This is a genomic window from Mycobacterium sp. 1081908.1 (assembly GCF_001673535.1).
Taxonomy (GTDB): Bacteria; Actinomycetota; Actinomycetes; order Mycobacteriales; family Mycobacteriaceae; genus Mycobacterium.
The window spans coordinates 1-57371 of record NZ_LZLY01000133.1; the positions used below are offsets into that span (position 1 = coordinate 1).

The following is a 57371-nucleotide window of genomic DNA, read 5'->3' on the forward strand; positions in this document are numbered from 1 at the left end:
GCCAGCTCTGTGGGCGCCCGAAACCCGTGCCGGATGCCTTGCGCCAGCAGCGGTTCCACGTCCCGGCGCGGCCGGCTCGGACGTCGCTCTGGCGTCGGCGTTCAGCGGTGGCCAGGGCGGCGGTGGGGGCAGCTCCATCCTGGTCGGCGTCGGCGGCAACGGCGGCAACGGCGGCAACGCCGGCGCCGGGCTCTTAGGCGGCCCCGGCACCGTCGGGGCCGGCGGGCTCCTGCTCGGCCGAAACGGGATCCCCGGGTTACCGATGAGCCCGAACCTGTTGGTGAACCCCAGCTTCGAGACGGCCGACCCGTCCGGGTCGGGCTACAGCGGCGTGACCATTCCGGGCTGGACGGTGAGCGGCACCCCGACGATCATCGCCTACGGCACCCCGCGCGGTTACCCGGGACCCTTCTCCATCCCCGACCTGCCGGGCTTCCTCGGCTTCCCCGGCGCCGCGCCCCCGGGCGGCGGCAGCAATTTCGCCGGCGGCGGGCCCGTGGCCACATCGACCATCAGCCAAATCGTCGACCTGAGCGCCGCGGCCGGCAAGATCAACACCGGCACAACGCCATACACGCTAAGCGGAATGCTCGGCGGCTACCTGGGGGACCCGTCCTCGGCGTCGCTGAAGGTCACCTTCCTCAACAACAGCGGGGCCGTTCTGGGCACCGGCACAACCACGTCGGTCACGTCGCTGGATCGCTTGGGAATCACCGGGTTCCAGGGACGGGACGTCTCCGGGACGATCCCGGTGGGCACCACCAAAGCCGTGGTGACCGCGACCTTCGCCGACCACAACCCGGTCCTCGGCAACTACAACAACGCCTTCGCCGACAACCTGTCGTTCACCGTCGGCGATCCGAACCTCACCCAGCCGACGCTCACCGTCCCGACGTCCAACGTCGGCCACCTGGATCACGTGTTCCTGATCTACATGGAGAACCACGGCGTCGGCGACATCCTCGGCAGCCCCAACGCGCCGTACATCAACGCGCTGATCAACAGCTACGGATACGCGAACAACTATTACGCGCTGGGCCACCCAAGCGACCCCAACTACTTCCGGGTCCTCGGCGGAACGGACTACGGGATCGACGTCAACCCGCCGCCGAACGTCATCTACGGAAACAACAACCTGATGGCGAAGATGGATGCTTCGGGCGTCAGCTGGGCCGGTTACGCGCAGAGCATGCCCGCCCCCGGCACCATCGTCGACTCGGGCGACTACGCCGTCGACCAATTACCCTTTGCGATGTTCAACTACGTGTATGCCAACCCCAACCCCGGCTACCTGCAGACGCACCTGCTGCCGCTGACGAATTTGGGCACCGATCTGCAAAACCCAAGCACCGCGCCGAAATTCACGTGGATAGCCGCCAACGAGTCGAACAACATGGAAGGCCCCGTCAGCACTCCGACCGGCGCGCTGAACTTCCTGGGCAGCCAGCTCACGACCCACCAGTACAACATCGCGGCCGGCGACCAGTTCGTCCAGCAACAGGTGTCCACTATCCAAAGCTCGAACACGTGGACCGACCCGACGCAGCACGACGCGATCATCATCACGTTCGACGAGGACTACAACAATCTGTCGCTGGGCATCGGCAACCAGGGCAACAACGTTCCGATGATCATCATCCCGAACGCGGGCGCGGTGAACGCCGCGACTGGAGCGATGCAATCCGGTCACTTCATCGCCACCACCCACTACGACCAGTACAGCCTTATGGCCACCATCGAAGACGCCTTGAGTCCTTCGCCGGGAGCGCTGGGACCGCTCACCGCGAACGACATGTACGCCCAGCCCATGAACGAATTCTGGAAGTAAAGACCGCCGGCAGGCGCGGCCGGCCGCGGAACTTCTGAACTCCTGCGGGAGTGTCGGATCGCCCAGGACGGGGCACTCCACCTTTGAATGCTGTTCGCGTCTCAGAACAGGCGAAAGGTGTCGTGATGCCGCACATAGTGATGACCGTGTCGGGAACCGGGGTCGACATGTGGAACACCGCGCCACCGCAACCCGCCGGCGTGGGTGCCGCGCTGGCGGCCGCGTTTCCCGACCTGTTCTACTGGCAGCCGGTCGGTAACTACCCGGCCAGCGTCTTCCCCATGGGGCCCAGCGTGGACGCCGGCGTCGCCGAGCTGAATAGGCTTTGCACACAAATCAATCCGCCAGCCGGTGTGCCGTCCTATCCGGAAAGCTCCATTATCCTGCTCGGGTACTCGCAGGGCGCTATCGTCGTGTGCCAATTCCTGCACACGATAGCGTGGCTGAATCCGCAGATCGCGAATCGAATTGTCGCGGTGGGTGTTTGGGGCAATCCTCTCAGGCTGCCGGGATTCGCTTCAGGCAACCAGTTCGCCGGGTGGCCGATGCCGGCCGACGTAGACGGTGTTGTCACCGGCGGCGTTTCGGGTCCGGCCTGCATGATGCCCGCAGACGTTGCGCCACACCTGCTCACACCGGTCAGGCATTTCTGGGGAGATTTCGTCAACACAATAGGAGTCGGCAACGATATCTACGCGGACGCACCCGTCGGTCCCGACCCGTGGACGGCCGAGGCGGGCCCGGGCGTGATCGAGACGCAGATCTACAACATCGTCCAAAATGCGAACAGCCCCAACATTTTCGCGATCCTCCGCGACGCGTTAAAGCTGGTGAACCCGACTACATCGGTCGAGGAGATCATCTCCATCACCGAGGCGATCTACAACGGCGGCATGTTCTGGGCGGCCGGCCCCAACGCATCCCACTACACCTACGACACGACACCGATCTATAACTTCATTGCCTTGGCGGGCCAAGAGACACAACCGTTTTCCACCAGCCAGGTTTGACGGTGCTAGGCGAAAGCATGCGGCGTCACAAGGAACTTCTCTCCGGTCGCTCGCTTGACGTATTCGGTGAACGCGCCGGGATTGAGCATGCCGGCGAGTGACACTTCCCGGGTGTAGCGACTCGCGAACGTCGTGGTGAGCTCCGCGGCCACCCGGGCGCGCAGCCGACCGAAGGTCGCCGCGTCAATGCTCTGAAGAAATGGGGTCAGCAGCCATCCTCCGACGCCCCAAGCCATCCCGAAATTCCTCGTGAGCACGGTGGGACTGGTGTCGAGCGCGCCGTAGATGTACACCTGCTTGTGCACGGCCGAACCGTAGCGCGAGTATTCCGCCGCGGTCGCGTTGGCCGCCTGCTCCATGGCGTTGAGGATCTGGCTTGCCAGCGTTCCCCCGCCCGTGGCGTCGAACGCAAGGGTCGCGGAGGTCGCCGTGAGTGCCTCGACGAGATCCGTCGGGAACGACGGCGATGCCGAGTTGAGGACATAGGTTGCGCCGAGCGACCGCAGCAGCTTTTCTTGCTCCGGCTTTCGGACGATGTTGACCAGGGGTATCCCGTCTTTCTGGCAGAGCTTGACCAGCATTTGGCCGAGGTTCGACGCCGCGGCGGTGTGCACGAGGGCGGAATGTCCTTCGCGGCGCATGGTTTCGGTCATTCCGAGGGCCGTTAGCGGATTGACAAAGGACGACGCCCCATCGCGGGCCGTGGCACCCTCGGGCAGGACCAAGCATGCGGACGCGTCGATCGCACGGTATTGCGAGTACATGGCGCCGCCCGCAATCGCGACGGTTTTTCCGACGAGGGCCTGGGCCGCCGGCGACTCCCCCGCCGCCACCACGGTGCCGGCACCCTCGTTACCGACCGGGAGCGACTTGTCGAGTCGCGCCGACAGCCCCTTCAGCGCGGCCTCTCCGACGGACGCGGTGACGACGGGACGCTCGGGTGTGCCCGCGACCGTCGCAGTCGTCATGTCCGCGCTCGCAATGAGCAGTCCCAAATCGGACGGGTTGATCGGCGAGGCCTCCACACGTACCAACACCTCGTTGTCGCCGGGCGCTGGAACTGGAACCTCGTGCAGCGAGAGTTCGAGCGCGCCACCGGACGTCACCAGTGAACGCAGCTCCAGGGCGGTGTCAGGCAAATCTGCGGCCATGGTGGGTGCCTCGTTCCTGTTTGGGGGGTGCCTTCAAGCGTCTGAACGCCAAATGCGACTACGAATCTTCCCCGACGGCGTCTAGGTAGAACCATCGGCCGGCTCGGCGTTCGAAGCGGCTGCGCTCATGCAAGCTGCCGGTGCGAGCCCCAGACTCGAACCGGGCCGTGAATTCCACTTCGCCGGAATCGTCGTCCGGGCCGCCCGCGACGGTATCGACCACCTCCAGACCGGTCCAGGTGATGGTCGGGTCAACGATCACCTCGGCCGGCCGCGTCCGCGGGTGCCACGTACGGAACAGATAGTCGGCGTCACCGTAGGCGAACGCCGAATACCGCGACCTCATCAGTTCCTCGGCCGATCGGGCCTGCAACTCGCCGCAGTGAAATCGTCCGCAACAAGCGCGATAACCAGCGTCACTGCCGCAGGGGCACGGCGGTCCGAGAAACTCGTCCATGTCACCAGTCTGCGGGACGTCGCGTCGTGCCGACAGATTGCTCCGGCCATACAGGCGGGTTGTGGGGCGCGCGGGGCTCGAACCCGCATCCGCCGGTGTTCAGATCGCACCCGACGACCGAAGGCGCTCCATTCCGGCCGCGTCGTAGCCCGCCAGGGCGCCGAGTAACTCTTCCGTATGCTGCCCAACGTGCGGCGCCGCTGGCGGTGCAAATCGTTCGTCGGGTTTTGTCTTGATGCACGTCCCAATCAATCGCTGCGACGTGCCGTCGGGCTGAGCCTGCTCGTAGACGAGTCGGCGAGCCTTTGCGTGGTCGTCATCGAACAGGTCTGCTCCCAAAAACGCTGGGGCTCCTGCGATATCGGCCGCGATGAAGAAGTCGCTCCATTCCTTGCGCGTGCGTTCTTTGAATATTGCCGTCAACTCGTCGCGCAGCCGGGCCTCTTCCCCTACATCCTCTCCCGGTTTCCTGCGCCCTGGTTCGTAGAGATCCATCCGGTCGAGTGACTCGCAGAATCTGAGCCAGAACTTGTCCTCCAGGGCGTTGAACACCACGTAGTTACCGTCGCCTGTTTCGTAGTACTGGTAGCGAAGCGAAGCGCGGATTCCCTCGCCGTAGGCCGGTTGACCGTTCGCCAGCGCCGTGAGGTGTTGAAAGTTCCAATTGATCGCCGCATCGACCTGCGCTACTTCGACGTACTGCGGCTTGCCGTCGCGCCCGGCGGCATGCAACGCGGCGAGTACGCCCATCGCCGCGTACAGCGGACCCGCCAGAACACCCGTCGTCCCTGTGGCCGCCCCCGAAAGACGGGGCGTCCCATCCGCGTCGATTATCGGCGGACTCAAGCCGGCGAAACAGTCGAAGGACAGCCCGTGCGTGGGTAATCGGGTGTAGGGCCCATAGCTGCCCATGCCATTGAGCACGCAATAGACAACCGTCGGGTTGACGGCGACGATGTCGTCGTAGCTGAAGCCCAGCCGGTGCGCGGTTCCATGACGTAATCCGTCGATCACTACCGCCGATGTCGCGGCCAGGCGGCGAAACGCGTCTTGACCGTCCGACGTTTTCAGGTTTATCGCCACGCTCTTCTTGCCCCGGTTCCAGTGAGAGTCCTGCAACTCGCCACCGGAAACCGCCGAACCGCGGAAACCACCGCCGCCAGGCGGCTCCACCTTGATCACCTCTGCGCCGAGGTCAGCCAGATGCCCGCCCAGCGCATCCGCGGAGAAGAGGGACACCTCGAGGACTCGTACATCCTTGAGAAGTTCCATCACGCGACCTTTCCCCGCTACATCATGGTGATCGATTTAAGCTCGGTGTATTCCTCGAAGCCCCAGCGACCCTGCTCTCGGCCAAGACCACTTTGCTTGAAGCCGCCAAAAGGCCCCCCGCCGTTGAACATGCCGCGCGCCGGCAGAGACCAGCCGGGGCCCTGCCCTCCCCCCGGATCGGCTCCTAGATCGACACCGGGTGCGACGGTTTGCACCATGACGGTGCCGGTTCTGACCTGCCTCGCTACGTTGAATCCCTTTGCAGCGTTGCGAGTCACGACCAGACCCGCCAAACCGTAGATGGAGTCGTTCGCGATGCGGATGGCTTCGTCTTCGGAGCGATAGGTCATCACCGCCAGCACAGGCCCGAACACCTCCTCCTGACATAAGCGCATGTCGTTGCGGCAGTCGACAAATGCCGTCGGTTCGTAGTAGAAGCCGCGTTCGAGATGTTCGGGACGTTTGCCGCCGACCACCAGCCGCGCGCCTTCTTGCAGGCCGGCCTGGACGAAGGATTCAACTCGCTGACGCTGCTGATCCCTGATTAGCGGACCGACGACGGTGGCGGGATCACGTGGGTCCCCGACCGTGATCATTGGGGCCATGGCTTTGAGGCCCTCGACATACGCGTCGAGCAGGCGCTCGGGCAACAGAAGTCGCGACGTGACGGTGCATGCCTGTCCGGCATGCATCAGCACCTGCCCGAATCCTATTCCCGCAACGTCACTTTCGGTGACATCGTCAAGAACGATGTGCGCACTCTTGCCGCCTAGCTCCAGCTGTGCGCGTTTCATCGTTGCCGCCGATAGTTCACGAATGCGCCGACCGGTCGCGGTCGAACCGGTGAACCCAATCATGTCGACGCCTTTGTGGGTACACAGCTCCTCCCCCACGTCGGCACCGCCCACAATCACATTGAACACACCGGGCGGAAGGCCCGCTTCCTCGCCAACCTTGGCCAGCTCCAGCGCGTTCATCGGTGTCCACGGGTGCGGCTTGAGTACCACAGTGCAGCCGACGGCCAAGGCGGCCAGGCACTTCTGAATGTTGATCGAGAAAGGAAAGTTGAACGGCGTGATGACTCCGACCACCCCAACCGGTTCGCGAACCACTGTCACGCCGCCCAGGCCGGTCGGCGACACCACGGGGCCGCCCGGTGTCTCCACCCACGTCACATCGTGTTCGACGAATTCGCCGTAGTAGTGGGCCGCCTCGATCGCACCGCCAACCTGAATCAGGTCGGTGATGAAGCCGGTCGAGCCGATCTCGGCGACGACCAGCTCACGAAGCTCGGCTTTGCGCTCGTCGAGGATCTCAGCGAATCGCTTGATGATCTTGGCCCGTTCCCGGACGGCCATCCATGGCCACGGCCCTTCGTCGAAAGCCCGCCTGGCGGCCTCGATCGCCATGGCCGCCTGCTTTTGTCCCCCGTCGACGACTCGTCCGATCAATTCCTCGGTGGCCGGATCGATGACGTCGATGGTGCCGACGGCGTTGTCGCTCAACCACTTACCGTCGATGAAGCTCTGATACTCCCGCATCAAACGAATCCGTCGCCGTTGACTACGTCAGCGTCGGATACGGGGCGGGCTCGAAGTCGAAGACCCGGCGGGCATTGCCCTGCAGCACTTTGTACTTGTCGAGGTCAGACCGACCGTCCAGTGCCTTGTGAGCGGCCTGAAGGGAGTTGGGCCAAAGGCTGTCGGTGTGTGGATAATCCGTTTCGATCATCACGTTGTCGACGCCGATGGAGTCGAGGTTAGCCGCCCCGAAGTCATCCTCGATGAAGCAGCCGTACATGTGGTCGCGGAAGAGCTGGCGAGGTGACTCCGGAAAGATCTCGGGGTCGGTGGGCACCGCGGCCAGGCGCATCGTGGCCGGATCAACCGACCAGTTGTTGGCGCGCAGGTACTGGTAGTCGGTGGCGACGTGTTCGGCGCGCTCGATGAGGTAGGGGATCCAGCCGATGCCGCCTTCGGCCAGCACGATCTTCAGATCGGGGTACTTCTGCAGCTTGCCCGAGAACAACCAGTCGGTGGTCGAGTTCGCCAGATTGAGGTTGATGTTGACCGCCTGAACCCCGAACGGGGCGTCGGGGGATGTGGTCGGGCTGACCGAGGACGATCCGATGTGGGTGCACAGCGGCATCTTCGTCTCGTTCACCGCCGCGAAGAAATCATCCCATGCCCCCGAGTGGATGGACGGAAATCCGAGCGGGTGCATGTTCTCCGAGAAGGCAATGGCTTTGGCGCCCTTGCCGGCGCAGCGTAACGTCTCCTCGACGGCCAAACGGGTATCCCACAACGGAATGATGACCATGGGGATGTAGCGACCGGGCGCCGCCGCGCACCACTCGTCGATGACGAAGTCGTTGTACGCCCGCACGCACTTGAGACCCAGATCGCGGTCACCGAGGTGGGCGAACATCTGACCACAGAACCGGGGGAAGAACGGAAAGTTCAATCCCGCGATCACATGATCCTCGTCCATGTCAGGGATGCGGGCCACCGGGTCGAAGTAGGCGCGGGGCATATCGTCGTAATTCACTGGCAGCGGGGAATACTCGGCCGGCCTTTGGTGAGCCGCGACCAAGATGCCTAGCACCGACGCGCGCGCTTGGTCGTAGACCCACGTATCGACGCCGTCGATGCGCTCGACGTGTGGCACCCGATCGCGGTCGGCGGCCGATGCGCGATCGACCCATAGGTTCGGGGGCTCGATGATGTGGTCATCGACGGAGATCATCCATTGCAGATCTTGCTTGTCCACGGGTTCCTCCCTGATTTCGCTATTACGCTGTCTACGAGCCGATGTGGGCTGCGCCGCACCCCTCACTGGGCGACGCGGACGCCCGGCGTGAAGACGACGGGCAGGGCACGATAGCCGCGGGTGACCGAGTTCCCGTGGAAATCGACCTTTGCCCCCGGCGGGATGGCGTAGTCGGGTATCCGATTCAGGGTCTGTTCGACGCCCGCCCGAAACTCGAGTCGGGCGAGGTTGGAGCCTAGACAGCGATGGACGCCGGCTCCGAATCCGAGGTGGCGATTTGTCTGGCGATCGAGAATGCACTTGTTCGGCTCGTCGAACTCGCGGCCGTCGCGGTTGGCGGCCGCATAGTTCACGACGACCGTCTCACCCGGACAGAACTTGTGGCCGCTTAGTTCGGCCTCTTCGGCGACGGAACGGTGAAGTCCGTGAACCGAACCCGCGAACCGGATGAATTCCTCTATTGCCGTGGGCATCAACCCGGCGTCGCGTACGAGTCGGTCGCGCTCTGCGGCATGGGTGCCTAGGTAGAAGAAGGCGAACGACATTGCACTAGAGGTTGTTTCGAGCCCCGCTTGCACCAGCAGCATGACATTCGCGACCACGTCGTCGAAGCTCAATTTCTCGCCGTCGATCTCGGCGGCGAGCAAGACATCGATGAGGTCGTCACGCGGCGGTTCGCCACGACGTTTGTCGATCTCCTCGCGTACGCGGAGGTAGAGGTTCGTCATCGATCCGTTTCGGATCTCTTCGCTCTCGCCATTGATCGCGAGGTCGGCCGTCTCGATGTAGAGCGGCACGTCCTCAACGGGCATACCGAGCAGATACCGGAAGAATACGATCCCCGGTTGCTGCCAGGCGACGTCGGCGAGATCGCCGCGGCCCAATTCGATGAAGTTGTCGATCAGCCCGTCAGTGACCGCGCGCACCTGGGGCTCCAAATCCTTCATCCGGCCAGGAGAGAAATACGGGTTGAGGACTTTGCGGAGCTGCTGCTGCCGTGGCGGGTCCAAGGTGATCACGATGTCGCCGAACGACATCGGGTTGCCTTCCAGACCAAGGGGCTTGCTGGAGAAGCTGCGCCAATCCCGCAAAATCTCGTAGCACTCGTCGTAGCGGGTGGCGACCCACGCACCCCCCGGCGTCGGGCCCAGGAATGGGACATCCTGGTGACTGAACGGTCCCGTCTCCCGCATCACCCCGTAAACCTCGTAGAGGAATTCTTGGTCGTTGAAATCCTCATGACGAAGATCGAGGTTCCGAGCGTGTTCCTCCGCCGATTTGCTCACCATGTGCAGTCCTTTTCGACGCCGGAACGAGGCGTGCGGGGGGCCAACATGCTGGCGACACCGTGGTCGCGCCACCGTCGATGTGCCATCTGCACCGGCCCTCGGGTTTCTCGCACATGCCGAAACTTGCTTTCGCAGCACAGTAAGTCGTCGATTACGCGGAGTCAAGTCGCACTCGATAACAGCCCGAGCCGGAAGGGTGGACCCCCGGAAACGGGCGATACGGCGGGCGACGCGTGAGCGAGCTTCTTCCCAGTTGAGGGCTGCTCGCTAAGGTATGTGTGATGACTGCAGGCGCGCGGCGGCGAGTTCGCGACAAGGATGGCAAACAACGAGCCCTCCTTGAAGCGGCTGCCGAGGTCTTCGCCGAAGCGGGATACGCGGCCGCGGCGACAAAGGAGATCGCGCGGCGCGCCGACTGCTCGGAGGCGATGCTCTTCCACTACTTCGGGGACAAACGAGGCATCTTCGAGCAAGTAGTTTCTCGACAGATCGCCGAGCTCGTCAGTGAGGCAGAAGAGCAAGTCGTGGCGAATCTGCCTGCGCGCTTCGAGGACTATATCGAGCAGCTTTTCTTCGCCAGACTACGAATCGATGACCGGGACAGCGGTGTTCCCGGCTGGGACATTTCCGGTCGGGCGTTGTCGGACCCGGACTTCTCGCTGCGTGTGCTGCAACCCAACCACGCACGTCGTACAGCCGTTATTGCCGAAGGCGTTCGCCACTATCAAGCTGCGGGGCAGATCGGGGCCGACGTCGACGCCGACCTGTTCGCCGAGCTGCTGGCTAACTTCATTATCTTCACGACGAGCCTCGGACCACGCTGGTTCGGGACCGGCGAGCCAGACATTCGCGCACAGATCGAATTGGGTTCACGCATTCTCGCCAAGGGCGTAAGCACATCGGACGGCAAGGCACCCACCAAGCGAGGCGGGCGGGCCCGACGGCCTGCGAAGGTGCGCGGCGCCGACTAAAAGCTCCGGCGAACCAACCCGACCGTGTTATCGAGTCACACTTGACAGCCTAGCTTTCCCGTCGCTAGCGTCGTTGCCAGCCAGGCCGCAGCCAAGCCGATTCCTGCTCGATCGGCATAAGCGTGAGGACAGAGGGTGGCGTGTGCACTCATCGGTGCGAGTAACTCGCTTCCGAAAACATTGACGCGGAAAGCTGCCCGGCGATGAACGCTCTGCGTGGAGTTCGTGTAGTGGAGTGGGCGACGGAAATCACCGGCCCGTACTGCACCAAGTTGTTCGCCGACCTCGGAGCGGAGGTCATAAAGATAGAGGCCCCGGACGGGGATCCGTTCCGCCGCAGAATCTTTGGTGATCGAGGCGACACCGGCGCGCTGTTCAAATTCTTGAACGCCGGCAAGGGTTCAGTCGTTGGCGCTTCACTGCCCGACGTGGAGGCCCTGATCGTTTCCGCCGATGTGTTCGTCGATTCTCTGGGCGCGGGCGCTCTCGACCGCGAAGCGCTTTCACGGCGTGCGCCACACCTGGTGATCGTGGCGTTGTCTGCGTACGGGTTGACCGGACCGTATCGGGACCGGCCCTCGACGGAATTCACGATCCAGGCCGAGAGCGGAACCCTGGCGTTGCGAGGCCGTCCGGACCAGCCGCCCATTCAAGCCGGTGGTCGAGTGTTCGAATGGGTGATGGCCAGTTATGCCGCCGTCGGGGCGCTGGGCGCATTGCGGCGGGTTCAACTCGGCGGAATCGGTGAAATCGTTGACTGCTCGTTGTTGGAGGCTTGCCACCTCAGCGCCAGCGGATTCGCTGACATCTACCACGAGCTGGCCGGTCGTCCCCCTTTGACCGTTCCCGCCCGACAGGTTGAGATCCCTTCCATCGAACCGACCGCGGACGGATGGGTGGGCTTCAACACCAACACCCGTCAGCAATTCGAGTCGTTCCTCGCGATGATCGGCCGATTGGACCTGCTCGACGACGACCCGGCGTGGGCACTCGCAACGACCCGCTGGGAACGCCGGGAGGAGTGGAATCGGATTGTGCGGGAATGGACGACGCAACGTTCCACGGACGAAATCGTCGCGTTGGCCTCCGATCTGCGGATCCCCGTCTCGCCAGTCAACAATGGTGAGACCGTGTTGGACCACAGGCAGTTCGCGGCGCGCGGCGTGTGGGGCACGTATGCCGACGGCAGCTTCACCCACCCGTTGGCGCCCTACCGGATAAATGGTCACCGACCCGTCCCTACCTGCGGCGCTCCTGCGCTCGGCGAAATGGCAAGCGTGTCCTCCCACAACAGGATTGCGGCCACCGCCGGCCGTGCACCGGGACTTCCGCTTGACGGCGTGCGGATTCTCGACGCGACCGCGTGGTGGGCCGGCCCCTCCTCCACCCACATGCTCGCCGCACTGGGCGCCGAGGTCATTCACCTGGAGTCGACGCGGCACCCTGACGGCGCACGGATGGCCGCCGCGGCGTTCGCCGATCAGGCCCAGTGGTGGGAGCGGTCGGGGATGTACCTGGCGACCAACGCCAACAAGCGCGGACTCACCCTTGACCTTGCCTCAGAGAAAGGTCGGGATGTCTTCTTCCGACTCGTCGAGTGCTCCGACATCCTGGTCGAAAACTTCTCGCCACGCGTCTTCGACAATTTCGGCATCACGTGGGAGACCATCAGCGAGCTCAACCCTCGAATACTTATGGTTCGCATGCCCGCATTCGGTCTCGACGGGCCATGGCGCAACAACGTCGGCTTCGCGCAGACGATGGAACAGATGACGGGGATGGCATGGGTGACCGGCCATGAGTACGACCAGCCGCGAATCCCCCGCGGCCCATGCGACCCCCTGGCGGGAATGCACTCAGCATTCGCGATGCTCGCCGGCCTCCGGCAACGGGACCAAACCGACCGCGGGTCATTCATCGAGGTCTCGATGGTTGAGGCCGCGCTCAACGCAGCCGCTGAGCAGGTCGTCGAATTCACCGCATACGGCAACCTGATATCGCGTCAAGGAAATCGCAGCCCTGACGCCGCCCCACAAGGGCTTTACGAGTGCGCGGGAACGGAACGATGGCTGGCCATTTCGGTCGCGTCCGACGAGCAGTGGCGCCTACTGAAGTCGGCGCTGGGTAATCCGGACTGGGCAGACGACCCCGCGCTGGACACCCACCAGGGGCGTGCAGAGGCACACGATGTGATCGACAAACACCTCGAGCAATGGGCTGGCCGGCAAGAATCCTCGGCCGCCGCCGAGTTGCTTATCGAATACGGCGTCCCCGCCGCGGATTTGGCAGACGCCAGAGTCGCTTCGATGCACCCACAACTTGCTGCCCGCGGCTTCTTCGAAAGTCTCGACCACCCCGTCGTGGGACGGCATCATGTGCCGGCACTTCCCTTCAAGTACCGCAGCGTCCAAAAGTGGTATCGCTCGCCAGCACCTACCTTGGGGCAGCACAACGCGAGCATCCTCAGTGAGCTTCTCGGTCTCGACGCCGCTTCGATGACGACGCTGACGGAACAGGACGTCATCGGGACCCGACCGGGCGGATTGGACTGAACGGTGAAGCTTCGTGTCGACGCGGAAATGTGCCAGGGCCACAGCCGTTGTTACGCAACATATCCGGAGATGTTCGATATCGACGACGACGGGATCGCCCTCGTCACCGTCACGGACATACCGCCGGAGTGGGAAGACCGGGCGCACCATGCGATCGCGAATTGTCCGGAGCGTGCCATACATATCGTCAAGGAGTCACCATGAAGACCAACGGAGCAGTTCTGTGGGGGCTGAACGAGAAGTGGTCGGTGGAAGAGATCGAACTCGATCCTCCCCAATCCGGCGAACTACTGGTCGAATTCGAAGCCACCGGATTGTGCCACTCCGATCACCACATCCGCACCGGTGACATGTTCGGGGTGAGCTTTCCGTTGATCGGTGGGCACGAAGGGGCCGGCATCGTTCGAGAGGTCGGTCCGGAAGTGCGCGATGTGGCGGTGGGAGACCACGTCGTGACGTCGTTTCTACCGGCCTGCGGTCGCTGCCGCTGGTGCGCTACGGGGCGTCAAAACCTTTGTGACTTCGGGGCAACCATCCTCGCGGGAGTTCAAGCCGACGGCACCTTCCGGCGGCGAGCCCGCGGCCAGGGCATCGGAGCACTTTCCGGCGTCGGCAGTTTCGCGCAGTGGGGCGTGTTATCGGAGGCCTCCGTGGTCAAGATCGACAACGATGTGCCGTTGTCACGCGTGTGTCTGCTCGGCTGCGGCGTCACCACCGGTTGGGGCTCGGCCGTCAATACCGCGAACGTCAGTCCCGGCGACGTGGTCGTTGTTGTCGCCTGCGGCGGGATCGGCAGCGGCGCCATTCAGGGCGCGCGCCTGGCAGGGGCGGAGCAAATCGTGGTGGTCGATATCGAGCCGAGCAAGCGCGACAAAGCGTTTCAGTTCGGGGCCACTCACTTCGTCACCTCGATGGAGGAGGCAACCCAGTTAGTTGGCGAGATTACGCGTGGAGTCATGGCCGACTCGGCCATCCTCACGCCAGGCGTGCTCGAGGGCGCGATGATCAACGACGCGCTCAATGCGGTACGGAAGGGCGGTGCCGTGGTAGCCACCGCCCTGGCATCGATGTCCGACGTGACGCCGACGCTGCCGCTGACGTTGTTCACGCTGTTCCAAAAGCGGCTCCTGGGCAGCCTGTACGGCGAAGCCAACCCGCGGGCCGACATCCCTCGACTTATCAGCCTCTATCGAAGCGGCAAGCTGTTGCTCGACGAAACCGTCACCACCGAGTACAAGCTCAACGACATCAATGAGGCCTACGACGACATGCTCGCCGGCCGCAACATTCGCGGGGTGATAATCCACGAGCACTGACTCGAAGAAAGCGAGCCAGGTTCGTCCTTCAGCCTGCGCGGCCGAGAGTCCGTCGCCGGTTGCCCCGGCCCGATGCCTCGGTTGCGCCATGGCCAACTCGCTCATCGGGGGCGTAACGATATTTCCGCGGCCGCCACTGTCGGCCCCGACCCATGGACGGCCGAGGCTGGCCCGGGCGTGATCGAGACGCAGATCTCCAACATCATCCAAAATGCAAACATCCCAGACATTTTCGCGATCTTCCGTGACGCACAGACGCAACCGTTGTCCAACAGGCCGGTTTGACGAGGCGCTCCCGCGGATACCCCATCGGTAGAGTGTCAGCAAACAGCCGGGAGATGAGGATGCGATCAGTTGCGTTGGCCGCCGCCTTTGCCGTGGTCTTCGGCTTCCTCGCGCCGTCGGCTCCACCAGGTCCGCCCACCACGCTTGCCGACCACGCCGTCCCGTTGGCTCCTCCCGCCGACCCCGGCGACGGTTCCCTGCCGAACGGGGGCCAACTGACGCCGTTCGACGTCCAATACTCGGCCATCGCGCGCCTCGACCCAGCCTTGTTGAAAGCGATTCAGGGTGCCGCCACCGCGGCCACCGCGGACGGCGTAACCATGACCATCACCTCGGGCTGGCGGTCGCCGGAGTTTCAGCAGCGGCTGCTGGACAACGCCGTGCGGACCTATGGCAGCCTCGCCGCGGCGCGGCAATACGTGCAGACCCCGGAGATGTCCAAGCACGTGACGGGCGAGGCGGTCGACGTCGGGGGCGCCGGCGCCGACCAATGGCTCATCGCCAACGGGTCGCGCTTCGGGCTGTGCCGGATTTACGCCAACGAGCTGTGGCACTTCGAACTGGCGGCGGACGCAGCCGGGAACTGCCCGCCGCTGCTTCCCAACGCGGCGGGGTGACTTTGATTTCCCGCCTCACCGGCGGTGCTGCGGGTGGCGGTTTTGACGAGCTTGTCGTCGATCCAGAACCGCAGCAACCCGCTGTCGACTTGGACATCGGAGCGTTGGCCGGCGTGGTAGCGGACGGAGTGTCAAGGATCAACCGAAACCGCTGTCACGCATCAGCCGAAATACTGTCACCCGTCATCAGAACGCGAATGTCACGCATTAGCCGAGGTCATCAACCTTGGAGTGGGGCGGGCGGGGCTCGAACCCGCGACCAACGGATTCTCGAACGGCCGATCCGGACGATTCCCGTTACACCCGGTTATACGTTGCGCGGCAATAATGTTCGCGCTGCAGGCAACCTAGCGGATCCGGACGTTTCCCAGTGTTTCGCGGTCATTATCGGTGAATAAACGATGGGCACTGGGCTGACAGGATTTTAACTGGCGACCACTTGACCCCCCAGTCACAGGCGCTGCGTGTTTGGATACCCGCTGGCACCCGTTGAGCTGCAGGTTTATCGTTGGCGCTGATGGTAGCGGCGAGCTGAGTAAGAATTGGGGTAAGGCCGCGCCGTCGGGAGCCGTGGGCGTTTCCCGTGTCAGCGCACAATCAGCGACGTTATAGCGCCTCCGAATGCTCCGAAGATGGTCGCCGATGCTGCCACAAAGACTTGATACTGGAGCACCCTGCCGCCCTCGAGCGTGCGAGCTACGTTCTCAGAGGTCGTGAGCGAGTCCTCAAAATCCTCATCGATTTCCTGCTGGCAGATCCGCGAAAGGTCCGGCAGTGCGATACCTCGGTCGCGTCTAGTTAGCTGCGACCTCAGCCTTGCACGACGTTCCATGTCGGATTGCTTCGCTGTTATCGCATCTAAAAGCAGTTCGCGAGCCTGCGATCCGGATCGCATCGTTTTGAAGAACCAGCCACGAATACCCTTGCGCCTATGGACCGCAATGAGGTTGTTTGCCATATTGGCGACGGTCATAGCCTTGGCCATACGCTGGTCATGGTCGCGCACAATTTCGTAGTACATCGAGAACGGATCCAGGAGCGACCGCGTAATCGCCTCGTAGGCCGCTTCTGAATGTGTTACGTCGGGATCGTAATAGAAAGTTACTCTGTCATACCCCGCTCCGGGATCGTGCCAGGAGTGCTCAAGGTCGCTGCTCAACCCTGACTTCGGGCGAATGTCAAAATCCGCATGGAAGGGACTGGGTCCTGTCGTCACAATGCGTATGGGTGTGTTCAGACGCCGCAGTTCCCGGCTCAAAAATTCGCGAACGAGGACGACCATTGCTGAAGGATCCTCCTCCGTCGCGTTGCCGTCCAATGGTCGAATGAACGTGACGGGCCCGTTAAGTCCGTCAGCTATTTTGACGTCGAATCGTTCCGCCCCTGATGTGGGGGAACCAAGCGTCGAGAGCCCAGCGTGCATCCTTCGCGGGATAATTAGGGTGAACCTGATCCAGGTAGCCGGCGCTATAGTGGGCACGAGTTCTTTTTCATCGTGGTCGGCAGATGTGCCCTCAGACCATCGTCTAAAGAGCGGTCTCACAGTGACTCGAAGATCTGAAATGGAGGCCAGTGCACCTAGCCCAGTTTCAAGTGCCTGCTCCCACTGAGTGGCATCTGGTTTGTTCGCGGCCTCTTCCGTGCTGAACTTTGGGACCAGCGATAAACATCCGATTCCCAGAGGTATAACGGTGGGAGAGTCTGAGTTAGCGGGCGCATTGCTTGATTCAGCCGACATAGCGCGAAGTCTAGGTGTCGGCTGCGCGAGCTCCTACTTCACTTGGCGGTGTCGGTCACCATTGAAGACTGCCCTCAACATCATTGCGGATTAGTCTCAGAACTTTAGATATGAGTTAGACCAGCAGATCCTATTGGTGCAGAGGAAAGCCCACGTCGTGTTGTCGCAAAACTCGCCTCAGAACTGTCGTCGCAATACTTGTGCTTCTGAGACTTTTGCGACAAACTCAAGCCATGCACTCCGCTACCGCTCCCCCGGGTGTTCAAATCGGATATGCCCGCGTCTCCACCGGTCACCAGTCCCTCGACCAACAACTGGACGCCCTCAGTGCGGCAGGGGTCGACCCTGACCGGATCTATCGCGACAAGTTGTCCGGCACGTCGACACGCGAGCAGCGGCCCGGCCTAGCGGCATTGCTTGACTACGCACGAGCCGGTGACGCAATCGTCGTCGTCGGGATAGATCGATTGGGCCGCAACGCCGCCGAAGTAATGACAACGATTCGCGAGCTGCGCGACCGGGAAATCGTGTTGCGGTCGCTGCGCGAAGGAATCGACACATCGAACGCCACGGGGCGCATGGTGGCCGGAGTACTGGCCAGCCTTGCCGAGCTTGAGCTTGACCTAGGCCGTGAGCGCCGAGCAGCGGCGCGTGAGGCACGTCGGATACGCGGCCAGCACATCGGGCGTCCCAAGGCGCTCGATGCGAAGAAAGCCGGCCTGGCGCAGCGGATGCACGCCAATGGTGAGTCGGCGAGCACGATTGCCAACGCCCTCGGCGTGAGCCGGGCGACGGTGTACCGAGTCCTGGCCGAACAGACCGAGTAGCCCGTTCACCTGCGATCTACAGGCAAAGGTAGTCGGCTTGCTAACCTTTCGCGCTCGGCGAAGAGACGCATCCGATGAAGCGAGCGTCGAATATCAGGTGCTATTTCGCGTCGACAGCCCTAGTCCGGGCGCGACTTGTGGCCTGCAACCAACGTTATGGCGTGCACCGGGCGGCCGTCCCCGTGTCCCCCACAGATGACGCCGGACCGCGAGCGACAAAAATGAACGTCCCACCGGTCGGTGTGTTCCAGACGCCGGATTTTAGCCGTATGTCTGACTTTTCGACGGAGACACGAACCATGTCGGCGGCGGTTCCCCACGCCCAGTTCGTGTTCGCGTGATGCTGCCCGTATTCGATGGTGTCGGGCTGTGACCGCCCACACCATGGCATACCGTCTAGCGGGTGGTCGATCGGCAGCCTAGCGTCCATGTCTGCAACGACTTCTTCATACGATGGTGTATGACCCGCCAAGCAGTCGAAGAATCCACCATTCGGATCGGTACATGCACTAGCGGAGATTTCCCATATCTCTTGGTTTCTGGATGGCGGAGGATCGGTTTGTAGCGATGCCTCGGGCGGCAACGCTATGTCGGCAATTTGCGAATGCTTGTCGGGCGGCGGCGGGCGTGTCGCTGAAGATCTGCCGCTATTAGTGCTTTGGTTTGACCCAGAGCCGACTATTCCGGCGAGCACGACAAGGCCGAACACAGTTGCCACTGAAGCACCGACCAGCAATATTTTCGACCGTGACGACATCGGCGGTCGATTATTGGTTTTTCGGCCCCAGGAATGATTCGTCCATTTAATGCCGTCCCAGTAGCGGTGACTGCCGCTTCCGCTCGGTTCTGGGTCTGGGTACCAGCCGGGTGGGGGCGGTGGTGCCGGTGTGGTCATGTTTTCCTCCTCTTCACCCGGTAAGGCGCGGTGCGTCGGGGGGCGACCTAGGCCAAAACGTCGGCGTGGGCGTAGAGGACCCGGTGGTCGCTCAACCCGAATGATAGTGACCGGGGGTAGTAGCCGAAGCGATACGCGTATCGCTCGCCGCGCCAGTTGTGCTACACGTCCGAAGTGCACACCGGGCACGGCTGGGGCCGGCGGCGCAGTCCCAACTCAGGCAGGAGCCGGTACTCGGCTTCGAAAGGTCTCTTCCGCTTCCGCCTGTAGCGCCGGATCGGCGCGTCCATCGGCTGCCCGCTATGCGAGCGGCGATAGTGGGTCGTGCAGTACCCGCGTGAGTGAGCGCGCCTGGGACAGCGGATCTCCTTGCACCTCACGGTTTCTGCCTCTCTTGGCTTCGCCTGGGGGGGACCCCGACCGCCACCGGGCCCGGACACTCCCTGCAAATCACCGTCTCTCTCCCCGGCCTCAAACCAGTCGAGCCATGCAAATGCAATTCGCTGATATACTTAAAGCAGCAGTTCAGAGCCCTATTTAGTCGGGCGCGGCGTCGTAATAGTCTGGCAATGGGACGAGGCCGGTGATGGCCGTGATGCGGTTAAGCTGCCTCTTCGTCAATGGCGGGGATTCACCCACGATCCGCTCGATGATCGCCCACTCTTCGTCTGTCCAGTCTCGTGATGCCCAATCTGGTTTGCCCATGGCGCCAAGTAAAGGAGGCCCCAATGCCCGAATGCAACGAAGGCTGCGGCCGTGTCGCACGCTCACACGGCTGGTGCAGCTCGCATTACCGCCTCTGGCGGGTCGGGAAGCCGCTCGATACCCCGATTCGTGGCTATCAGCGATACGAAGAAGACCCGGACGGGAAAGTTGTCCCCGTCCAGGCCCCTGCGCCGTCTCCCAAGCGCAAGCGCAAGAAGCCGTTTGAGGCGGAACTCGCTCTACTGCGCGAGCTGGGTCTCCGTTAGACCGCCCGTTGTGCCAGCTATGCCAAGCAGTTGGATGGCACCACTGGCACAGCGCGGCTCAAAGAGTGTTGGGGACCTTGCCCAACTTCGCCTCAATGACAGCTAGGCGGTGATGGAACGGCCTAGTGGCGTTCATATACCCCTGGGTCATCCTGAGGAGCTGCGCCGTCAGCTCGCGTCGCTCATCGAGCAGATCACCGATTTCGACCTCGGTTTGTCTGGCCTTCTGACTCATGCCTCCTCCCTGGTCTCGCGCAGGATCTGCTCCATGCGCTCGTACAGCTCGACAATCTCGTCGGGCACCGACAGTGAGTCGAAGCAGTCGTCGGCGGGACCGGTAACGAACACGGTCCCGCCAAGTGCGCCCCGGCCTTCCATCTCGGGGCAGACCGTCCACCAGAGGTAGGTAGCCATGGAGTTGAGAGGCATTCGAGCACATTGGACCGTGTTGAACCAGAGGGTGCAGTGCTCAGTCGAGAAGAGTTCTGGCTTGCCGCCGACGAGCCCGTGGAACGTGCGAATATCTTGCTCTATCTCTCGCACTTCATGGGTTGTGTCTGGCTGGATGATGAGCGCCCGTATGGGCGGCGCTGCCATTATTTGAGGGGAAACTGTATGGCTCACGCTTAGTCCCTAACGTTGCTCCGGTCGGCAACCGGCGTGTGCTACCGGTCCAGTAAGTTTTGCACACCCGAATCACGTTGTATAGCAGCATTTTTCGCTGATCTTACTAGTTTGGGTAAGATATTCGCAACGTCTCGTGGAATACACCCGCTCTTACCGAGCTTGCCAAAACCTACTGTCCGTTTGTCCGTTTCGGCGGTCCTTGCAGGTCACCCCAGTGTTCCATTGGCCGACTGAAAGTGTGCGGTCCTTGTCCGTGTCCGTAGATGTTGCGAACCGGACAACCGGACAGGATTGCGCTCTGCCACTGTCCGTTTCTTTCTAGTCCTTGACCTGCGCTGATTCTGGAAACAAACAGTCGGACAGCGAGTTTGGTGAGTAGCGTCCTCGTCCAGATCGCTCGATCAGTCCGTAGTTAGCCAGGCGGCGAAGATACGTGCCAGCGGTATCGGCATCGATGTCGAGTAGCTGGGAAACGTCGGCCGGGGAAGTGATGTCTCGCGAATTAACCAGCGCAAGAATGCTTTCCATCTTCTGCCCCAGCCGTGGACCCTGCACGTGCGCCGCAGCCTCGCTGAGGGCTGTTCCGTTTGGAGTCCAGATTCCATCAGCAAAAAGGAGGTTGTAGCCGGCTTCAACCACATCACGACCTGTAATCCTCAACAATGCATTGCTCTCGGTGCGTTCACGCGTGAGGACCATCACGAAATCAGCAGCACCCATCAGCCCGTTGGTGCCCGACGCCAACTCCAGGAAGTCTTCGCTTTCGCCCTTACGGGTGTGGTGGACGCCAAGGACTGTAGCGCCGAGATCGGCAATCGCCTTGAGGGAGCTGCCGAACTGGTAGTCCTCGCGGTAGATGTCGGCGCGCGGTCCACGCGTCGGCCGGATACGGGCGAGGGTGTCGATGACGATCACCGGGTTCTTGCCCGCATGGTCCGTGGCGAACTGCTTCGCCGCCCCTGACGCATCCAGCGCGTCGGTCCGCAGGAGCAGGGCCTCGGGCGCGGGCTGGCCGTCGAGGATACGGCGCTGACGCTCCTGTAGACGTCGCTGACCGTCTTCCAGCGCCAGGTACAGGACAGGCCGCTGCTCCACCGGTACGTCCAGGAACGACGTACCCGAAGCGACTGCCAGGCCGAGATTCAGCACCAGCCACGATTTGCCGATCTTCGGTGCCGCCGCCAGGATGCCAAACCCTTCCGGCAACACCCCCGGCACCGCCCACGACAACGGCGGAATGTCGGTGTCGTCCAACTGCGCGGCTGTGATCCCGCCAACCATCACGCTCATGCCAGCCCTACATATTGCCCGGTCTCCGACCAACGGCAGCCGAGGTCGTGGCGTCCCTCAAGGGTCCAGACACCATGGTCTCGGCAACAAAATCGGTAGGACGCGTTGCAATCTGGGCAAGACCGAGTATCCCCGCACTGTGCCGCTGTTATGACTGCACAGCGGCCCTGGCTGGCTTGGATGTCCAAATCCCCAATCCCCGGATCGTCTAGCGGTCTGGTGGGATCTCGCCGTTCAACTCGATCGTGGGTGCTCGTAAACTGCCGCCTTCGATGCTTCCCAGTTCGCACGCTGCCCGCGATCGCGTCGCCGCCAGCATTTGGCGCCTCGTCTGCCTCCAGGTCGTTGGCACCTTCAAGGCAGACCCACATTTCGATGGATCCGTCCGAGAACTGGCAACCGACAAGCTCGACTTCTACCGGGTCAATCGAGGTTGTTTCAACCGTCCACCTTGGACCTCCGAAATGCCGGATCCAGTATTTCCGGCCGCACGTTCCTTCGTGGAGGTCCCACTCACCGACCCATTTCGCGTCGGATGGTGCCGGAACGTCTGGGAAGTCACTGGCTACGCCCAAACCCTCGCCGTCTTCGCCTGGGGTGTCTCGAACAAAATGGATCATCGATCCGCTCCTATCTTGTCGTCGCGGTCAAGCCCAGATGGTCGTTGATATGTGAGAACCGTTCTCGCACAGATGGTTAACGGATATCACGCTCAATCGGACCCATCGCGGCAGCCGCTGCCTTTGCCAACACCGCTACCGTAGATCGACCCGTTTGACGAAAAGACATCCATTCCCGTTTCACCTCAAACTGCTTGGGATTCAATAGGACGCATGACAAACACATCAGAAGTGGTATGGCTCAGCCGGAAAGAACTTGCTGAGCGTCTCGGCGTGCCGCCTAAGACGCCGGCCGAGTGGGCTACCAGGGGCACCGGACCGAAGTATGCGCGGTTCGGACGCCATGTCCGCTACCGGCTCAGTGATGTCATCGCTTGGGAGGACGAGCGGCTGGCCGAGGTAGCGAGCTAGACACGATGGCAGGCAGACCTCCGTTGCGGATCGGGCAGCACGGCAAGATCAACCGCACGAAACTCAGCAACGGCGCGTGGCTGGCACGATGCCGATATCGCAGCACAGACGGCGTCACTCGGATCGTTGAGAGGCGCGGTCCTGCCGACGAGTTCGACCAGTACGGCAAGTTGGCCGAGGATGCACTCATTCAGGCTCTGAAGGATTTCAGACCGCCATCAGTGGCCGACGAGATCACTCTTGATACGCCGCTCAGTGCGCTGATCGAGCACCACCTGGAACGGTTGGCGGAAGACGGCCGCTCCCCCGCAACCATCTCGACCTATAAGTTCGCCGCAAGGAAGCTCAACAAGTTCGTCGGGGCCGTTCGAGTACACGAGGCCACACCGGCCCGAATCGACGCCGCCATTCGGTCGATGCGCACTGCGCATGGGGCGACGATGGCACGCCAAGCCAAGACCATACTTCGCGGTGCACTGCAGCTTGCCGTGATGGCGAGCGTCCTGAGCGCAAACCCGACGCGCGATGTTCAGCCAATTAAGTGCAAGGCACCCCCAAAGGGGGCGACCGCCCTGACGGGAGAGCAGTTGCGTGAGCTGCTGGCGAATTTGAGCGCATCGGCCTACTGCGAGGATCACGACCTGGCCGACCCGATCACATTGTTGATCGCGACAGGGCTACGCCGGTCAGAGCTCTTGGCGCTGCGATGGGTCGACTTCGACGCCGAGGCTCGCAGGCTGGCGGTCACCGGAAAGCTCGTCCGAGCGACGGGCCACGGATTGAGCCGCATCGAAGACACCAAGAGTGCAGCCGGTAAGCGGACACTTCCGCTGCCCCAGTTCGCGGTGGACGCGCTAAAGCTGCGCCATGGGCGGCCGTTCATCGGCGAACTGCCCATGATTTTCCCGTCAACCGCAGGCACCTGGCGTGACCCCAACAACTTCGGCAAGCAATGGCGCACGGTACGTGAGGATTTAGGCGTAGCCGAGATAACCACCCACAGCTTCCGGAAGACCGTTGCCACGCTGATAGACGACGCCGGCTTGTCTCCACGCGTGGGAGCCGACCAACTAGGCCATAGCAAGGTGTCGATGACGCAGGACACGTATATGGCGAGGGGCCGTGTCCACACCGAGGTTGCCGAGCTGTTGGACTGGGCTATTAGCGATGAATAAACGATGGATCACACCCACTTGGAACCCAAAATGGCCTCTGAAGTGGGGCGGGCGGGGCTCGAACCCGCGACCAACGGATTATGAGTCCGCGGCTCTAACCAACTGAGCTACCGCCCCCGGTCTGGTTAAGGTGCGAACATCACCCTAGCGCTCACCGTCGATGCCCAGCGGTGGTGTGGGGCGTCAAGCGCCCGCGAGCAATGACGGCGTCGATGGCGAGCCGCCATTACGGCTCGCTAAATTGTTGCGCATTGTTTCGGCGCCCTCACACCATTGCCATTACCGAAGTGAGCCGCGATCGGTTTCCCAACGAAGACTGTGCGCGCGAGCCAGCCGGTTCGCAGCAAAAAAGACGTTGAGCGCGACTGCGAAATCGGGGCTATGGGCGCCGCCCCGCCGTCGATGCCGATCATGTCTCGATCGCGGGTCGCCGTTCGCTCGTGCACGAGCCCGTAAACGACTTGTGGTGCAGCGGCTCTGGCCGTGGAATTCCAGACTTGACGGACCCCATCGTGCCGATAACCGCGGACCCGTTGACTTGTGAAAAAGCCCCCGCTAACGCGAACTTAACGCGGTGCGGCAATCGTAGAGTTCTTTGCCCGCAACGGTGGCGCTGCCTTGCCTTCACGCAGGTCAGAAGCAGGAGTACTTCGTGACGACTTCCGGCGGGCGGCGGCGATCTGCGGCTTTGCCTCGACGGGGCGGGACTTGCGGCTTCGATTGCGGCCCAACGACTTACGTCCGACTGTCACTTCCGAACGCACCGTCCGGCTAAACGAAAAACAATTCAATCGCCAGCTAACGGCTGAAACAAAAGAGTTTTTTTGCTTTACTTTCCCGTTACCCTCTTCGGCGCTCGGTGGCGATTCCCGGGCGCACACTCCCACTAATGCGCGCATTACCAACAGTCAATGAAGCCTGAGAGGAAATAGCGAATGAGCAGAACAACGGCCGACTGTCCCCGACGCCTTGGTGCGCGAACCGCTTTTGCCGCGCTCGCCATCGCCGCCATGGCCGCGGCACCGGTGGTGGCTATCGCCGAGGCAACGCACCCGGCCAAGGCCACGGTGAGCGCCGACCCCAGCGACGTCGATTACAACTTCGTTGGTGACCCAGGCGCCGGTGGTGGTGGCGGCGGCTAATCCGTGACTCGGACCGACAATGGTGCCGCGCCCGGCGCGGCGCCATTGTCGTGCGTCAGCTGAACACCGTCTGTCCGTCAACGTCGAGCAGGTACCGCTCGGTGCCCTCCTCGACCCGCGGGGCGTCGGCGCCCAGCGACACGGCGACCTTGTTGCTGGCGTTGCGCATGACGTCGAAGGTGAGCTCGACGGCCTCTGCCTCGGAAAACCCTGAGCGCACCTCGGCGGCAACGTCGGCGACGAGGTGCGCAGGGGTCCAAACTAACCCATCGGTGTAGCGCAGCGCTGCTTTAGCGCGGCGGGTTAACCGACTTGAGTCCTCGTAGCGCTCGATGTCGCCGTACAGCGACTCCGATCCCCCGGCGTCCAGCGCGGTGGCCTCGCGCAGCGATTTGCACAGCCGGCAGTTGTGCTGCGCGGCGCCGCGCAGCCGGACCAGCTCGGCGGTCACGGGGTCCACGGCGCGCATCCGGGCCACCGCGGGAAGGAACTCGTTGAACACGAGGTCCGAGGGCTCGGTGGTGTGGTCCCAGTCGACCGGCCCGCTCACCCAGCCGAGGTGCTCGGAGCCGACGCCCAGCGCCTCCAGGCCGGCGCGCACCCGCGGCACGAAATCGGCGATGTACATCTGCGTGACCACGCTGAAGGTGCTGTCCCCCAGCTGTTTCCACAATCGGGACCGCTGATCCCCGGTGATCGCCGAGACGTCGGCGCTGAACTGCTCGGCGAACTCCGCGACGACGGCCTCGGCCTCCGACGCCGGCTCAAAAACCTCGACCGCGGAGGGCAACGGCGGCAGCGACAACGTCTGCGCGCACACCCGCCGGACCAAACCCGCAAGACGCCCGTCGCCCGGGGACAAAGCCACCAACTGGGTCAGCATTTGTCACACGCTACTGCGCTTGGCTCACCGACGACATGTAGAAGTCGGGGATCCGCAGCGACGGCATCGCCGCCCGGGTGGCCCAGTCGCCCCACTCCCGCGGCAGCGTCTTTTCGCTCATACCCGCCTCGGTGGCCCGTCGCAGCAGGTCCAGCGGGCTCTCGTTGAACCGGAAGTTGTTGACCGCGGCGGTCACCTCGCCGTCCTCGATGAGGTAGACGCCGTCGCGGGTCAGCCCGGTGAGCAGCAGCGTGGTGGGGTCGACCTCGCGGATGTACCAGAGGGTGGTCAACAGCAGGCCGCGCTCGGTGGCCGCGATCATGTCGGCGGGCTCGGCCGACCCGCCGGTCATCACCAGGTTGTCGGCGGCGACCGCCACCTTGGCGTCGAATTTCTCGGCCGTGGCCCGCGGGTAGGCCAGCGCGTTGATGACGCCGTTGCGGACCCAGTCCACCTGGCCCAGTTCCATGCCGTTGTCGAACACCGACACCGTCTCCGAGGAGGCGCTGACCGCGACGAACGGCGTGCACGCCAGCCCCGGCGCCATCGGGTCGGAGAACATCGTCAGCGGCAGATCGGTCAGCCGCTCCCCCACCCGCGTCCCGCCGCCGGGCGCCGACAGCGCGGTGCGGCCCTCCTCGGCGCCGCGGCCCGCCATCGACCACGCCAGATAGATCATCATGTCGGCCACCGTCGACGGCGGCATGATCGTCTCGTAGCGCCCGGCGGGCAGCGCGACGTTGCGCTTGGCCCAGCCCAGCCTCGTCGACAACTGCTCGAGCAGCGAATCGGTGGGCACGTCAACGAAATCCGCGGTGCCGATGCCCGCCCAGGCGCTGGCGTCGCCGCGTTTGGCGTTGATCTCCACCGCGCCGGTCGGCTGGCTGAAGCGTCGGCGCAGGCCGGTCGACGACGCGAGGAATGTCGTCGAAACGCTGTGGTGCGCAAAGCCGTACAGCCGATCGGCGCCGCGGAAGCCCCGGCTCAGCGAGTCGGCGACGTCGGCGAAAACCAGCGGCCCGGTGCCGGGTACGGGTGCGTCCCAGTCGGCGGGGACCCCGGTGTCGGTCAGTAGCGGCGCGGCATCGCCGGCCTCCGGCGCCGAGCGGGCCGCCTCCTGGGACGCCGCCACCAGCCCCGGAATCACCCGCGGATCGACCTCGGCGGAGACCACCGTGCCGATGTGCGCGCTGTCGCCCTGCCGCACGACGGAAATCACGGTGATGCTGCGGTTGACCGAAACCCCGTTGGTGGTCATGGAATTGCCCGCCCAACGCAGCGTCGCCTCGACCTTGTCGGTGACCAGCACCATGGTCTCGCTGGCGCCGCCGAGCTTGGCCGCCTCTTCCAGGACGAGGTTGACGACATGCTGCGGGGTGATCATCGGCGGCCCTCGCTGACCGTGTTGAGCACGTTCACGCCCCGGAACAACGCCGACGGGCACCCGTGACTCACCGGGGCGACCTGCCCGGGCTGCGCCTTGCCGCAGTTGAACGCGCCGCCCAGCCGCCAGGTCGATGCACCGCCCACGGCCTCCATGGAATTCCAGAAGTCGGTGGTGGTGGCCTGGTAGGCGACGTCACGCAGCTGGCCGTCCAGGCGGCCGTCGCGGATCCGGAAGAACCGCTGGCCGGTGAACTGAAAGTTGTAGCGCTGCATGTCGATCGACCACGACTTGTCGCCCATGATGTAGATGCCGTCGTCGACGCGGCCGATCAGATCGGCGGTGCTGACGTCCTCGGGCCCTGGCTGCAGCGACACGTTGGCCATCCGCTGGATCGGCACGTGATGCGGCGAGTCGGCATACGAGCACCCGTTGGAGCGCGCCTGCCCGAGCCGCGGCGCGAACACCCGGTCGAGCTGGTAGCCGACGAAGATGCCGTCGCGCACCAGATCCCAGCTCTGCGCGGCCACGCCCTCGTCGTCGTAACCGACGCTGGCCAGGCCGTGTTCGACGGTGCGGTCGGCGGTCACGTTCATCACCGGCGAGCCGTAGCGCATGGTGCCGAGCTTGTCGGGCGTCGCGAACGACGTTCCGGCGTAGGCGGCCTCGTAGCCGATCGCACGGTCGTATTCGGTTGCATGGCCGATGGATTCGTGGATGGTCAGCCACAGGTTGGTCGGGTCGATCACCAGATCCGTCGGCCCGGCCACCACGCTGGGCGACTTGACCTTCTCGGCCAACAGCGACGGCAGCTGGGCGAGCTCGTCGGTCCAGTTCCAGATCTCGTCGTCGGCCAGCGCCTCCCAGCCGCGCCCCATCGGCGGGGCCAGCGTGCGCATCGAGTCGAAGCTGCCCGCCGCGGCGTCGACGGTCACCGCCTCCAGCGACGGCAGCACCCGCACCCGCTGCTGGCTGATCGACGATCCGAAGGTGTCGGCGTAGAACGTCTGCTCCTTGACGGCGGTCAGACCCGCCGAGACGTGGTCGACGCCGTCGGCGCCCAGCAGGCGCCCGGAGTATTCCTCCAGCACGGCGATCTTGTCGGGGCCGGGCACCTCGAACGGGTCGATCCGGTAGCTCGACACCCAGGTGGCGTCGGCGTACACGGGCTCCTCGGCGAGCTCGACGCGCTCGCTGTTCAGCATCGCCAGCGTGGTGGCCACGTGCACGGCGCGGCGCGCGGTCTCGGCCGCGACAGCGGGCGCCAACTCCGCGTGCGAGGCGAATCCCCAGGTGCCGTCGACGATCACCCGCACCGCCAGGCCCACCTCGCGGCTGACCACGGCGGTCTCCAGCTCGCCGTCGCGCAGCGCGATGATCTCGCTGCTGAGGCGGTGAAGCCGCAGGTCGGCATAGCTGGCCCCGGCCGCTTTGGCCGCCGACAACGCGGCGTCGGCGAGCTCGTGGCGCGGCAGGTCCAGGAAGTCGGGATCGATCCCCCGGTTCGGTGTCACCGCACCACCGTAACGACCGCTCGCCACAAACGACGGCAACGCCCGCTTTAATTACCTGCATGGCCAGCGCCGCACTGAGGAAACAGCCTCGATCCACCGCGCTGGGCTACGCCCTGCTGGCCCCCAGCCTGTTCGGTGTGCTGGCCTTTCTGCTGCTGCCCATCCTCGTGGTGATCTGGCTCAGCCTGTACCGGTGGGACCTGCTGGGCCCGCTGCGCTATGTGGGCCTGGCCAACTGGCGCTCGGTGCTGACCGACTCGGGCTTCGCCAACTCACTGATCGTCACCGCCGTCTTCGTAGCGATCGTGGTCCCCGCGCAGACGATCCTCGGGCTGCTGGCCGCGTCCATGCTGGCCCGCCGGCTCCCCGGGACCGGGCTGTTTCGCACGGTTTACGTGCTGCCGTGGATCTGCGCGCCGCTGGCGATCGCGGTGCTGTGGCGCTGGATCCTGGCCCCCACCGACGGCGCCGTCAGCGCCGTGCTCGGGCACAGCATCGGGTGGCTCTCCGATCCCAGCTTCGCGCTGCCGTTGGTGTCCGCCGTCGTGGTGTGGACCAACGTCGGCTACGTCTCGCTGTCGTTCCTGGCGGGCCTGTTGGCCATTCCCGACGACATACACGCCGCCGCGCGCACCGACGGCGCTAACGCGTGGCAACGGTTCTGGCGTATCACGCTGCCCATGCTGCGCCCGACGACGTTCTTCGTCCTGGTGACCGGGATCGTCAGCACCGCACAGGTTTTCGACATGGTGTACGCCCTGACCGGCGGGGGGCCGGCCGGCAGCACCGATCTGGTGGCCCACCGCATCTACGCCGAGGCGTTCGGGGCGGCGGCGATCGGACGGGCGTCGGTGATGGCGGTGGTGCTGTTCGTCATCCTGATCGGGGTCACCGTCGTCCAGCACCTCTACTTCCGGCGACGGATCAGCTATGACCTCGTCTAGCCGCCTCTTCAACACGGTCGTCTACGCCGGGTTGACGCTGGGCGCGCTGATCACGTTGGCGCCGTTCGCACTTGGATTGCTGACCTCCTTCACCTCGGCGCACCAGTTCGCCACGGGCACGCCCCTGCAGCTGCCGCGCCCGCCCACCCTGGCCAACTACTCCGATCTGGGCGGGGCCGGGTTCGGTCGCGCGGCGGCGGTGACCGCGCTGATGACCGCGGTGATCCTGGTGGGCCAGCTGACGTTTTCGGTGCTGGCCGGATACGCGTTCGCGCGCTTGCATTTTCCCGGGCGCGACGCGTTGTTCTGGGTCTACATCGCCACGCTGATGGTGCCCGCGACGGTCACGGTGGTGCCGATGTATCTGATGATGGCGCAGCTGGGGCTGCGTAACACGTTCTGGGCGTTGGTGCTGCCGTTCATGTTCGGCTCGCCGTACGCGATCTTCCTGCTGCGCGAGCACTTTCGCATCATCCCCAACGACCTGATCAACGCCGCGCGCCTCGACGGGGCCACCACCCTGGACGTGATCGTGCACGTGGTGATCCCGTCCAGCCGTCCCGTGCTGGCCGCGTTGGCGTTGATCACGGTGGTCTCGCAATGGAACAACTTCATGTGGCCCCTGGTGATCACCAGCGGGCATAAGTGGCGGGTGCTCACGGTGGCGACCGCGGACCTGCAGTCGCGGTTCAACTCCCAATGGACGTTGGTGATGGCGGCGACGACGCTCGCGATCGTGCCGCTGATCGCGCTGTTCGTGGGCTTCCAGCGGCACATCGTCGCGTCGATCGTCGTCTCGGGGCTCAAATGAGTGGGCAGAGCGCCGAGATTGCCGTCATGGTTGCTTTATTTATGGATTCACGACCACCACGGCAATCTCGGTGCACACCATGACCCGGCCGCGCTCCTCGACGCTGGTCGCGGGGTCGCTGGTGCTGGTGGCGGTGCTGCTGGCCGCCATGGCGGTGCTGCTGGACTATTCCGCCGAGCCGCACGGCGGCAAGATCGTCATCAAGGTGCGGCTGTGGGCCGATCAGATCGCCGCGGCGTATCAGCGGTCGTTCGACGAATTCAACCGCGCGCACCGCGATATCGAGGTCCGCACCAACATCGTCGCGTATTCGACGTACTTCAACACGCTGCGCACCGACGTCGCGGGCGGCAGCGCCGACGACATCTTCTGGCTGTCCAACGCCTATCTCGCCGCCTACGCCGACGACGGCCGGTTGCTTGACGTCGGCAAGATGCTGGGTCGCGATGCCGCCGCCGACTGGGACCCGGCGGTGGTGGAGCAGTTCACCCGCGGCGGTGCGCTGTGGGGTGTGCCGCAGCTGACCGACGGCGGAATCGCGCTGTACTACAACGCGGACCTGCTCGGCGCGGCCGGAATCGACCCCGCCCAACTGGACACCCTGCGGTGGAGCCCCGACGGCGGCGACACGCTGCGGCCCCTGCTCGCCCGGCTGACGCTCGATGCCGACGGAAACGCGGCGGGCACACCGCGTTTCGACCCCGGGCGGGTGCGCCAGTGGGGATACAACGCGGCCAACGATCCGCAGGGCATCTACCTGAACTACATCGGCTCGGCGGGTGGGGTATTCCAGCGCGGCGACGAGTTCGCGTTCGACAATCCCGCGGCGGTGTCGGCCTTCCGGTATCTGGTGGGTTTGATCAACGACGACCACGTCGCACCGCCGGCCTCCGACACCAACGACAACGGCGACTTCTCCCGCAATCAGTTCCTGGCCGGCAGGATGGCGCTCTTCCAGTCCGGCACCTACAACCTCAAACCGGTCGCCCGCGATGCGCGCTTCCGCTGGGGCGTGGCCATGATGCCGGCGGGTCCCGCCGGCCGGGTGAGCGTCACCAACGGGATTGCCGCAGCGGGTAATTCAGCGACCAAGCACCCGGATGCGGTGCGCCAGGTGCTGGCCTGGATGGGCAGCCGGGAGGGCAACGCCTACCTGGGCCGCGACGGTGCGGCCATTCCCGCGGTGCTGTCGGCTCAGCCGGTCTACTTCGACCATTGGGCCACCGAGGGCATCGACGTCCGGCCGTTCTTCTCCGTCCTGAAGGGTCCCCGCATCCCCGCCCCCGGCGGCGCCGGCTTCGCCGCGGGGTACACCGCCCTGCAAAGCTATTTCGACGAAATGTTCTTGGGTCGAGGCGATGTCGCCGTCACGCTGCGGAAGGCTCAGGCGGCGGCCAACGCCGCCGCGCAGCGCTAGCCGCCGATCGCGCGAAAGCGTTCACAGGCCCGTCGACGGGCGGTAGGCTGACGCGACCTGCAACAAGGAGAGGATGTCATGCCCGGGTGGTGGATTATTGCGATCCTGTTTTTCCTGGTGGCCGCGGTGGCGCTCGTCGCGAGCCTGCTCCTCGACAAGCGGTCGACGTGGTGGGGAATCTCGGCGGCGGCGGCGTTGTTCGGCGTGGTCTTCACGCTCATCAGCGCCTACGACCGGGTGGACACGCGCAACGTCGGCATCATCACCGAATTCGGCAAGCCGGTGGGCGTGCACGGCGCCGGAATCGTGTGGCATGCGCCGTGGCGCAAGGTGAGTGAGCTCTCGGAGGCGATCCAGTTGCAGGCGTTCGAGTCGAACAGTTTCGACGACGCCAGCCAGGGCAGGGGCGCCAACAACAACCCGGCGGCGATCAACGTGCGGCTGGCCAACAACTCCAACGCCTACGTGGACGAGAACCTGAACTGGCGGCTGCGCGAGGGCGCAGCCCCGAAGCTGTTCCAGGATTACGGCGGCGCCAACGTGTTCCAGACGATCAAGGAGCAGTTGGTGGACCGGCAGGCACAGGTGGCGTTGTCGAAGGTGTTCGCCACGTTCAACCCGCAGGTCATGCTGGCGGCCGCGGCGAATGCGCCGGGCGCGGCGGCGCAGATGCCCGCGCCGGCCCAGGGCGCGGACTTGCCGGCGATGGCCGCGCAGGTCAGGAAGGATCTGCAGGACGCGGTGGGCTCCGAGATCGAGATCCTCGACGTGCGGATCCCGCGGATCTTCTACGACCAGCCCACCCAGCAGCGCATCGACGCCTACAACCAGAAGGTTCAGGAAACGATCAACGCCCAACAGGACGTCAAGACCGCGGAGCAGAACCGATTGGCCGCCGAGCAGCGCGCCAACCAGCCCCCGCCGGACCTGCGGATCGCGATCTTCAACTGCCTCAACGATCAGGTGAAGAACGGGCGCGACCCCGCCGGGTGTTGGGGCCAGATCGGCGGTCAGCCGCTGGTGCAGGTGCCGCGTTAGGGTTTCGCCGAACGTGGGGGCTGTGGACGAAAACCGGTCGTTTTGTGTACATATCCCCCACGCGCGGCGCGGTGGATCGAATGACTCGCAACGCTAGCCGGGTAAAACCAGCACCGGCACCGGGCTCTCTCGGATGATCTTGCCGCTGCGGGAACCGAGGAACACCCTGCGGATTTCGTCGCGCGGCCGGGTCCCCAGCGCCAGGATGTCGCCGTCGCGCCAGTCCGCCTTGCCCAGCGCCTCATTCCAGTCATGGCCGGTAACCACTTCCAGCGCAACGTCTTCGCCGACCACGCCGTCGGTCTTGAGGTTCGCCAGGATGTCGCGGGCCTGCGCCGCCCACGCCTCGAGGATCTCGTCCTCGACGCCCAACCCCACCTCCGGGGGATACATCGTCTTGCCCCGGACGGCGAAGGTCATCACCCGCAGCGGCACCCCGAATCGCTGGGCCGTCTCGCAGCACCGCCGCACCACCTCGATCGAGTCCGCGGTGGCGGCGTAGGCGCAGGTGATCCGCGTCAATCCGCCTGCGTGCGAGCGGTATTCGCGGGGGCTGATGGCCACCGGCACGGGCGACGCGTGCAGCAACCAGTCGGCGGTCGTGCCGATGACGACCGGCCCCGGCCCACCGCTGGGCAGAGACCCCAGCACGACGACGTCGCCACCCACCTCCTCGACCACCTCGATCAGTCCCGCCGACACCGAGCGGTGCGCGCGATGCAGGTAGGTGACGTCGATCCCGTCGCCCAGGTCGCGCAGGAACCGAGCGGCCTCCTCGGCCGAGTCCGCCGCCAGATGTTCGGCCCACTGTTCGTACTCGGCGTCGACGCGCGCGAGCGACGGTGTCAGCCAGGGCCTGGGCACGATGGTCGCCACGGTGAGCGACGTCCCGAGCGTCCGCGCGGCGCGGACGGCCAGGTGCAGCCCCGACAGCCCGACTTCGCCGGCGCGGTACCCGGAGACGACGGTCACGGCGTTTCCTCGTTGAGCGCGCTGTGGTGGCGGCCCCAGACGAAGTAGAAGATCAGCGCCACCGCGATCCATCCGGAGAACGCGATCCAGGTGTACCAGTGCAGGCTGACCATGATGTAGCCGCATGCCAGCACCGAAAGTGCCGGCGTGACAGGGTAACCCGGCACCTTGAACGCCCGCGGCAGGTCCGGTTCGCGCACCCGCAGGATGATCACGCCGGCCGACACGACGATGAACGCCGTCAGCGTGCCGATGGATACCATGTCGGCCAGCTTGTCGAGCGGCACGAAGGCGGCCAGCGTCCCGGTGGCGACCGCGACGATCGTGGTGTTCTTCACCGGGGTCATCGTGCGCGCGTTCACCGCGGCGAAACTCGTTGGCAGCAGCCCGTCGCGGCCCATGGCGAACAGAATGCGGGTCTGGCCATACATGGTGACGAGCGTGACGGTGAAGATGGAGATCACCGCGCCCGCACACAGAATTGTGCCGGCCCAGGTGCCGTTCGTGACATGGTCGAGGATCGTCGCCAGCCCCGCCTCCTGCTGCCCCGCGAAGTCCCGCCACGGCTGGGTACCGAGCGCGGCCAGCGCGACCAGGACGTAGACGGTGGTGACGGTCGCCAGCGCCGCGATCAGCGCGCGTGGCATGGTTTTCTGCGGATCCTTCACCTCGTCACCCGCCGTCGACACCGCGTCCAGGCCGATGTACGAGAAGAAGATGGTGCCGGCCGCCGAGCCGATGCCGGCGACCCCCATGGGGGCGAAGTCCTTGAGGTGGTTCGCGTCGAAGGCGGTGAATGCGATGATCACGAACATGGCCAGCACGCCGAGCTTGATCAACACCATGATCGCGTTGACCTTGGCCGATTCGCTGGCGCCGCGGATCAGCAGCAACGCGCACATCGCGATCAGGATGATCGCCGGCAGGTTGACCACGCCGGGCTGCGAGTCCCACGGCGCGGCCGACAGGGCGTGTGGCAGCTGGAATCCGAACAGGCTGCTCAGCAACTTGTTGACGTAACCGCTCCACCCCACCGCGACGGCGGCGGTCGCCACCCCGTATTCCAGCAACAGGCAGGCCGCCACGCCGATCGCGACCGCCTCCCCCAGCGTGGCATAGGCATAGGAGTACGACGACCCCGAAACCGGCACGGCCGAAGCCAATTCGGCGTAGCAGATGGCCGCGAGCCCGGCCGCGATGCCGGCGATGAGGAACGAGACGATCACGCCCGGCCCGGCTTCCGGAACCGCCAGCGACATGACGAAAAAGATCCCGGTGCCGACCGTCGAACCGACCCCGAACATGGTCAGTTGGAACGTGCCGATGCTGCGCTTGAGGTGGTCGGCGGCCCCACGCGCGGCGTGTGCGCCGACGACGGGACGGCGCCGCAGCATCTGCTCCGTCAGGCTGATCGAGCTGGATGGCACGTGCGCCCCCCTGTCGCGTGGATCAGCTGATTATGCGCGAGCCTCCCGCAGCGCCGCAGCGAACTGGTCAATCGCCCAGTCGATCTCCTGCCGGGCGATCACCAGCGGCGGCGCGAACCGCAGCGTCGAACCGTGGGTGTCCTTCACCAACACGCCGCGACGGGCCAGCCGCAGGCTCATCTCCTTCCCGGTGCCCAGCGCAGGTTCGATGTCGACGCCGGCCCACAGCCCGAGGCCGCGCACCGCGACCACACCGTCGCCAATCAGCCCCCGCAGCCGGCGGTGCAGGTGCGCACCCAATTGGGCCGACCGGGCCTGGAATTCGCCGCGCGCCAGCATGGCGACGACCGTGGCGCCGATCGCCGCCGCCAGCGGGTTGCCACCGAACGTCGAGCCGTGCTCGCCGGGCCGCAGCACGCCGAGGATCTCGCGGTTGGCGACCACCGCAGAAAGGGGCATCACGCCGCCGCCCAGCGCCTTGCCGAGCAGGTAGACGTCCGGCACGACGCCCCACCGGTCGCACGCGAAGGTATAACCGGTGCGGGCCAGCCCCGACTGGATCTCGTCGGCGATCATCAGCACGTTGTGCTCGCTGCACAGCGCGCGGACGGTCGGCAGGTAGCGGTCGGGCGGGACGACGATGCCCGCCTCGCCCTGGATCGGCTCCAGCAGCACCGCCATCGTGTCGTCATCGATCGCCCGGGCCAGCGCCGCGGCGTCGCCGAACGGCACCGAGCGGAATCCCGGCGTGAACGGCCCGAACCCGTCGCGAGCCGTCGGGTCCGACGAGAAGCTGACGATGCTGATCGTGCGGCCGTGGAAATTGTTGTCCGCCACGATGATATTGGCCCGGCCCGCGGCGACCCCCTTGACCTCGGCACCCCATTTGCGGGCGACCTTCAGGCCGCTCTCGACGGCTTCGGCGCCCGAGTTCATCGGCAGCACCATGTCCTTGCCGCACAGCCCGGCGAGCGCGGCGCAGAACGGCCCGAGCGTGTCGGAATGGAACGCGCGGCTCACCAGCGTGACGGTGTCCAGTTGCGCGTGGGCGGTCTCGGTGATCTCGGGGTTGCGGTGACCGAAGTTGACCGCCGAATAGGCGGCCAGGAAATCCAGGTAGCGACGCCCGTCGACGTCGGTGATCCAGGCGCCCTCGGCGCTGGCCGCCACCACGGGAAGCGGCGAATAGTTGTGCGCCGCATGCCTTTCGACCAGCTCGATCGCCGCATCGGTTGCGTGCGCGGCCCGGGCGTCGAGGATCGTCATGGGAAGACCTCCAATGTGCAGCACTTGACGGAACCGCCGCCCTTGAGTAACTCGGACAAATCCACGCCGACCGGCTCGAAGCCGGCCTCGCGCAGTTGGGCCGCGAAACCCGTTGCCGCCGAGGGGAGCACGACGTGCAGCCCGTCGGAGACGACGTTGAGTCCCAGCACATAGGCGTCGGCGCTGCCCACCACGATCGCGTCGGGAAACAGTGCGCGCAGTTGGTCTTGGGCCGCCGCGCTGAACGCCGGCGGATAGAAGGCGATCGTGCGATCGTCGAGGACGGCCAGCGCGGTGTCGAGATGATAGAAGCGCGGGTCCACCAGCTCCAGCGAGACGACCGGAACGCCCAGCGCCGCGGCGATTTCCGGGTGCGCGCGCCGGTCGGTGCGAAACCCGTAGCCGGCCAGCACCGTATCGCCGAGCATCAGCAGGTCGCCCTGCCCCTCGTTGACGTGACGGGTGGCCACGGGCCGATACCCGAGCGACGACATCCATTCGGAGTAGGCGCGGGACTCGCCGGCCCGCTCGGCGAACCGAAACCGGGCGACGACGGCGATGCCGCGGGCGATGAAGCCGCCATTGGCGGCATAGACCATGTCCGGAAGCCCGGGCACCGGCTCGATCAGGTCCACGTGGTGGCCCAGCCGCAGGTACGTCTGATGCAGGGTGTCCCACTGTGCCCGGGCGAGGTGGGCGTCGACGGGTGTGCCGACGTCCATCCACGGGTTGATCGCGTACTCGACGGCGAAGAAGTCCGGCGGGGTCATCGCGTACCGGCGGGCCCGGGGCCTGCGGACCGGCGCGGCGGCGACGGGCGCGGCAACGTATGAATCCGTCATAAATCAACGGTATTTGCGGGCTCTTAAACAAGCAAACGACGACCCTTGCGCGTCCACTGCCGATTTATTGCGTTAGAATCGCTGACACGGCGATTTGTTAAGGGGCAGCGGATGGACCGCCTGGACGAGACCGACGAGCGCATCCTCGGCGAGCTGACCCAGAATGCGCGGGCCACCTTCGCCGAGATCGGCCAGACGGTGAATCTGTCGGCTCCGGCGGTCAAGCGCCGAGTCGACCGGATGCTCGACGACGGCGTGATCAAGGGCTTCACCACGGTTGTCGACCCCAACGCGCTCGGCTGGAAGACGGAGGCCTACGTGCAGGTGTTCTGCCACGGCACGATCTCGCCCGAGCAGCTGCGGGCGGCCTGGGTGGACATGCCGGAGGTGGTCAGCGCGGCCACCGTGACCGGCACGTCGGATGCGATCCTGCACGTGCTGGCCCGTGACATGCGGCACCTGGAGGCGGCCCTGGAGCGCATCCGTTCGAGCGCGCACATCGAGCGCAGCGAAAGCATCGTCGTGCTCTCGAACCTCATCGACCGGATGCGGACCTAGCGGCCGAGAAATCGGGCCACGCGCCTCAGCAGTGACGGCTGGGGCTGCGGTGGCCGGCGAGATACGTAGGGCCACGGGCGGTTTCGCTCCGGGACGGAGACGGCCCGGGCGTGCTTCAGCTGCGTCCGCAAGTGCTGGCGCAGGTCGTGCAGGTCGGGATCCGTCCAGCGGTTGTCGGCCTCGGTCGGGTCGGCGGTCAGGTCGTAGAGCTCCCATTGGTCGTCCACCGGCGATGTCCGGTACGCCTCGCCGCCGAGCCCGTTCGCCGCGAGGTGGCGTACCCCGGGTTCGGTCCAGGTGGCCGGGTCGTCGAAGGTGCGGATCAGCTTCCACAGGTGCCCGGCGCCCCCGGTTGCCGTCGCGTCGTCGACGCGGAGCACCAGCCCCTCGAAATTGGACGCGGTGTGGGCGGGCACCCGAATCCGCAGCGGGGCAGGCGGATTGACGGTGCGCTTGAGGCGGCGCGCGAGCCCCGAGGCGCCGCTGTCGCCCTCGAGCATGTTGTCGCGGGTCATCAGGTAGACGGCCCGCGCTTCGTCGGCGGGCGCCCCGTCGACGATCGGCATGAGGTCGCGGCCGGGCAGCTCGTGGACTTCGGAGAAGGACTCGGCGAGCGTGGGGGCGACGGCGGCGACGTCGATGCCGGCGGCCGAAAGCAGCGTCGGTACCAGGTCGACGTGCGACGTGGGCGCGGTCACGGTGCGGGGCCGCGTGGCGCGCGAACCGATGCGCGCGACGATGAACGGAACGCGGGTCGCCTCGTCGTACAGGTTGAACCATTTCTGGTGCAGCCCACCGTGGGCGCCCAGCAGGTCCCCGTGATCGGCGGTGCGCACCAGCACCGCGTCTGCGGAACCACCCTCGGTGACGGCGCGCCGCACGCGATCGATCGGTCCGTCCACCTCGGCGTGCAGGCGGTAGTAGAGGTCGCGGTAGCGCTGGGCGTTGCGCTCGTAGGTTCGGCTGATCGCCGGCGCCGGGCCGTAGCCGGAGTAATACGCCTCGCGGAAGGCGATTTGGGCGGCCGGCTTCGTCGACAGGTCCTCGTCGGCGGTGGGTGCCGGGGGCACCGGCGGCGGATCCAGCGGTGACGGCTTGACCGGACCCCGGCGCGACCAGGTGGGGAACAGCACGATGTCGTGGGGGTTCACGAAGCTGGCGACCAACAGGAAGGGGCGCAGCGCGTCGGGGTTGCCGGCGCGGCGGCGGGCGTAGCGGTCGGTGAGCCAGGTGACGACGCGATCGGCGATCAGGGGGTCCCGCCGAATGCCCGCGTTGGCCAGCAGCGCGCCATGCGGTTCGGGGCCCACCCATCCCGAAAAGCCGAACGGCCCAAGCGGATCGGCCTCCAGGTAGCGCCGCACCGCGGCGGGATCGACGACGCCGTCGTCGTCGTTGGTCAGCAGTGAACGCCCGGTCGACGGATCGACGAGGTCGGCGTGCGAGATGTGCCACTTGCCGTCGTAGTGGGTGTCGTATCCAGCCGCCCGGAACCAGTTGCCCAGGGTGGGCACCTCGCCCTGGCGCAGCCACCGCATGCGCGAGTCGTCGGCCGTCTTTCCGATGCCGTCGGTCTGGGTGACGCCGTGCAGGTCGGGGTAGTGCCCGGTGAAAATCGTCGGGCGGCTGGGCACGCAGGCCAGCGAGCCGGTGTAGTGCCGGCCGAAACTGACGCCGTGTTCGTCAAACCACTTGCGGCCGCTAAGTGTTCGGTCGCGCCACGCCAACACCTCGGGGCTCTCGTACGGCGGGACCGCGCGCTCCTCGTCAGTCATGATGATGATGACGTCGGGGCGATCAGACACGGGCGTTCTCCAATCGATTCGCCAGCCCGGCGAGCATCACGTCGGACTGTGGCGCGAGAAAGCGACACAGGACGCGTTCGACCAGTTTTTGTGCGGGGTTGAGCCCGATTTCGACTGTGCTCGTCAGGGTCACGACGGTCGCGCCGGAAGGGACCGGGGCGAGCGTCCAGCGGTTGGTCGCCCTGCGCACGCGGCTGGGCAGGCCCTCGATGTCGTAGGCGAGAGCGCGCGGCGGATCGAACTCCGTGATGCGTTCGACGAGGGCGTCGCGTTTGACCTGGACACGCCTGGCGGTGCCGACGGCGGCCCCGTCGGGTCCGGAGAACAGGATGCACGAGTGGTCGACGTTGCGGGCCCAGGAACTGATCGAGCCGAAATCCGCAAGGATGTCCCAGATCTGTTGGGGGCGGGCCGCGATGCGGCGACTGCGGCGGATGTCGGCCATGCCTAGGGCATCGCGTGAAGCATCGTCTCGAGCACCACCGCCAGGCCACTGACGGCGAGGGTGATCGCGATGGTCACCCAGTCGGCCAGCTTGGGGCGGGCCGGATTGGCCGAGAGCTGACCGGTGCCACCGCGGGCGGTGATCGCGTCGCCCATCTCGTCGGCGCGCCGCAGGGTCACGGCCGTGGCGGCGGCCAGCAGGTCGATCAGCTCCAGGGCGTGCCGACGACGACGGGCCTTGCGGCTGCGCGGTATTCGTTTGGGCCGCAGCCGGCGGGCGGCGTAGAGCACCTGGAACTCGTCGATCAGCATCGGGAAGGCCCGCAGCGCCAGCGCCAGGGCCGCCGCATATTCGTCGACCGGGATGCGCAACAGCTTGAACGGTCGGCCCAAAGTGGCCAGCGCGGGCCCTATTTCGGCGACGTTGGTGGTCCAGGACACCATCGCGCCGAGCGCGAGCAGCACGACCGACAGCGCGGTGATCCGCAGGAATTGCAGGCCTCCCCCCAGGCCGATCTCGAGGCCACCGATCGAGAACTTCGGGCCGCCGCCGCCCACCAGGGCGGTGATGCCGCCCAGGGCGATAACGATCCACAGCCATCGCGGTATGGACGGCACCGCGCCGCGCGGAATCCGCGCGATCCGGATTGCCGCCAGGACCAGCGCCGCCACCAACCCGATCGTCACCCAGCCCGGGTAGAACGTCAGCAGCGCCGAAACACCGAAAACGACAAGCAGTTTGGTGCCCGCCCACAGCTCGTGGATGGTGGAGGTTCCGGGCACCGGGACGAGCAGCACCACCGGACGCGGCGTGCGTCGGGTCGAGCCGCGCGCCGGGGCGGAGGTCGCGGTCATGCCATACCCCCCGCCGCGGCCGACACGGGCTCGAGCCTGCCGTTGCGCAGGTGCAGGGTGCGCGGGCACAGGTCTTCCAGCCCGACGAAGTCGTGCGAAATGACGACGACGGTCAGGTCCTGCTCACGGCGCAGGTCTTCCAGCAGCCGCAGCAGGCCGCGCTGGCTGGCGGCATCCAACCCGGCCAGTGGCTCGTCGAGGATCAGGGCGCGCGGCGAACGGGCCAGCAGCCCGGCCAGCACGACGCGGCGCATCTGGCCGCCGCTGAGCTGGTCGATCGGCCGCCTGGCCAGCGTGGAGTCGAGGCCGACGACGGCGAGCGCCGCGGCGACGCGGTCCGTCTCGCGCGGCGAAAAGCCAGCCGCCGAGGCAACTTCCAGGTCGACGCGGCCGCGCATCAGCTGCAGCCTGGCCGCCTGGAACGACAACGCCACCGCGCCGACCTGCTCGTGCGTGGGCCGGCCGTCCATCAGGCAGGTGCCCCTCGTCGGCACCGTGAGTCCGGCCATGATCCAGGCCAGCGTCGACTTGCCCGAGCCGTTGCCGCCGTGGATCAGCACGCCGTCGCCCTGCTCCACCGTGAAGCTGACGTCGCGCAGTGCGGTTTTGGCCCACGGGGTGCCTCGGCCGTATTCGTGGCCGACGCCGAGAAGTTCGATCACCGGGGCCTGCGAGCTGTGGTTCACCGCCGCGGCCCCATTGGTCGCGACCGGCGGCGCCACGGTCTCGACCATGACCGAGTTGTCCGGGGAATCGCTGAGATCCACTGTGCGGTCGGCGGACTCGGCCTCGGTGTTGTAGTGCGTGATGTGCACCAGGGCGGTGCGGTGGCGCTTGGGAAGATCGGACAGCACGCGCAGCAACGCGTCCCGGCCCTGCTGGTCGACCATGGTGGTCACCTCGTCGGCGATGAGCAACGCCGGCTCCCTGGCCAGCGCGGCGGCGAGGGCGAGGCGCTGCAGCTCACCCCCGGAGAGGCTTCCGGTTTCACGTTGCGCGAGCCCGTCGAGGCCGACCTCGCTCAGCAACCGGTCCACGTCGATCTTGGTGCCGGGCGGCAGACCCCAGACCACGTCGTCGGCGACCCGCGTGCCCAGCACCTGGCTTTCGGGGTGCTGCAGCACGACCGCGGTGCCGCCCAGCTTGCCCAGGCCCACCGCGCCGGGGCGCTCCACGGTGCCCGACGTCGGTTCGCGGCCGGCCAGAATCAGCATCAGCGTGGTCTTCCCGGAGCCGTTGGGTCCGGTGATCGCGATATGTTCGCCGACCCGCACGTCAAGGCTGAGCTCGCGCAGCGCGTCCTGGCGCGCACCGGGGTAACGGAAGCGCACTTTGTCCAGGCGCACCGGAACGGGCCCGACGGCGCCCTGCTCGGCCTCGCTGCCATCCGGGGCGTCCAGTTGGTGCACGTCGGGGATGCCGCGCATCCGATCCAGCAGGCGAGACAGCGCCCACCAGCCGATCAGCGACACGATCAGGATCCCGATGACGTAATAGATGAGCACCAGCAACTGCCAATGCTGCACGCCGAGAGCGAAATAGCGCTTCAAGTCCACGCCGACGCCGTGCATGTGCACTCGCGTCAGCATCGCGGCGACGCCGTTCACGTCCGCGGTTAGGACGTCGAAGATCAGGTGACGCAGCCGGCTCATGACGGTCAGCCCGATGACGTCCGCGGCGCCGAATGCCAGGCCAGCGATCAACGACCAGAAGATCACCGTGGGCAGGCCGCGGCGCCTCCGCTTGATGATCCCGGTCAGGCCGCCGATGTAGACGCAATGGATGACCGTCATGAGACCGCCCAACCCGGCGATCAGGAAGGCGATCATCCCGGCCGCGACCGTCGCGGCCATCAGGACGCGGAACCGGTAGCGGTAGGCCAGCAGCCCGGTGGGCACGGTGCCCAGCAAGGCCAGTCCCGCGGCGAACGGGACGACCACCGAGATGATGGCGATGACCGCGCACAGCGCTCCCATGACCGAGGCCTGCGCCAACTCGACCGGCCGCAGCGGTCCACCCCGATGGCGTGAACGGGATGGTCGGGGGACGGTCACCTGACCGATTCTGCCAGGCCGCGGCGGCAAGTCCCCGCGCCACACCACATACGCTGGGTTTTTGCGCCGACGCGTGTGGCGCTCGTCTCGCTTAGCAAAGCTATGCAACCATGGACGTATGAACGCATCCGCCGCCAACCACACCGATGTCGTTGACGCCGCAAACACTGAGCCCCAGTCCGGCCTCGGAGCCGATCTCCTCGCCGTCGTCGCCCGCCTGAACCGACTGGCCACCCAGCGCATCCAGATGCCGCTGCCCGCCGCGCAGGCCCGCCTTCTGGCCACCATCGAGGCGCACGGGGAGGCGCGAATCGGCGACCTTGCCGGCGTCGACCACTGTTCCCAACCGACGATGACCACCCAGGTGCGCCGCCTCGAGGACGCCGGCCTGGTGACGCGGACCGTCGATCCCGGCGACGCCCGGGCGGTCCGCATCCGCATCACGGCCGACGGGATACGCACGCTCGACGCCGTTCGGGCCGACCGGGCCGCCGCGATCGAACCGCAGCTGGCCCTGCTGGAGCCGGCCGATCGCGAGGTGCTGAAGGAGGCGGTCGAGGTCCTGCGGCGGCTTCTCGAGAACGCCGCGGCGACACCGCGCCGCCACACCCTGTGATCGCGCCGTCCGGTGGATGCGCCGCCCCGGACGGGTGGACACTGGAAGTTCGGACTGACCGGTAACGAAAGGTGGCGGTGATGCGGCCCGAGGCTTCCGCCCTCCCGCCCTTCCCGTTGACCGTTTGGGTCGGAGAGGCGCGGTACGTCTTCGCGCCGGGTCGCGACGTGCTGGTGGGCTACGGCCGTGGAGTCGATATCCCGCTCGGGCCACCGGGCAGCCCCGCGGCGTCCCACCCCGACGTGGTGCTGCGCTTCACCGGGAGCCACTGGGTGGCCATCGACAACAGCCCCCGCGGCATGTTCGTCAACGGCGCGCGGGTGCCGACCGTCGACATCCACCCCGGCCAGGCGATCACGATCGGCGACCCGCAGCGAGGCCCGCGACTGGTTTTCCAGACCGACCCGCCCGCTCCGCCGCACCGCCCGGCCCCGCGGCCGCCGCAGTTCCGGCAGCCCCCCGGACCACCGCCTCCCCCGCAACCTCCGCCGCCCGTCAGCGCGGAGCGCCCGACCGACCCCAACTTGCGTGCGCCGATGGAGCGCCCGACCCAGCGGATGCGGATCCCGCCACCCCAGCCGCCCGCGGTCAAGCCGCCCGTTCCGCCCGCCCCGCCGGAACTGCCGTCGCCGCCCGTCGAAGAGGCCGAGGACGCCGGGGAAGACGGTCCGGGCCTGATCGAGCGGATGGCCACGCGAAAGCTGCGCGCCCCGAGCCCCTCCTTCCGCACCCGAGAGGGCAACACCACGCATCGGCTGCCGCTGAGATCCGCCGCGCGGACCAGCGGGGTCGCGGCATACCAGCTGGGCCTCACGGTCGACGGGTACGAGGTGCTCACCGACATCTCGTTCACGGCGGGCCTGGGGACACTGACCGCGATCGTGGGACCGTCGGCGTCGCGCAACTCGGCGCTACTCGGACTGCTCGCCGGCACAAGGGAACTCAGCTCCGGCCGAACCACGGTCGACGGCCACGACGTGCACGCCGAGCCCGAGTCGATGCGCGCCCGCATCGGGATCGTGCGCGGCGACGAATGCCTGCACCCGCGGCTCACGATCGAACAGGCCTTGGGCTACGCCGCCGAACTGCGCCTGCCGCCGGACACCGCGGCCGAGCACCGTCGACGGGTGGTGGACCAGGTGCTCGAGGAGCTCGAGCTGGCGCCCCACCGCGCGACCCGGATCAGCAAACTCCCGCCCGAGGTGCGCCGGTGCGCGTCGCTGGCGGTCGAACTGGTCACCCGGCCGACGCTGCTCGTGGTCGACGACCCGGGCGCCGGGCTGGATGCGGCGCAGCAAGACCGCGTGATGGCGATCCTGCGTCGGCAGGCCGACATCGGCTGCGTCGTGGTGGTCTCGATGCCATCGCACGCATCACTGGGCAACCTCAACCTCTGCGACCAGGTGCTGGTGCTCACCGCGCGGGGCGCCACCGCTTTCCTCGGGACGCCGTTGCAGGTCGAGTCCGCGATGGGCACCGCCGACTGGACCGAAGTCCTCGAGCAGGTCGGCGCGGATCCCGACGGCGCGCACCGCGAGTTTCGGGCCCGGCAGCAAGCGCTGGCCCCGCCCACGCCGCCCGACGTCGCCCCGCCCTGGCCGCCGCCCGAGGGGCTCAGCGCGAAGCGTCAATTAAGGGTGCTCGCCCGTCGTCAGCTCCGCCTGCTCTTCGCCGACCACATCTACTTCTTGTTCCTGGCGATCCTGCCGTTCGTGTTGGCGGCGCTGACGCTGTTGATCCCCGGCGATTCCGGCCTGGAACGACCCAGCCCGAGCAGTTCCAATCTCCACGAGGCCATCGAAATCCTGGCCGCGCTGAACATCGCCGCCGTAATCGTCGGCACCGCCCTGACCATCCGCACGCTGGTAGAAGAGCGCCGCCCCTTCCGGCGCGAGCAGGCGGTCGGGCTTTCGGCCCCGGCCTACCTGGGCGCCAAGATCATCGTGTTCGGCCTGGCCGCGCTCATCCTGACGGGCATCTTCTTCGCGATCGTCGTCGTCGTGAAGGGCGGGCCGGTACACGGCCCGGTGCTGTTGGGCTTCTCCGGAGGGGCCATGGCCGAGCTCTATCTGAGCGTGGCCGCGACCGCTCTTGCGTCGGCGGTCGTCGGGCTTGCGCTGTCAGCGACGGGCAACCGGCTGCGCGAGGTGCTGCCACTGCTGGTGCTGGTGATCCTGGCCTCGCTGCTGTTCAACGGGAGCCTGGTGCAGCTGGTGAGCAAGTGGGGCTTTCAGCAGATTTCCTGGTTCGTCCCCGCCCAATGGGGTTTCGCGGCGTCGGCGTCCGTCGCCGATCTGCGCAGGGTCGACACGCTGGCCGCCAACGCCCAGATGTGGACGCACTACTCGGGCTGGTGGGTGTTCGACATGGTGATGCTCTTGGGCTTCGGCGCCGGCGCGGCCGGCCTCGCCCTGTACCGGCTGCGGCGTCGCTGACGGCCGACTTCCCCGGCGCCGCGCCGAACGTGCGCTCAGCGCGAAAATCCGGCCCGAAATCCGCAACCAGTGCACGTTGGGCGATTGTTATTCCAAGTCTGTTTCAAGGCTTGAGCAGCGGGTTACCGTCAATCCATGGCGCCAGACACGAAAAGCACGGCCGAACACCTGCGCAACGCCTTGGACGGGCGGTGGCGCGACGTGAAGAACCGGATGCGGGCCACGATGACCGAGGACCTGTTCCGCCCGCATTACACACCGAACACGGTGATCGCCCGCACCAAGGTGGCCGAGCAGATGCGGATCATGGCGGCGTTCGGGGTCGCCGCGGACAACTTCCGCAAGGAGCATGGCGGGACGGGCGACGTGGGAGCGGCGATCACGATGATCGAGATGCTCGCGATGTCCGACCTGTCGCTGATGGTGAAGGCCGGGGTCCAGTGGGGGCTGTTCGGCGGTGCCGTCGAGAACCTTGGCACCGAGCGCCACCACGAGGCGTACGTGAAGCAGATCATCAGCCTCGAGCTGCGCGGCTGTTTCGCCATGACCGAGACCGGGCACGGCAGCGACGTCCAGTCGCTGGAGACCACCGCGACCTACGACGCCGAGACCGAAGAGTTCGTCATCGACTCCCCCACCCCGACGGCGCGCAAGGATTACATCGGCGGCGCCGCCCAAACCGCAACCATGGCAGCGGTTTTCGCGCAACTGATCACCACCGAGGACAGCGAGCCGGTCAACCACGGCGTGCACTGCGTGCTGGTCCCGATCCGAGACGCCGACGGCAACGACCTGCCCGGCGTGACGACGTCGGACTGCGAGTACAAGGGTGGCCTGCCCGGTGTGGACAACGGCCGCATCGTCTTCGACCATGTCCGGGTCCCGCGGGTGAACCTGCTGAACAAGTACGGCGACGTGGCGCCGGACGGCACCTACAGCTCGCCGATCGACAACCCCAACCGCCGGTTCTTCACCATGCTGGGCACGCTGGTTCGCGGCCGCATCACCGTCGGCGGCAGCGCGGGCGCCGCCGGGCGCGTCGCGCTGGACATCGCCACTCGATACGCGTTGCAGCGCAGGCAATTCAACGCCCCCGGTGAGGACACTGAGGTGCTGATCATGGACTACCTGGTGCATCAGCGCCGGCTGTTTCCGTTGATCGCGCGGTCATACGCGCTGCAGTTCGCCCAGAACGAGCTGGTCAGCAAGTGCCACGACATTCAGACCGCGGACGCGCCCGACGCCGACGAGCAGCGGGAGCTGGAAGCGCGGGCCGCCGGGCTGAAGGCGGCGAACACCTGGCACGCGTCCCGGGCCATCCAGGAGGCGCGGGAGGCCTGTGGCGGCGCGGGCTACATGGCCGAGAACCGGCTGATCGGGCTGCGCGGCGACACAGACGTGTTCACCACGTTCGAGGGCGACAACCATGTCTTAACCCAATTGGTCGCCAAGGAGCTGCTGACGGCCTATGCCGATGACATCCGCAGCATGAGCCCGGTCGAATGGGTGCGCTTCGCCGCCACTACCGTCGGCGAGCGGGTGCGCAAACGCACTGCGGCCGAGGCGATTATGCAGACGATCATCGACGCCCGCCAGGACAGCGAAGAGGAAGGCAGCCTGTTCAACCGCGGCACCCAGGTCACCATGTTCGAGGAGCGCGAGGACTATCTGCTGTCTTCGGTGGCGCGCCGGCTGCAAGGCAAATCCAAAGAGATGTCGGAGTTTGATGCGTTCAACGCCGTGCAGGATCACGTGCTGCACGCCGCGAACGCGCACATCGACCGGATAGTGCTGGAAGCGTTCGTCGCCGGGATCGACTCCTGCGAGGACGACGACGCTCGCGAGCTGCTCGAAATGGTCTGCGACTTGTACGCATTGTCGGTGATCGAGGACGACAAGGCCTGGTACATCGAGCATGGCTACCTGTCGACCGGGCGAGCCAAGGCGGTCACCCGCGGCATCAACGATCGATGCCGCAAGCTGCGCCCGTACGCGGAGACACTGGTGGACGGATTCGGCATCCCCGAGCCGCTGCGGTACGCGGAGATGCTGCATCCGGAGAACCTGCCGGACTGAACCTTTGGCGCGCATGGCTTTGTGCGCCTGGCTTGTGCGCGCCGAACGTGGGCCCTAAGTACACAAACCGCCTCAAATTCGTGTGTAGGCCCCACGTTCGGCGAGCCGGCTTGTGCGCCAGCGCTACTGGTGCGGGATCTTGCCGAGCGCCTGCAGCTTGCCGTCCGATCCGATCTGGAACTTCACGGTCCCGATTCCGCTGGGACAGCAGGGTTCGTCCTTGCCGACCTGCCATTGGTACTGAACGGTGATCGTGTCGTCGGACGGCGGCAGCACGGTGATGTACGGCTTCGGGTTCGGCGTGGGCGAACCCAGCGGAGTGTTGTGGTCGAAGAACAGCAGCTGCTGCGGCGTCGACTCGCTGGCGATGGTCGGGATGATCTGAACCCAGTACAAGCGGCACTTCTTGGTGTGCCCCCGCGCGATTTCGACCCAGGTCGAACCCGGCACCTCCACCGGGACCGAGGCGATGGCCTGCCGCACCATGTCGGCCGTCGGACCGTCGGAGTCCTTGCACGTGTCGGCCCGCGATGCCGGCGGTGCGGTCGGATTTCCCCCGCACGCCGACACCAACAAAAGCAGCAGAATCACAAGCGGGCGACGCACATCGTGAGCTTAACGAAAACTGTGAATGTCCCATTTGTTTCGTCGGAAGCCCCATTCTGAGAGCCAAATCACCGCGGCCCGAGGGTACTCTGGCCGGCGTCGCGGATCGGTGCTGACCTGCGATTACACGGTATTCCGGCGACCTCACACGCCAGTCCGGATCCGGTGAAAGCAAGCCGTAAAACGGCGGAAACATCGGACGCCCGGTGCCGAAACATCGTTGCCGCACTATTTGGCGCGTCAAGCCCTTGCGCGCTCGAGGGGAGGAAAGTAGGCGTGGCCAAAGAGCCCCATGGCGTTCGCGCGGACGCCGTGCAGAGCATGTGCGCCTACTGCGGTGTCGGTTGCGGAATGGTGTTCCAGGTCACAGCGGACCCGGCGAGCGGCCGCCGTCACGTTACGAAAACTGTTGGAAACAAAAGCCACCCGGCCAACTTCGGCCGGCTGTGCACCAAGGGCGCGACCACCGCCGACCTGCTGGCCGCGCCGGGCCGGCTGGAATCGGCACAGGTGCGGCCCGACCGCGGCGAGCCCCTCGAGCCGATCGACATCGACGACGCGATAACTCGGTGCGCGAAGCAGCTGCGAGCGATCATCGACCAGGACGGCCCCGACGCCTTCGCCATGTACGTGTCCGGCCAGATGTCCCTCGAGGCGCAGTATTTGGCGAACAAGCTGACCAAGGGCTTCATCGGAACCAACCAGATCGAATCGAACTCGCGACTGTGCATGGCCAGCGCGGGCTCGGGATACAAGCTGTCCCTGGGCGCCGACGGACCGCCCGGCTCGTACCAGGACTTCGACGCGGCCGACGTGTTCCTCGTCATCGGCTCCAACATGGCCGACTGCCACCCGATCCTGTTCCTGCGCATGATGGATCGCGTCAAGGCCGGCGCCAAGCTGATCGTGGTGGACCCGCGCCGCACCGCGACCGCCGAGAAGGCCGACCTGTTCCTGCAACTCGCGCCCGGGACCGATCTCGCGCTGCTCAACGGGCTGCTGCACCTGATCGTCCAAAACGGGCACACCGATCCCGAATTCATCGCCGAATTCACCGAAGGCTGGGAAGTGATGCCGAGCTTCCTCGGCCAGTACACCGCCGACAGGGTCGGCGAAATCACCGGAATCCCAACCGAAGACATCCGCACCGCGGCCCGCTGGATCGGCGAGGCCGAAAATTTCATGAGCTGCTGGACGATGGGACTCAACCAGAGCACGCACGGCACCTGGAACACCAACGCGATTTGCAACCTGCACCTGGCGACCGGCACCATCTGCAAACCCGGCAGCGGCCCCTTCTCGCTCACCGGGCAGCCCAACGCCATGGGCGGGCGCGAAATGGGCTACATGGGGCCGGGTCTACCCGGTCAGCGCTCGGTGGCGTCGGCCGCCGACCGCGAATTCGTCGAGGACCAATGGGGCATTGCCCGCGGCACGCTGCGCACCGAGGTCGGCACCGGCACCGTCGACATGTTCTCCCGCATGGCCGACGGGCAGATCAAGGCCTGCTGGATCGTGTGCACCAATCCCGTTGCCTCCGTGGCGAACCGGAGAACGGTGCTGGCCGGCCTCGAAAGCGCGGAACTGGTGATCGCCCAGGACGCGTTCTTGGAGACCGAGACCAACGAGTACGCCGACGTGTTGTTTCCGGCCGCCTTGTGGTCGGAGTCCGAAGGCGTGATGGTCAATTCCGAGCGGAACCTGACCCTGTTCCAGCCGGCCGTCGAGGCGCCGGGACAAGCGCTGCCGGACTGGCAGATCATCGCCCGAATCGCCTGCGCGATGGGGTTTTCGGAGGCGTTTAGCTACGGCTCCGCGGAGGAAGTGTTCGAGGAGATCAAACGATTCTGGAACCCGGCGACGGGCTACGACCTGCGCGGCGCCAGTTACCCTCGGCTGCACGAGTCACCGCTGCAGTGGCCGTGCCCGCCCGACGACGCCGGCGACCGCCACCCCATCCGCTACCTGAACGACGGCGTCAGCCAGGACCGGCTGGTCCGCGAGGACGGCAGCGTACCCCGGCTGGCCTTCCCCACCGCGACCGGTCGCGCGGTGTTCTTCGCCCGCCCACACCTGTTGCCCGACGAAATGCCCGACGACGACTTCCCATTCCTGCTCAACACCGGGCGCCTGCCACACCAATGGCACACGATGACCAAGACCGGGAAGGTCGCCAAACTCAACAAGCTCAACCCCGGTCCCTTCGTCGAAATTCATCCCGACGACGCGGCCCGGCTGCAGATCTGTGCGGACGACCCGGTCGAAATCGCCTCCCGCCGCGGCCGCGCCGTGCTGCCCGCCGTGATCACCGACCGGGTCCGCCCCGGCGACTGCTTTGCGCCCTTCCACTGGAACGACGTCTTCGGCGAGTACCTTTCGATCAACGCCGTCACCAACGACGCCGTCGACCCGGTCTCCCATCAACCGGAGTTCAAGGCCTGCGCGGTGACCCTGACGAAGGTCGCCGTCGCACAACCCGATTCGAGTGGCGCACCGCCGGCGGCCGACGAGCCGTCCGACGCGATCAGCCTGTCCCGCGTCGACGCCTTCGCCGAACTCGTCGGCGTGGCGAACGAACCGGTGCCACAGTTCGGCCCGCTGGGCCGCTCCTACCTGGCGGGCCTCGTCACCGGGCTGCGCTCGGAAGCCGGCCGTCGCGCGGCCGGGGTGCCCACCCTGCCCCAGAACGCCCCTTTCGATTCCAGCACCCGGCTGTGGCTCGACGGCCTGCTCGCGGGCATGTTCGCCCGCACCGAGGCGCCGATCCCGGCCGTCGCGCCACCACCGATCGATCCCCCCGACCCAGCGCCCGAGCGGGCGGCCGTCGTGGTGCTGTGGGCCTCGCAGACCGGAAACGCCGAGGAACTCGCCGCCGATGTCGCCGCGCGACTGCGCGAGGCCACGCTGCCGGTCGCGCTGCACGCCATGGACGACTTCCCGCTGGCGCAGCTCCCGACCACGCGGGAACTACTGCTGATCACCAGCACCACCGGTGATGGTGACCCACCGGACAACGGCACCGGCCTGTGGCGGGCGCTAACGTCCGACGGCGCACCGCAATTCACCGACACCCGATACGCGGTGCTGGCGCTGGGCGACTCCAACTACGACGACTTCTGCGGTCACGGCCGCAAGCTCGACGAGCGGCTCGCCGAGCGGGGAGCCACCCGCATCGTCGACCGGGTCGACTGCGAGCCCGACTACGAAGACGGCGCCGCCAAGTGGTTGAGCGGGGTCATCGAGGCGCTGGCCCGCACGCCGGCGCCGGTGGGCCGGGATGGCGGCACGCCGGCGGCGCTCACCTCCGCGGTCGCCACGCCGATCCGGCCCGTCAACGTGCCCGAAGCCGTCGGCTACTCCAAGAAGCATCCCCTGATCACCGACATGGCCCGCAACATCAAGCTGGGCCGGCCGGAGTCGGCAAAGGACGTGCGGCAGTTGGTGTTTCGTGTGCCCGAAGACACGATCAGCTACGAGGCCGGTGACGCCCTCGGGGTGTGGCCCCGCAACAGCGACCGGCTCGTCGACGAATGGCTGTCGGTCACCGGGCTGGACGGGCAGACCCCGGTCGAGGTCGGCGAGCACGGTTTGATGTCGTTGCGCTCCGCGCTCACCGAGCGAATCGAGATCGCTCATATCAGCCGGGATTTGGTGCGGTTCGTGCAGGAGCGCACCGGCAACCGGAAGCTGGCCGAACTGCTGAGGCCGGAAAACAAGGCCGAGCTGAGCAATTGGGCATGGGGACGCCAGTTGGTGGACCTGCTGGCGCAGCTGCCGGTCTACGCATCGGCTCACGAGTGGCTGCGGGTCCTCAAACGCCTTCAGCCGCGGCTGTACTCGATCTCCTCGAGCCCCAAAGAGTGCCCGGGGGAAGTTCACCTGACGGTCTCGCCTGTCCGCTACAACTTCCAGGGCGTCCCCCGCCGCGGGGTGTGTTCGACCTACCTCGCCGATCGTTCCCCCGGCGATCGCGTCGCCGTCTATCTGCAGCCGTCGAGCAACTTCCGGCCCCCCGCCGACCCGGACACCCCGATGATCATGATCGGTCCGGGCACCGGGATCGCACCATTCCGCGGCTTCCTGCAGGAACGCCGCGCGCTGGGCCACACCGCGCCGAACTGGCTGTTCTTCGGCGAACAGCACGCCGCCACCGACTACTACTACCGCGACGAGATCGAACAGATGCGGGCCGACGGGGTGCTCACCGAGCTGGACCTGGCGTTCTCGCGCGACCAGCGCGACAAGATCTACGTGCAGCACCTGATGCGCCAGCGCGGGGACCAGCTGTGGCGCTGGCTGCAAGACGGCGCGCAGCTGTACGTCTGCGGCAACGCCGACCCGATGGCCAAGGACGTCGACCGCGCGCTCTGCGAAATCGCCGCCCAACACGGCAACCTCGACCCGGAGGCGGCGCGGGAATACGTGCGAGCGCTGAGCGCCGACAAGCGCTACCACCGCGACGTGTACTAGGCGCTTGACCCGTAATACGACGGAAACGTCGCACACCCGCCGCTGAAACATCGCTGCCGCACCATTCACTCATTAGGTCGCGCACCCGAAGGAGTGACGTAGCGTGGCTCGGGAGTGTGAAGGGCCGGATCGGCTCATGAAGGAAGTCTGCCCGCGGCGGTGCCGGCTGCATCCCGACGGCAGAGCCTCGGCGCCAGGCCAAGTCGATTGGGCGGGGCTACCCGTCAACCTGGACATGGCGTTCTCCCGCCTGCAGCGCGACAAAGTCTATGTGCAGCACGTCAAGCGCAAACAGGGCAGCCAGCTATCGCGGTGGGCGCACGACGGCGCGCAGCCCTGCGTCTGTGAGACCGCCGAAGACGGGGTCCGGGCCCCCGACGCGGCCGAGGCCATCCCAGGTCGGTAGCGGCGAACGCTAATCGATACGTGTCCAGCCGCGCCGGGCATCGCTCGCGGCCAAGGCGTCCCCCAGGGTCCACACCGCCGCTCCCAGCAGGGCAAGGTCTTTGATGAGGAAGGCGCCCGTGTCGGTCAGGACGGGAATCGCGTCCGTTTGACCGTCCACCACACCCGGCGTCGTGAACAGGAAGCTCACCGTAAACAGGAACAAACCGATGGCCATTCCGCTGCCGACCGCGGACACCCGCGGCACAAGCGGTTTGAGCGCGATGAGGACGGCCGCGGCGATTTCGATGACCCCGATCATCATCGAGACCATCCGGACGCCGAGCATCTCGTAAATCCATCCCGTCATCGGTTGGTTTGCGACCAGCGGCACGATGCTGTTGGCCTCTGCGGCAGTGAATTTCGCCGCGCCTATCCATAGCAGCGGAGCGATCAGGCCGCAACGGAGGATCACTCCGCCACACCGGGTGAACCGCGCGGCCACCGATCTTCGTCGACCCGACAGTGTCGTCGACATAGCGGAACCCATCAAACGCCTCCCGATTGGCCGGGGCGACTGATCGAGGCTTCGGGCCAGGAGCCGTCGGCCCTCGTCGATGAACCTTCGATGCGCGTAATAGCCGAACAGGTCGGCGACATTGTTGCCGTTGGGCGCGACGACGACTTCGAGGGTGCGGCAGCCGCGCGATCGGGCCCACTCGGCGCTGTCGTCGATGAGAGCGGTCGCGACTCCCGCCTGTCGATGATCCCGCTCGACGAACAGGTCTTCGAGTTCGGCAACAGCGCCTTGCTCGAGCCCGAAACTCAGGGTGGTGATGGCGAAGCCGACGATCGCGTGCTGCCGGCCGGCGATCGCGACTCGCGCGGCGCGCGTGCGGATCAGAACGGCCAAATTGTCGCGAAGCTCCGAAACCGGCGTGTTGAATCCGTCCTCGAGGTAGAACGCGGTAGCCAAGTCCAAGACCCGGGCCAAGTCCGCTCGCCGGGCCGTGCGGATTTCAACGCCGCCCCGCGATTTCGTCAGCGTCCGGACCGATCACGCGCGCCGGCCTGGGCGGTGGATGCGACCGCGGCCAGGATTTCCTCGATCGGCGCGATGTCAGCCGCGGTCCTGCTTTGATGCGCGTACACGACGCGCGCATCGCGGTCGACCACGAAGGTGCCGCGGCCCTGCAGGAAGCCCGAATTAGCCTTGCCCACACGGCTTCCCGACCGCAGGGCGTTGATCAATTTCCTGGGCGAGAAGACGGCGTAGCGGACGGCCGAAAAGCGCTCGACGTCCGCGGCGGCCTCCAGCTCGCGGTTGAAATCGCTGACGCACTGGAAGGGTATGCCCCGCTCGGTACACGCGTGCGAAATCGTGTCGACGTCCTCGCGGTAGACGAGCACGACGTGCGCCCCCGCGGCATCGAATTGGTCCTTTACCGAGGCGAGCTCGCGGGCGGCCTGTTGGCAGAACGGGCACCACAACCGGTGGAAGGCCACCACCAGCGGACCGGTGGACAGCAGGGTCGACCACGCCAGGGGCCCATCGGTGGTGTCCACGGCGATATTGACGGGAAATCTCATCCCCACGGCAAGGCTCACGGCATGTCCCTTCCTGGCGCGACTGTACTTCATAGTACAGTATCTGTACCGTTTGATACAATGGCCGGGTGATTTCGAAACCGACAACCGATCGGGGACGGGCGACGGTAGGCCGCATTTTGGAAGCCGCATGCCTGCTTTTCGACAGGCAGGGCGTGCGCGCGACGACGCTCGACGAGATCGGGGCCGCCGCGGGAGTAGGTCGCGGTCAGCTGTACCACTTCTTCGCCGACAAGGCCGACCTGGTGACCGATGTGGTCGGTTACCAAGTGGACCGGGTGATCTCGGCGATCCAGCCCCCTTTCGACACGATGTCAACCGCCGACGATGTGCGCGCCTGGTGCGAGGACGCCACCCGGCAATCGGCGTCCCCGACCGATCCCGTCCGCTGCCCGATCGGCTCCTTGGTGTATCAGCTCGACGCCGACGCGGTGGCCGCCCGCGCGGCGCTGCGGGCGGGGTTCGCCCGCTGGGAAGAGATCTTTGCCGAGGGATTGCGCCGAGTGGCAGACAACGGCGAACTCCAGGCCGGTACCGACCCTTCGGTGCTCGCCGCCGGTCTGCTTGCCGCTTATCAGGGTGGACTGCTGCTTGCCGACGTCGGCGGTAACGTCGAACCCTTGCGCCGCGCGCTGCAGACGGTGACAGACGCGGCGTTGATTCCGCCTGCAAAAGCTCGGCGGCGCTTGACGACTCATGCCAAGGCGTCACGTGTCGCGAAGGCCACGGGCGGGTAGTCGACCGGCACTTCGCTCAGATGGTGCAGGTAGTTGCTCAGCGTCGTCGATAGTGCGTGACCGACAAGTTCGACGATGTCGGCGTCGTGCCAGCCGGCGGCGCGCACGGCGGCAAGGTCCTCCTCGTCGAGATGTCCGCGGGCGCGGACGAGCTGCTGTACAAAGCGCAGCGCGGCGGCGATCTTGGGATCGGACGCGTGTGCCGTGCGGGCGGCTGAAATGTCCTCGGCAGCAAGCCCGTAAGCGCGCGCCGCGGCGCTATGGGCCGCAAGGCAATAGGCGCAGCGGTTCTCGTGCGACACCGCGATCGCGAGCTGCTCAGCCACCGCCCGCGAAAAGGCTCCTTCGCTGAGCGCGGCGTCGAAAGCCAGCACCGCTTGCGTCATGGGTAGCGACAACGCAAGTACCGCACCGAGATTGGGCACCCTCCCCCAGTTTCGGTTGATCGCCGCCCGCGCCTGCAGCTGATCGGGCCTCGAGGTGGACGACTCGGCGGTGGTGATGCGCGACATCTGCGGCTCCTCGGTTTGAACGTTTTGAGTGTCTGTACTCTGTAGTACATTTACTGTACTTTAAAGTCCAGACCTCAGGCAAGGAGGTACCCGCGTTGCCTACCCCACCGACCTGTGCGGGTCGCGCCACCGTCGGGTGGCGGTTCGCGCACCGCGGCGAGGTCGGCGTCGCCGCTGCCGCGGTTGCGTTTGGAATAGGCAGCGCGCTGACCGTGCTGGCGCTGCGTGGCCTGACCCCCGCCGACATGCTGGTCGTCGAATTGGGCGGAGCAACGCTCGTCTTCATGCCCGTCGCGCTCGTCACGGGCCAACTCCAGACCCGTGGCGCCGTGCGCGCGATGGCCCAAGGCGTCATGTTGCCGGGCCTGACCTGGCTGTTGGAGAACCTGGGCCTGGCGCGCACCACCGCGACGAGCGGATCGCTGCTGCTCGGGACCGAGACCCTCATGACCGTTGCGCTCGCGGTGCTCGTGCTGCGCGAGCGTCTCGGCGTACCCGGC

General features: G+C 66.0%; 50 protein-coding genes, 1 tRNA gene and 1 pseudogene (1 of these 52 running past the window's edge). 23 read left to right on the plus strand and 29 right to left on the minus strand.

Annotated features, from left to right (window positions below; all coding sequences use genetic code 11):
- Positions 1 to 65: pseudogene (locus A5655_RS28945) on the minus strand (hypothetical protein); the annotation flags it as partial.
- 869 nt (positions 66 to 934) lie between these two features.
- On the opposite strand from A5655_RS28945, the gene A5655_RS28950 reads away from it, so the two are divergent.
- Both A5655_RS28950 and A5655_RS21840 read left to right on the plus strand, forming a co-directional pair.
- Positions 935 to 1828 carry an alkaline phosphatase family protein gene (locus A5655_RS28950; RefSeq protein ID WP_231999242.1) on the plus strand — a complete coding sequence of 298 codons (894 nt, stop codon included), beginning with the start codon at positions 935 to 937 and terminating at the stop codon, positions 1826 to 1828.
- 125 nt (positions 1829 to 1953) lie between these two features.
- Positions 1954 to 2838, plus strand: coding sequence for a cutinase family protein (locus A5655_RS21840; RefSeq protein ID WP_156764983.1), 885 nt, complete (start codon positions 1954 to 1956; stop codon positions 2836 to 2838).
- Positions 2839 to 2843: 5 nt separating this feature from the next.
- Here the strand turns inward: A5655_RS21840 and A5655_RS21845 are convergent, their stop codons facing one another.
- From A5655_RS21845 to A5655_RS21870, 6 genes are all read right to left on the minus strand, one after another.
- Positions 2844 to 3989: a zinc-binding dehydrogenase gene (locus A5655_RS21845; protein WP_067013669.1), complete on the minus strand. Its 1146-nt coding sequence runs from the start codon at positions 3987 to 3989 to the stop codon at positions 2844 to 2846.
- Between the two features lie 58 nt (positions 3990 to 4047).
- Entirely contained in the window at positions 4048 to 4446 is a 399-nt protein-coding gene (locus tag A5655_RS21850) for a YchJ family protein (protein ID WP_067013671.1), read from the minus strand.
- Between the two features lie 99 nt (positions 4447 to 4545).
- Positions 4546 to 5718 (minus strand): CaiB/BaiF CoA-transferase family protein, encoded by a 1173-nt coding sequence (locus A5655_RS21855; RefSeq protein WP_067013832.1) that lies wholly within the window; start codon positions 5716 to 5718, stop codon positions 4546 to 4548.
- A 17-nt stretch (positions 5719 to 5735) separates the two neighbouring features.
- Positions 5736 to 7259, minus strand: coding sequence for an aldehyde dehydrogenase family protein (locus tag A5655_RS21860; RefSeq protein ID WP_067013673.1), 1524 nt, complete (start codon positions 7257 to 7259; stop codon positions 5736 to 5738).
- Between the two features lie 22 nt (positions 7260 to 7281).
- Positions 7282 to 8487 (minus strand): amidohydrolase family protein, encoded by a 1206-nt coding sequence (locus tag A5655_RS21865; RefSeq protein WP_082978803.1) that lies wholly within the window; start codon positions 8485 to 8487, stop codon positions 7282 to 7284.
- Positions 8488 to 8549: 62 nt separating this feature from the next.
- Complete coding sequence (locus A5655_RS21870; protein WP_197508765.1) at positions 8550 to 9776, minus strand: cytochrome P450; 1227 nt, start codon at positions 9774 to 9776, stop codon at positions 8550 to 8552.
- Positions 9777 to 10057: 281 nt separating this feature from the next.
- Here A5655_RS21870 and A5655_RS21875 point away from each other — a divergent pair, with 281 nt between their 5' ends.
- The 5 genes from A5655_RS21875 to A5655_RS21895 all read left to right on the plus strand — a co-directional run bounded on the left by A5655_RS21875 (position 10058) and on the right by A5655_RS21895 (position 15517).
- Positions 10058 to 10747: a TetR/AcrR family transcriptional regulator gene (locus A5655_RS21875; protein ID WP_067013676.1), complete on the plus strand. Its 690-nt coding sequence runs from the start codon at positions 10058 to 10060 to the stop codon at positions 10745 to 10747.
- Between the two features lie 203 nt (positions 10748 to 10950).
- Positions 10951 to 13299 carry a CaiB/BaiF CoA-transferase family protein gene (locus tag A5655_RS21880; RefSeq protein WP_067013677.1) on the plus strand — a complete coding sequence of 783 codons (2349 nt, stop codon included), beginning with the start codon at positions 10951 to 10953 and terminating at the stop codon, positions 13297 to 13299.
- Positions 13300 to 13302: 3 nt separating this feature from the next.
- Positions 13303 to 13503, plus strand: a complete 201-nt coding sequence (locus A5655_RS21885; RefSeq protein ID WP_067013679.1) for a ferredoxin — start codon at positions 13303 to 13305, stop codon at positions 13501 to 13503.
- Positions 13500 to 14615, plus strand: coding sequence for an NDMA-dependent alcohol dehydrogenase (locus tag A5655_RS21890; protein ID WP_067013681.1), 1116 nt, complete (start codon positions 13500 to 13502; stop codon positions 14613 to 14615). Before A5655_RS21885 ends, A5655_RS21890 begins: the two co-directional genes overlap by 4 nt.
- 344 nt (positions 14616 to 14959) lie before the next feature.
- A complete protein-coding gene (locus A5655_RS21895; RefSeq protein ID WP_082978804.1) occupies positions 14960 to 15517 on the plus strand; it encodes a M15 family metallopeptidase in 558 nt (185 codons plus the stop codon).
- Positions 15518 to 16103: 586 nt separating this feature from the next.
- Here the strand turns inward: A5655_RS21895 and A5655_RS21900 are convergent.
- Positions 16104 to 16835: a hypothetical protein gene (locus A5655_RS21900; RefSeq protein WP_156764984.1), complete on the minus strand. Its 732-nt coding sequence runs from the start codon at positions 16833 to 16835 to the stop codon at positions 16104 to 16106.
- A gap of 653 nt (positions 16836 to 17488) precedes the next feature.
- Here A5655_RS21900 and A5655_RS21905 point away from each other — a divergent pair.
- Positions 17489 to 18082 carry a recombinase family protein gene (locus tag A5655_RS21905; RefSeq protein WP_067013687.1) on the plus strand — a complete coding sequence of 198 codons (594 nt, stop codon included), beginning with the start codon at positions 17489 to 17491 and terminating at the stop codon, positions 18080 to 18082.
- 154 nt (positions 18083 to 18236) lie between these two features.
- Here A5655_RS21905 and A5655_RS27430 read toward each other — a convergent pair whose 3' ends face one another.
- The 5 genes from A5655_RS27430 to A5655_RS21915 form a co-directional block, all read right to left on the minus strand.
- Positions 18237 to 18977 carry a DUF2510 domain-containing protein gene (locus A5655_RS27430; protein ID WP_082978805.1) on the minus strand — a complete coding sequence of 247 codons (741 nt, stop codon included), beginning with the start codon at positions 18975 to 18977 and terminating at the stop codon, positions 18237 to 18239.
- A gap of 537 nt (positions 18978 to 19514) precedes the next feature.
- A complete protein-coding gene (locus tag A5655_RS28025) occupies positions 19515 to 19682 on the minus strand; it encodes a hypothetical protein (RefSeq protein WP_156764985.1) in 168 nt (55 codons plus the stop codon).
- Positions 19683 to 20006: 324 nt separating this feature from the next.
- Positions 20007 to 20183: a hypothetical protein gene (locus A5655_RS28955; protein ID WP_231999237.1), complete on the minus strand. Its 177-nt coding sequence runs from the start codon at positions 20181 to 20183 to the stop codon at positions 20007 to 20009.
- Positions 20180 to 20377: a hypothetical protein gene (locus tag A5655_RS28960; protein ID WP_231999238.1), complete on the minus strand. Its 198-nt coding sequence runs from the start codon at positions 20375 to 20377 to the stop codon at positions 20180 to 20182. The genes A5655_RS28955 and A5655_RS28960 overlap by 4 nt, the downstream gene beginning before the upstream one ends.
- A gap of 516 nt (positions 20378 to 20893) precedes the next feature.
- The gene (locus A5655_RS21915) at positions 20894 to 21865 is read right to left on the minus strand and encodes an AAA family ATPase (protein ID WP_067013690.1); all 972 of its coding nucleotides are present in this window, start codon (positions 21863 to 21865) and stop codon (positions 20894 to 20896) included.
- 833 nt (positions 21866 to 22698) lie between these two features.
- Between A5655_RS21915 and A5655_RS27435 the strand changes: the two genes are divergently transcribed.
- Together A5655_RS27435 and xerC are read left to right on the plus strand one after the other, a co-directional pair.
- Positions 22699 to 22896 (plus strand): AlpA family transcriptional regulator, encoded by a 198-nt coding sequence (locus tag A5655_RS27435; protein ID WP_082978807.1) that lies wholly within the window; start codon positions 22699 to 22701, stop codon positions 22894 to 22896.
- 5 nt (positions 22897 to 22901) lie between these two features.
- A complete protein-coding gene (gene xerC, locus A5655_RS21920; RefSeq protein WP_067013693.1) occupies positions 22902 to 24071 on the plus strand; it encodes a tyrosine recombinase XerC in 1170 nt (389 codons plus the stop codon).
- A 43-nt stretch (positions 24072 to 24114) separates the two neighbouring features.
- On the opposite strand, the gene A5655_RS21925 is transcribed toward xerC, so the two are convergent.
- Positions 24115 to 24188: transfer RNA gene (locus A5655_RS21925), tRNA-Ile, on the minus strand.
- Between the two features lie 818 nt (positions 24189 to 25006).
- Between A5655_RS21925 and A5655_RS28030 the strand changes: the two genes are divergently transcribed.
- Entirely contained in the window at positions 25007 to 25213 is a 207-nt protein-coding gene (locus A5655_RS28030) for a hypothetical protein (protein ID WP_156764986.1), read from the plus strand.
- A 55-nt stretch (positions 25214 to 25268) separates the two neighbouring features.
- On the opposite strand, the gene A5655_RS21930 is transcribed toward A5655_RS28030, so the two are convergent.
- From A5655_RS21930 to A5655_RS21940, 3 genes are read right to left on the minus strand one after another with little or no spacing between them, the layout of a single operon-like run.
- Positions 25269 to 26096, minus strand: coding sequence for a carboxymuconolactone decarboxylase family protein (locus A5655_RS21930; RefSeq protein WP_067013695.1), 828 nt, complete (start codon positions 26094 to 26096; stop codon positions 25269 to 25271).
- A 10-nt stretch (positions 26097 to 26106) separates the two neighbouring features.
- Positions 26107 to 27480 (minus strand): TldD/PmbA family protein, encoded by a 1374-nt coding sequence (locus tag A5655_RS21935; RefSeq protein ID WP_067013697.1) that lies wholly within the window; start codon positions 27478 to 27480, stop codon positions 26107 to 26109.
- The gene (locus tag A5655_RS21940) at positions 27477 to 28994 is read right to left on the minus strand and encodes a TldD/PmbA family protein (protein ID WP_067013699.1); all 1518 of its coding nucleotides are present in this window, start codon (positions 28992 to 28994) and stop codon (positions 27477 to 27479) included. Before A5655_RS21940 ends, A5655_RS21935 begins: the two co-directional genes overlap by 4 nt.
- A 74-nt stretch (positions 28995 to 29068) precedes the next feature.
- Between A5655_RS21940 and A5655_RS21945 the strand changes: the two genes are divergently transcribed.
- From A5655_RS21945 to A5655_RS21960, 4 genes are all read left to right on the plus strand, one after another.
- The gene (locus A5655_RS21945) at positions 29069 to 29938 is read left to right on the plus strand and encodes a carbohydrate ABC transporter permease (protein WP_156764990.1); all 870 of its coding nucleotides are present in this window, start codon (positions 29069 to 29071) and stop codon (positions 29936 to 29938) included.
- Positions 29925 to 30749 carry a carbohydrate ABC transporter permease gene (locus tag A5655_RS21950; RefSeq protein ID WP_067013702.1) on the plus strand — a complete coding sequence of 275 codons (825 nt, stop codon included), beginning with the start codon at positions 29925 to 29927 and terminating at the stop codon, positions 30747 to 30749. The genes A5655_RS21945 and A5655_RS21950 overlap by 14 nt, the downstream gene beginning before the upstream one ends.
- Before the next feature lie 79 nt (positions 30750 to 30828).
- A complete protein-coding gene (locus tag A5655_RS21955; protein WP_067013838.1) occupies positions 30829 to 32166 on the plus strand; it encodes a sugar ABC transporter substrate-binding protein in 1338 nt (445 codons plus the stop codon).
- Positions 32167 to 32244: 78 nt separating this feature from the next.
- Positions 32245 to 33204, plus strand: a complete 960-nt coding sequence (locus A5655_RS21960; RefSeq protein ID WP_067013704.1) for an SPFH domain-containing protein — start codon at positions 32245 to 32247, stop codon at positions 33202 to 33204.
- 93 nt (positions 33205 to 33297) lie between these two features.
- Here A5655_RS21960 and A5655_RS21965 read toward each other — a convergent pair whose 3' ends face one another.
- From A5655_RS21965 to ddaH, 4 genes are read right to left on the minus strand one after another with little or no spacing between them, the layout of a single operon-like run.
- On the minus strand, positions 33298 to 34176 hold the full coding sequence (locus tag A5655_RS21965; RefSeq protein ID WP_067013706.1) for a universal stress protein: 879 nt from the start codon (positions 34174 to 34176) through the stop codon (positions 33298 to 33300).
- Positions 34173 to 35603 carry an amino acid permease gene (locus tag A5655_RS21970; protein WP_067013708.1) on the minus strand — a complete coding sequence of 477 codons (1431 nt, stop codon included), beginning with the start codon at positions 35601 to 35603 and terminating at the stop codon, positions 34173 to 34175. Before A5655_RS21970 ends, A5655_RS21965 begins: the two co-directional genes overlap by 4 nt.
- A gap of 30 nt (positions 35604 to 35633) precedes the next feature.
- A complete protein-coding gene (gene rocD / locus A5655_RS21975; protein WP_067013710.1) occupies positions 35634 to 36869 on the minus strand; it encodes an ornithine--oxo-acid transaminase in 1236 nt (411 codons plus the stop codon).
- Positions 36866 to 37711, minus strand: coding sequence for a dimethylargininase (ddaH, locus tag A5655_RS21980; protein ID WP_067013712.1), 846 nt, complete (start codon positions 37709 to 37711; stop codon positions 36866 to 36868). The genes rocD and ddaH overlap by 4 nt, the downstream gene beginning before the upstream one ends.
- A 111-nt stretch (positions 37712 to 37822) precedes the next feature.
- Here ddaH and A5655_RS21985 point away from each other — a divergent pair, with 111 nt between their 5' ends.
- Positions 37823 to 38269, plus strand: a complete 447-nt coding sequence (locus A5655_RS21985; RefSeq protein ID WP_067013714.1) for an Lrp/AsnC family transcriptional regulator — start codon at positions 37823 to 37825, stop codon at positions 38267 to 38269.
- Here the strand turns inward: A5655_RS21985 and A5655_RS21990 are convergent.
- From A5655_RS21990 to A5655_RS22005, 4 genes are read right to left on the minus strand one after another with little or no spacing between them, the layout of a single operon-like run.
- Entirely contained in the window at positions 38266 to 40074 is a 1809-nt protein-coding gene (locus tag A5655_RS21990; RefSeq protein ID WP_067013716.1) for a sulfatase-like hydrolase/transferase, read from the minus strand. The genes A5655_RS21985 and A5655_RS21990 overlap by 4 nt on opposite strands.
- Positions 40067 to 40519: an SRPBCC family protein gene (locus A5655_RS21995; protein ID WP_067013718.1), complete on the minus strand. Its 453-nt coding sequence runs from the start codon at positions 40517 to 40519 to the stop codon at positions 40067 to 40069. Before A5655_RS21995 ends, A5655_RS21990 begins: the two co-directional genes overlap by 8 nt.
- Before the next feature lie 2 nt (positions 40520 to 40521).
- Positions 40522 to 41373 carry an energy-coupling factor transporter transmembrane protein EcfT gene (locus A5655_RS22000; RefSeq protein ID WP_067013720.1) on the minus strand — a complete coding sequence of 284 codons (852 nt, stop codon included), beginning with the start codon at positions 41371 to 41373 and terminating at the stop codon, positions 40522 to 40524.
- Positions 41370 to 43427 carry an ATP-binding cassette domain-containing protein gene (locus A5655_RS22005; RefSeq protein ID WP_082978808.1) on the minus strand — a complete coding sequence of 686 codons (2058 nt, stop codon included), beginning with the start codon at positions 43425 to 43427 and terminating at the stop codon, positions 41370 to 41372. Before A5655_RS22005 ends, A5655_RS22000 begins: the two co-directional genes overlap by 4 nt.
- A gap of 118 nt (positions 43428 to 43545) precedes the next feature.
- On the opposite strand from A5655_RS22005, the gene A5655_RS22010 reads away from it, so the two are divergent.
- The 3 genes from A5655_RS22010 to A5655_RS22020 all read left to right on the plus strand — a co-directional run bounded on the left by A5655_RS22010 (position 43546) and on the right by A5655_RS22020 (position 48554).
- Positions 43546 to 44043: a MarR family winged helix-turn-helix transcriptional regulator gene (locus A5655_RS22010; protein WP_067013722.1), complete on the plus strand. Its 498-nt coding sequence runs from the start codon at positions 43546 to 43548 to the stop codon at positions 44041 to 44043.
- Between the two features lie 80 nt (positions 44044 to 44123).
- Positions 44124 to 46478, plus strand: coding sequence for an ATP-binding cassette domain-containing protein (locus A5655_RS22015; protein WP_067013842.1), 2355 nt, complete (start codon positions 44124 to 44126; stop codon positions 46476 to 46478).
- A 135-nt stretch (positions 46479 to 46613) separates the two neighbouring features.
- Entirely contained in the window at positions 46614 to 48554 is a 1941-nt protein-coding gene (locus A5655_RS22020; protein WP_067013724.1) for an acyl-CoA dehydrogenase, read from the plus strand.
- A gap of 123 nt (positions 48555 to 48677) precedes the next feature.
- Here A5655_RS22020 and A5655_RS22025 read toward each other — a convergent pair whose 3' ends face one another.
- Positions 48678 to 49145: an LppP/LprE family lipoprotein gene (locus A5655_RS22025; protein WP_067013727.1), complete on the minus strand. Its 468-nt coding sequence runs from the start codon at positions 49143 to 49145 to the stop codon at positions 48678 to 48680.
- A 336-nt stretch (positions 49146 to 49481) separates the two neighbouring features.
- On the opposite strand from A5655_RS22025, the gene A5655_RS22030 reads away from it, so the two are divergent.
- Positions 49482 to 53630, plus strand: coding sequence for a bifunctional nitrate reductase/sulfite reductase flavoprotein subunit alpha (locus A5655_RS22030; RefSeq protein WP_067013729.1), 4149 nt, complete (start codon positions 49482 to 49484; stop codon positions 53628 to 53630).
- Between the two features lie 136 nt (positions 53631 to 53766).
- Positions 53767 to 54036, plus strand: coding sequence for a hypothetical protein (locus A5655_RS28035; protein WP_067013731.1), 270 nt, complete (start codon positions 53767 to 53769; stop codon positions 54034 to 54036).
- Positions 54037 to 54045: 9 nt separating this feature from the next.
- On the opposite strand, the gene A5655_RS28385 is transcribed toward A5655_RS28035, so the two are convergent.
- Together A5655_RS28385 and A5655_RS22045 are read right to left on the minus strand one after the other, a co-directional pair.
- Positions 54046 to 54996, minus strand: a complete 951-nt coding sequence (locus A5655_RS28385) for a DUF417 family protein (protein WP_197508766.1) — start codon at positions 54994 to 54996, stop codon at positions 54046 to 54048.
- A gap of 59 nt (positions 54997 to 55055) precedes the next feature.
- Positions 55056 to 55622, minus strand: a complete 567-nt coding sequence (locus A5655_RS22045; RefSeq protein ID WP_197508767.1) for a redoxin domain-containing protein — start codon at positions 55620 to 55622, stop codon at positions 55056 to 55058.
- A gap of 68 nt (positions 55623 to 55690) precedes the next feature.
- Between A5655_RS22045 and A5655_RS22050 the strand changes: the two genes are divergently transcribed.
- A complete protein-coding gene (locus A5655_RS22050; protein WP_082978809.1) occupies positions 55691 to 56359 on the plus strand; it encodes a TetR/AcrR family transcriptional regulator in 669 nt (222 codons plus the stop codon).
- On the opposite strand, the gene A5655_RS22055 is transcribed toward A5655_RS22050, so the two are convergent.
- Entirely contained in the window at positions 56317 to 56871 is a 555-nt protein-coding gene (locus A5655_RS22055) for a carboxymuconolactone decarboxylase family protein (RefSeq protein ID WP_067013737.1), read from the minus strand. The two genes, A5655_RS22050 and A5655_RS22055, sit on opposite strands and share 43 nt — an antisense overlap.
- Positions 56872 to 56966: 95 nt before the next feature.
- On the opposite strand from A5655_RS22055, the gene A5655_RS22060 reads away from it, so the two are divergent.
- On the plus strand, positions 56967 to 57371 hold the start of the coding sequence (locus A5655_RS22060; protein ID WP_067013739.1) for a DMT family transporter. The gene runs 558 nt beyond the window's last position; 405 of the gene's 963 nt are visible here — the first part of the coding sequence; its start codon is at positions 56967 to 56969; its stop codon lies beyond the right edge, outside the window.

Excerpts from the sequence above, each read along its gene's own strand:
- A5655_RS28950 (WP_231999242.1), top strand. The coding sequence starts at position 935 with ATGGAGAACCACGGCGTCGGCGACATCCTCGGCAGCCCCAACGCGCCG.
- A5655_RS21840 (WP_156764983.1), top strand. The coding sequence starts at position 1,954 with ATGCCGCACATAGTGATGACCGTGTCGGGAACCGGGGTCGACATGTGG.
- A5655_RS21845 (WP_067013669.1), bottom strand. The coding sequence starts at position 3,989 with ATGGCCGCAGATTTGCCTGACACCGCCCTGGAGCTGCGTTCACTGGTG.
- A5655_RS21850 (WP_067013671.1), bottom strand. The coding sequence starts at position 4,446 with ATGGACGAGTTTCTCGGACCGCCGTGCCCCTGCGGCAGTGACGCTGGT.
- A5655_RS21855 (WP_067013832.1), bottom strand. The coding sequence starts at position 5,718 with ATGGAACTTCTCAAGGATGTACGAGTCCTCGAGGTGTCCCTCTTCTCC.
- A5655_RS21860 (WP_067013673.1), bottom strand. The coding sequence starts at position 7,259 with ATGCGGGAGTATCAGAGCTTCATCGACGGTAAGTGGTTGAGCGACAAC.
- A5655_RS21870 (WP_197508765.1), bottom strand. The coding sequence starts at position 9,776 with ATGGTGAGCAAATCGGCGGAGGAACACGCTCGGAACCTCGATCTTCGT.
- A5655_RS21875 (WP_067013676.1), top strand. The coding sequence starts at position 10,058 with ATGACTGCAGGCGCGCGGCGGCGAGTTCGCGACAAGGATGGCAAACAA.
- A5655_RS21880 (WP_067013677.1), top strand. The coding sequence starts at position 10,951 with ATGAACGCTCTGCGTGGAGTTCGTGTAGTGGAGTGGGCGACGGAAATC.
- A5655_RS21890 (WP_067013681.1), top strand. The coding sequence starts at position 13,500 with ATGAAGACCAACGGAGCAGTTCTGTGGGGGCTGAACGAGAAGTGGTCG.
- A5655_RS21895 (WP_082978804.1), top strand. The coding sequence starts at position 14,960 with ATGCGATCAGTTGCGTTGGCCGCCGCCTTTGCCGTGGTCTTCGGCTTC.
- A5655_RS21905 (WP_067013687.1), top strand. The coding sequence starts at position 17,489 with ATGCACTCCGCTACCGCTCCCCCGGGTGTTCAAATCGGATATGCCCGC.
- A5655_RS27430 (WP_082978805.1), bottom strand. The coding sequence starts at position 18,977 with ATGACCACACCGGCACCACCGCCCCCACCCGGCTGGTACCCAGACCCA.
- A5655_RS28025 (WP_156764985.1), bottom strand. The coding sequence starts at position 19,682 with ATGGGCAAACCAGATTGGGCATCACGAGACTGGACAGACGAAGAGTGG.
- A5655_RS28955 (WP_231999237.1), bottom strand. The coding sequence starts at position 20,183 with ATGAGTCAGAAGGCCAGACAAACCGAGGTCGAAATCGGTGATCTGCTC.
- A5655_RS28960 (WP_231999238.1), bottom strand. The coding sequence starts at position 20,377 with ATGCCTCTCAACTCCATGGCTACCTACCTCTGGTGGACGGTCTGCCCC.
- A5655_RS21915 (WP_067013690.1), bottom strand. The coding sequence starts at position 21,865 with ATGAGCGTGATGGTTGGCGGGATCACAGCCGCGCAGTTGGACGACACC.
- A5655_RS27435 (WP_082978807.1), top strand. The coding sequence starts at position 22,699 with ATGACAAACACATCAGAAGTGGTATGGCTCAGCCGGAAAGAACTTGCT.
- xerC (WP_067013693.1), top strand. The coding sequence starts at position 22,902 with ATGGCAGGCAGACCTCCGTTGCGGATCGGGCAGCACGGCAAGATCAAC.
- A5655_RS28030 (WP_156764986.1), top strand. The coding sequence starts at position 25,007 with ATGAGCAGAACAACGGCCGACTGTCCCCGACGCCTTGGTGCGCGAACC.
- A5655_RS21930 (WP_067013695.1), bottom strand. The coding sequence starts at position 26,096 with ATGCTGACCCAGTTGGTGGCTTTGTCCCCGGGCGACGGGCGTCTTGCG.
- A5655_RS21935 (WP_067013697.1), bottom strand. The coding sequence starts at position 27,480 with ATGATCACCCCGCAGCATGTCGTCAACCTCGTCCTGGAAGAGGCGGCC.
- A5655_RS21950 (WP_067013702.1), top strand. The coding sequence starts at position 29,925 with ATGACCTCGTCTAGCCGCCTCTTCAACACGGTCGTCTACGCCGGGTTG.
- A5655_RS21955 (WP_067013838.1), top strand. The coding sequence starts at position 30,829 with ATGACCCGGCCGCGCTCCTCGACGCTGGTCGCGGGGTCGCTGGTGCTG.
- A5655_RS21960 (WP_067013704.1), top strand. The coding sequence starts at position 32,245 with ATGCCCGGGTGGTGGATTATTGCGATCCTGTTTTTCCTGGTGGCCGCG.
- rocD (WP_067013710.1), bottom strand. The coding sequence starts at position 36,869 with ATGACGATCCTCGACGCCCGGGCCGCGCACGCAACCGATGCGGCGATC.
- ddaH (WP_067013712.1), bottom strand. The coding sequence starts at position 37,711 with ATGACGGATTCATACGTTGCCGCGCCCGTCGCCGCCGCGCCGGTCCGC.
- A5655_RS21985 (WP_067013714.1), top strand. The coding sequence starts at position 37,823 with ATGGACCGCCTGGACGAGACCGACGAGCGCATCCTCGGCGAGCTGACC.
- A5655_RS21995 (WP_067013718.1), bottom strand. The coding sequence starts at position 40,519 with ATGGCCGACATCCGCCGCAGTCGCCGCATCGCGGCCCGCCCCCAACAG.
- A5655_RS22000 (WP_067013720.1), bottom strand. The coding sequence starts at position 41,373 with ATGACCGCGACCTCCGCCCCGGCGCGCGGCTCGACCCGACGCACGCCG.
- A5655_RS22010 (WP_067013722.1), top strand. The coding sequence starts at position 43,546 with ATGAACGCATCCGCCGCCAACCACACCGATGTCGTTGACGCCGCAAAC.
- A5655_RS22015 (WP_067013842.1), top strand. The coding sequence starts at position 44,124 with ATGCGGCCCGAGGCTTCCGCCCTCCCGCCCTTCCCGTTGACCGTTTGG.
- A5655_RS22020 (WP_067013724.1), top strand. The coding sequence starts at position 46,614 with ATGGCGCCAGACACGAAAAGCACGGCCGAACACCTGCGCAACGCCTTG.
- A5655_RS22030 (WP_067013729.1), top strand. The coding sequence starts at position 49,482 with ATGTGCGCCTACTGCGGTGTCGGTTGCGGAATGGTGTTCCAGGTCACA.
- A5655_RS28035 (WP_067013731.1), top strand. The coding sequence starts at position 53,767 with ATGAAGGAAGTCTGCCCGCGGCGGTGCCGGCTGCATCCCGACGGCAGA.
- A5655_RS22055 (WP_067013737.1), bottom strand. The coding sequence starts at position 56,871 with ATGTCGCGCATCACCACCGCCGAGTCGTCCACCTCGAGGCCCGATCAG.